At 34.7% G+C, this 57671-nt stretch carries 53 protein-coding genes and 2 pseudogenes (1 of these 55 running past the window's edge); 2 read left to right on the plus strand and 53 right to left on the minus strand.

Translation table 11 applies throughout. The features are described from left to right. Positions 1 to 99: 99 nt before the first annotated feature. From ADF75_RS02920 to ADF75_RS02965, 9 genes and pseudogenes are all read right to left on the minus strand, one after another. On the minus strand, positions 100 to 849 hold the full coding sequence (locus ADF75_RS02920; RefSeq protein ID WP_048789073.1) for a CPBP family intramembrane glutamic endopeptidase: 750 nt from the start codon (positions 847 to 849) through the stop codon (positions 100 to 102). A 180-nt stretch (positions 850 to 1029) separates the two neighbouring features. Further along, positions 1030 to 1639: pseudogene (locus ADF75_RS02925) on the minus strand (Type 1 glutamine amidotransferase-like domain-containing protein). A gap of 57 nt (positions 1640 to 1696) precedes the next feature. Further along, the gene (aac(6'), locus tag ADF75_RS02930) at positions 1697 to 2125 is read right to left on the minus strand and encodes an aminoglycoside 6'-N-acetyltransferase (RefSeq protein ID WP_048789074.1); all 429 of its coding nucleotides are present in this window, start codon (positions 2123 to 2125) and stop codon (positions 1697 to 1699) included. A 593-nt stretch (positions 2126 to 2718) separates the two neighbouring features. Beyond that, positions 2719 to 3210 (minus strand): phosphoribosylanthranilate isomerase, encoded by a 492-nt coding sequence (locus ADF75_RS02935; RefSeq protein ID WP_048789075.1) that lies wholly within the window; start codon positions 3208 to 3210, stop codon positions 2719 to 2721. Between the two features lie 288 nt (positions 3211 to 3498). Then, positions 3499 to 3909 (minus strand): DUF7668 domain-containing protein, encoded by a 411-nt coding sequence (locus ADF75_RS02940; protein WP_048789076.1) that lies wholly within the window; start codon positions 3907 to 3909, stop codon positions 3499 to 3501. A gap of 203 nt (positions 3910 to 4112) precedes the next feature. After that, positions 4113 to 5864: a recombinase family protein gene (locus ADF75_RS02945; RefSeq protein WP_048789077.1), complete on the minus strand. Its 1752-nt coding sequence runs from the start codon at positions 5862 to 5864 to the stop codon at positions 4113 to 4115. A 490-nt stretch (positions 5865 to 6354) separates the two neighbouring features. Further along, positions 6355 to 6576 (minus strand): helix-turn-helix domain-containing protein, encoded by a 222-nt coding sequence (locus ADF75_RS02950; protein ID WP_048789078.1) that lies wholly within the window; start codon positions 6574 to 6576, stop codon positions 6355 to 6357. A 552-nt stretch (positions 6577 to 7128) separates the two neighbouring features. Beyond that, the gene (locus tag ADF75_RS02955) at positions 7129 to 8088 is read right to left on the minus strand and encodes a D-alanine--D-alanine ligase family protein (RefSeq protein ID WP_048789079.1); all 960 of its coding nucleotides are present in this window, start codon (positions 8086 to 8088) and stop codon (positions 7129 to 7131) included. Positions 8089 to 8409: 321 nt separating this feature from the next. Continuing rightward, complete coding sequence (locus ADF75_RS02965; protein ID WP_048789080.1) at positions 8410 to 9600, minus strand: MFS transporter; 1191 nt, start codon at positions 9598 to 9600, stop codon at positions 8410 to 8412. A gap of 397 nt (positions 9601 to 9997) precedes the next feature. Between ADF75_RS02965 and ADF75_RS02970 the strand changes: the two genes are divergently transcribed. Beyond that, positions 9998 to 10846 (plus strand): helix-turn-helix domain-containing protein, encoded by an 849-nt coding sequence (locus ADF75_RS02970; protein WP_048789081.1) that lies wholly within the window; start codon positions 9998 to 10000, stop codon positions 10844 to 10846. Between the two features lie 43 nt (positions 10847 to 10889). Here ADF75_RS02970 and ADF75_RS02975 read toward each other — a convergent pair. From ADF75_RS02975 to ADF75_RS03050, 16 genes and pseudogenes are all read right to left on the minus strand, one after another. After that, a pseudogene (locus tag ADF75_RS02975) lies at positions 10890 to 11507 on the minus strand (helical hairpin domain-containing protein); the annotation flags it as partial. A gap of 251 nt (positions 11508 to 11758) precedes the next feature. Beyond that, positions 11759 to 12316 (minus strand): CYTH domain-containing protein, encoded by a 558-nt coding sequence (locus tag ADF75_RS02980; protein ID WP_048789082.1) that lies wholly within the window; start codon positions 12314 to 12316, stop codon positions 11759 to 11761. Between the two features lie 234 nt (positions 12317 to 12550). After that, positions 12551 to 13417 carry a helix-turn-helix domain-containing protein gene (locus ADF75_RS02985; protein ID WP_048789083.1) on the minus strand — a complete coding sequence of 289 codons (867 nt, stop codon included), beginning with the start codon at positions 13415 to 13417 and terminating at the stop codon, positions 12551 to 12553. Positions 13418 to 13531: 114 nt separating this feature from the next. Further along, complete coding sequence (locus ADF75_RS02990) at positions 13532 to 15355, minus strand: SAG1250 family conjugative relaxase (protein ID WP_048789084.1); 1824 nt, start codon at positions 15353 to 15355, stop codon at positions 13532 to 13534. Next, on the minus strand, positions 15342 to 15707 hold the full coding sequence (locus ADF75_RS02995; protein ID WP_048789085.1) for a MobC family plasmid mobilization relaxosome protein: 366 nt from the start codon (positions 15705 to 15707) through the stop codon (positions 15342 to 15344). The genes ADF75_RS02990 and ADF75_RS02995 overlap by 14 nt, the downstream gene beginning before the upstream one ends. A 4-nt stretch (positions 15708 to 15711) precedes the next feature. After that, the gene (locus tag ADF75_RS03000; protein ID WP_048789086.1) at positions 15712 to 16068 is read right to left on the minus strand and encodes an SAG1252 family conjugative relaxosome accessory protein; all 357 of its coding nucleotides are present in this window, start codon (positions 16066 to 16068) and stop codon (positions 15712 to 15714) included. A 339-nt stretch (positions 16069 to 16407) separates the two neighbouring features. Continuing rightward, positions 16408 to 19062 carry an AAA family ATPase gene (locus ADF75_RS03005; RefSeq protein WP_048789209.1) on the minus strand — a complete coding sequence of 885 codons (2655 nt, stop codon included), beginning with the start codon at positions 19060 to 19062 and terminating at the stop codon, positions 16408 to 16410. Then, a complete protein-coding gene (locus ADF75_RS03010) occupies positions 19034 to 19762 on the minus strand; it encodes an ABC-three component system middle component 1 (RefSeq protein WP_239665200.1) in 729 nt (242 codons plus the stop codon). Before ADF75_RS03010 ends, ADF75_RS03005 begins: the two co-directional genes overlap by 29 nt. Positions 19763 to 19766: 4 nt before the next feature. After that, a complete protein-coding gene (locus ADF75_RS03015; protein WP_048789088.1) occupies positions 19767 to 21056 on the minus strand; it encodes an ABC-three component system protein in 1290 nt (429 codons plus the stop codon). Further along, positions 21056 to 21826 (minus strand): type II toxin-antitoxin system toxin PezT, encoded by a 771-nt coding sequence (gene pezT, locus ADF75_RS03020; RefSeq protein ID WP_048789089.1) that lies wholly within the window; start codon positions 21824 to 21826, stop codon positions 21056 to 21058. Before pezT ends, ADF75_RS03015 begins: the two co-directional genes overlap by 1 nt. Further along, entirely contained in the window at positions 21826 to 22302 is a 477-nt protein-coding gene (pezA, locus tag ADF75_RS03025; RefSeq protein WP_048789090.1) for a type II toxin-antitoxin system antitoxin PezA, read from the minus strand. The genes pezT and pezA overlap by 1 nt, the downstream gene beginning before the upstream one ends. 80 nt (positions 22303 to 22382) lie before the next feature. Beyond that, positions 22383 to 22655: a hypothetical protein gene (locus ADF75_RS03030; RefSeq protein ID WP_048789091.1), complete on the minus strand. Its 273-nt coding sequence runs from the start codon at positions 22653 to 22655 to the stop codon at positions 22383 to 22385. Between the two features lie 37 nt (positions 22656 to 22692). Next, positions 22693 to 23076 (minus strand): DUF5945 family protein, encoded by a 384-nt coding sequence (locus ADF75_RS03035; RefSeq protein ID WP_001845547.1) that lies wholly within the window; start codon positions 23074 to 23076, stop codon positions 22693 to 22695. Next, complete coding sequence (locus tag ADF75_RS03040; RefSeq protein ID WP_000152419.1) at positions 23073 to 23306, minus strand: DUF5965 family protein; 234 nt, start codon at positions 23304 to 23306, stop codon at positions 23073 to 23075. The genes ADF75_RS03035 and ADF75_RS03040 overlap by 4 nt, the downstream gene beginning before the upstream one ends. A gap of 50 nt (positions 23307 to 23356) precedes the next feature. Then, positions 23357 to 24442: a toprim domain-containing protein gene (locus ADF75_RS03045; protein ID WP_048789092.1), complete on the minus strand. Its 1086-nt coding sequence runs from the start codon at positions 24440 to 24442 to the stop codon at positions 23357 to 23359. A gap of 9 nt (positions 24443 to 24451) precedes the next feature. Then, the gene (locus ADF75_RS03050) at positions 24452 to 25093 is read right to left on the minus strand and encodes a hypothetical protein (RefSeq protein WP_048789093.1); all 642 of its coding nucleotides are present in this window, start codon (positions 25091 to 25093) and stop codon (positions 24452 to 24454) included. A gap of 1161 nt (positions 25094 to 26254) precedes the next feature. On the opposite strand from ADF75_RS03050, the gene ADF75_RS03055 reads away from it, so the two are divergent. Further along, positions 26255 to 27118, plus strand: a complete 864-nt coding sequence (locus ADF75_RS03055; protein ID WP_048789094.1) for a helix-turn-helix domain-containing protein — start codon at positions 26255 to 26257, stop codon at positions 27116 to 27118. Positions 27119 to 27127: 9 nt separating this feature from the next. Here ADF75_RS03055 and ADF75_RS03060 read toward each other — a convergent pair whose 3' ends face one another. The 28 genes from ADF75_RS03060 to ADF75_RS03190 form a co-directional block, all read right to left on the minus strand. Continuing rightward, the gene (locus ADF75_RS03060; RefSeq protein WP_048789095.1) at positions 27128 to 28711 is read right to left on the minus strand and encodes an ATP-binding cassette domain-containing protein; all 1584 of its coding nucleotides are present in this window, start codon (positions 28709 to 28711) and stop codon (positions 27128 to 27130) included. Positions 28712 to 29102: 391 nt separating this feature from the next. Then, positions 29103 to 29399: a DUF5966 family protein gene (locus ADF75_RS03065; RefSeq protein WP_048789096.1), complete on the minus strand. Its 297-nt coding sequence runs from the start codon at positions 29397 to 29399 to the stop codon at positions 29103 to 29105. A gap of 13 nt (positions 29400 to 29412) precedes the next feature. After that, complete coding sequence (locus ADF75_RS03070; RefSeq protein ID WP_023916199.1) at positions 29413 to 29697, minus strand: DUF5962 family protein; 285 nt, start codon at positions 29695 to 29697, stop codon at positions 29413 to 29415. 74 nt (positions 29698 to 29771) lie between these two features. After that, positions 29772 to 35990 carry a DEAD/DEAH box helicase family protein gene (locus tag ADF75_RS03075; RefSeq protein WP_192831471.1) on the minus strand — a complete coding sequence of 2073 codons (6219 nt, stop codon included), beginning with the start codon at positions 35988 to 35990 and terminating at the stop codon, positions 29772 to 29774. 47 nt (positions 35991 to 36037) lie between these two features. Further along, the gene (locus ADF75_RS03080; RefSeq protein ID WP_048789098.1) at positions 36038 to 36448 is read right to left on the minus strand and encodes a thrombospondin type 3 repeat-containing protein; all 411 of its coding nucleotides are present in this window, start codon (positions 36446 to 36448) and stop codon (positions 36038 to 36040) included. Between the two features lie 151 nt (positions 36449 to 36599). Beyond that, positions 36600 to 37166, minus strand: a complete 567-nt coding sequence (locus ADF75_RS03085; protein ID WP_048789099.1) for a PBECR4 domain-containing protein — start codon at positions 37164 to 37166, stop codon at positions 36600 to 36602. Between the two features lie 238 nt (positions 37167 to 37404). After that, a complete protein-coding gene (locus ADF75_RS03090) occupies positions 37405 to 40218 on the minus strand; it encodes a phage tail tip lysozyme (RefSeq protein WP_048789100.1) in 2814 nt (937 codons plus the stop codon). 11 nt (positions 40219 to 40229) lie between these two features. After that, positions 40230 to 42587 (minus strand): VirB4-like conjugal transfer ATPase, CD1110 family, encoded by a 2358-nt coding sequence (locus ADF75_RS03095; RefSeq protein WP_000824180.1) that lies wholly within the window; start codon positions 42585 to 42587, stop codon positions 40230 to 40232. After that, positions 42538 to 42897 (minus strand): PrgI family protein, encoded by a 360-nt coding sequence (locus tag ADF75_RS03100; RefSeq protein WP_001097587.1) that lies wholly within the window; start codon positions 42895 to 42897, stop codon positions 42538 to 42540. Before ADF75_RS03100 ends, ADF75_RS03095 begins: the two co-directional genes overlap by 50 nt. Positions 42898 to 42950: 53 nt before the next feature. Beyond that, complete coding sequence (locus tag ADF75_RS03105) at positions 42951 to 43805, minus strand: hypothetical protein (RefSeq protein WP_048789101.1); 855 nt, start codon at positions 43803 to 43805, stop codon at positions 42951 to 42953. 16 nt (positions 43806 to 43821) lie between these two features. Next, positions 43822 to 44064, minus strand: coding sequence for a hypothetical protein (locus tag ADF75_RS03110; RefSeq protein WP_000627865.1), 243 nt, complete (start codon positions 44062 to 44064; stop codon positions 43822 to 43824). 20 nt (positions 44065 to 44084) lie between these two features. Continuing rightward, positions 44085 to 45962: a VirD4-like conjugal transfer protein, CD1115 family gene (locus ADF75_RS03115; protein WP_048789210.1), complete on the minus strand. Its 1878-nt coding sequence runs from the start codon at positions 45960 to 45962 to the stop codon at positions 44085 to 44087. Then, a complete protein-coding gene (locus ADF75_RS03120) occupies positions 45962 to 46450 on the minus strand; it encodes a hypothetical protein (RefSeq protein WP_048789102.1) in 489 nt (162 codons plus the stop codon). Before ADF75_RS03120 ends, ADF75_RS03115 begins: the two co-directional genes overlap by 1 nt. Beyond that, positions 46440 to 46739, minus strand: a complete 300-nt coding sequence (locus ADF75_RS03125) for a hypothetical protein (protein WP_000869763.1) — start codon at positions 46737 to 46739, stop codon at positions 46440 to 46442. Before ADF75_RS03125 ends, ADF75_RS03120 begins: the two co-directional genes overlap by 11 nt. Before the next feature lie 334 nt (positions 46740 to 47073). Further along, positions 47074 to 47661 carry a CPBP family intramembrane glutamic endopeptidase gene (locus ADF75_RS03130; RefSeq protein WP_048789103.1) on the minus strand — a complete coding sequence of 196 codons (588 nt, stop codon included), beginning with the start codon at positions 47659 to 47661 and terminating at the stop codon, positions 47074 to 47076. A gap of 2 nt (positions 47662 to 47663) precedes the next feature. Then, on the minus strand, positions 47664 to 47897 hold the full coding sequence (locus tag ADF75_RS03135; protein WP_000840776.1) for a hypothetical protein: 234 nt from the start codon (positions 47895 to 47897) through the stop codon (positions 47664 to 47666). A 12-nt stretch (positions 47898 to 47909) separates the two neighbouring features. Continuing rightward, positions 47910 to 48290 (minus strand): arsenate reductase, encoded by a 381-nt coding sequence (locus tag ADF75_RS03140; RefSeq protein ID WP_048789104.1) that lies wholly within the window; start codon positions 48288 to 48290, stop codon positions 47910 to 47912. Next, entirely contained in the window at positions 48283 to 48732 is a 450-nt protein-coding gene (locus ADF75_RS03145; RefSeq protein ID WP_048789105.1) for a hypothetical protein, read from the minus strand. The genes ADF75_RS03140 and ADF75_RS03145 overlap by 8 nt, the downstream gene beginning before the upstream one ends. Next, positions 48716 to 50074, minus strand: a complete 1359-nt coding sequence (dcm, locus tag ADF75_RS03150) for a DNA (cytosine-5-)-methyltransferase (RefSeq protein WP_048789106.1) — start codon at positions 50072 to 50074, stop codon at positions 48716 to 48718. The genes ADF75_RS03145 and dcm overlap by 17 nt, the downstream gene beginning before the upstream one ends. 98 nt (positions 50075 to 50172) lie before the next feature. After that, positions 50173 to 50952: a replication initiator protein A gene (locus ADF75_RS03155; RefSeq protein WP_048789107.1), complete on the minus strand. Its 780-nt coding sequence runs from the start codon at positions 50950 to 50952 to the stop codon at positions 50173 to 50175. After that, positions 50949 to 51122 carry a hypothetical protein gene (locus tag ADF75_RS10420; RefSeq protein ID WP_000159607.1) on the minus strand — a complete coding sequence of 58 codons (174 nt, stop codon included), beginning with the start codon at positions 51120 to 51122 and terminating at the stop codon, positions 50949 to 50951. Before ADF75_RS10420 ends, ADF75_RS03155 begins: the two co-directional genes overlap by 4 nt. A gap of 209 nt (positions 51123 to 51331) precedes the next feature. Then, positions 51332 to 52693, minus strand: coding sequence for a 23S rRNA (uracil(1939)-C(5))-methyltransferase RlmD (rlmD, locus tag ADF75_RS03160; RefSeq protein WP_048789108.1), 1362 nt, complete (start codon positions 52691 to 52693; stop codon positions 51332 to 51334). A gap of 64 nt (positions 52694 to 52757) precedes the next feature. Then, on the minus strand, positions 52758 to 54083 hold the full coding sequence (locus tag ADF75_RS03165) for an LCP family protein (protein ID WP_048789109.1): 1326 nt from the start codon (positions 54081 to 54083) through the stop codon (positions 52758 to 52760). After that, entirely contained in the window at positions 54080 to 54934 is an 855-nt protein-coding gene (pheA, locus tag ADF75_RS03170; RefSeq protein WP_048789110.1) for a prephenate dehydratase, read from the minus strand. Before pheA ends, ADF75_RS03165 begins: the two co-directional genes overlap by 4 nt. Further along, the gene (locus ADF75_RS03175; protein ID WP_048789111.1) at positions 54925 to 55410 is read right to left on the minus strand and encodes a shikimate kinase; all 486 of its coding nucleotides are present in this window, start codon (positions 55408 to 55410) and stop codon (positions 54925 to 54927) included. The genes pheA and ADF75_RS03175 overlap by 10 nt, the downstream gene beginning before the upstream one ends. Then, the gene (gene aroA / locus ADF75_RS03180) at positions 55403 to 56686 is read right to left on the minus strand and encodes a 3-phosphoshikimate 1-carboxyvinyltransferase (RefSeq protein ID WP_048789112.1); all 1284 of its coding nucleotides are present in this window, start codon (positions 56684 to 56686) and stop codon (positions 55403 to 55405) included. The genes ADF75_RS03175 and aroA overlap by 8 nt, the downstream gene beginning before the upstream one ends. A 117-nt stretch (positions 56687 to 56803) precedes the next feature. Beyond that, complete coding sequence (locus ADF75_RS03185; RefSeq protein ID WP_048789113.1) at positions 56804 to 57142, minus strand: YlbF/YmcA family competence regulator; 339 nt, start codon at positions 57140 to 57142, stop codon at positions 56804 to 56806. A gap of 99 nt (positions 57143 to 57241) precedes the next feature. Then, positions 57242 to 57671 carry the final stretch of a prephenate dehydrogenase gene (locus ADF75_RS03190; RefSeq protein WP_048789114.1) on the minus strand. 677 nt of this gene lie beyond the right edge of the window, so only the last 430 of its 1107 coding nucleotides appear in the window; its start codon lies beyond the right edge, outside the window — the gene reads right to left on this strand; the stop codon is at positions 57242 to 57244.

Below are 57671 nucleotides of genomic sequence, written 5' to 3' on the forward strand. Positions count from 1 at the left end.
ATTCTAATCTTAGGTACATGATTAAATTGATTGATTGTTACGGAATAGAATTCGTCAAAAAAGGAAAAAAACGTTACTTTTAATAATGGATAAGCTGATCTAAAATTTAAAATCCTTTTCCTTACTAATTCTATTACTCGCTAATATTGTATAAATTAAATAAGCAATAAAAATGATAATAAAAATAAGATTAATTTTTAACACAAAATAGAGATTTAACAAATTTGCGAACGCATGAAATAATAAACAGTAACCGACAGATTTTGTTTGACGGTAAAGAAGTCCTAAAACAAAACTTAAAAATAACGTATATATAAAAAATAAAATAAAAGGAAATCCTTGATGACTTTCTCCAACAATAAACCATAAAGGCAGATGCCATATCCCCCAAATTAATCCTACAATCAAATTAGATTGCCAATATGTATATTTTTTATCAAGTAAGGGTTGTAGTATACCTCTCCACCCTAATTCTTCATGTCCACCACCAAAAAAAATTAATTGAATAAAGAATAGTGGCATTAAATAAATGGATATTCCGTTTAATTCTAAGGAAGATACAGAAAATAGTATCAAAATTGCTAACAAATGAATAATGAAATAAATACTACTATTTTCTTTCTTACTAAATACAAAATGTTTAAATTTTATATTATTTCTTTTCAAATAAAAGCCACTTGCAATTGCTGGTCCAAGTGCACCTACTATGTGTAACATTCTCCCTATAATCGTTTCTAATCCCAAAATATGAGATTGAGTAAAGATGGCAAGAATCCCCCAAGCTATATAAGTAATTCCAAATGTAATATAAAGATAATTTTTTAAATTCCTTTTATCAATTTCTGTCATTTTATCTTCCTTATTTTGATTATTCTATGTATAATATTTTTTTCTGCTTCTTAGTTGCTCTCGATTATAACTACGTATATTCTATCACAAAAATGCAAAAAAAAGCCCTATAATCAAGGCTTTTCATTATTCATTTCGTCAATACTTTAGTTTCGTAGATTCAAATTCGCATGATTAAAACTAGTCAATTTTCTCTATGATATTTCCAAGTTTATCCAAGATAAGACAGGAATGATCATTTAGTGGAATTATGGGAACATTAACGAGTTCTTCAGCTCTATCCTTATTAGCTTTATCATTCCATGAATCATAATGGACACTAATTAAAAACTGACTAAAAACTCCCAAGCCATTTTTAATCTTTATCTGATGATCTGAATGATCATTAGGTGAGATATAGACCCTATTCTCCTAATAATAGGGCTCCTGCAGAAAACCCTATAACTTTTACCCCTTTATTAAGCATATGATCGATATAATTTTTGAACTCTTGATTGACATAAGTAGCTAGATACTTTTCTGTATTTCCACCACCGATGATAATGACATCAGCATCTATATAGCTATCAAAATCAATCTGCTCAGTGTCCAAGAGTAAGTAATCAGTGTTTAGGTTAGGAAAATGGCTTTGGAAAACTTCCGTGTACTTTTTCATATAGGGTTCCCAATTTTCTCGATAAACTGTAAAAATGATAATTCTTTCGATCTTCCTTAATGACACTATTTTTTTAACAATCGTTTGGTTCTTTATCGGCGGATTTCCACCCATCAAAAAAATTTGTTCGTCCAATCTTTCACACTTTCTAAAGATACATAAAGTTTAAACAAGTTTATTCACGTTTCGAAATTATAATTTTTTCTTAAAATGAATAATTCTATTTGCCTCCTGAAATCCAATATTAAGATGAAATCTTATAGAATCCGTATTCGTTAAAGTACAGTCACTTGCAAATTCCTTACATCCTTTTTTTTTCGCCCATTCCTCACATTTTGTACAGAGATTTTTAGCAATATCCTTTAAACGATATTCCTCGTCGACAATAATCCCTTCTAAGAATCCAACAGGACTATATCTACAACCTTCAACATAATCAAATCTGAGTGAACATAGTGCTAGACCTACAATTGTGTCACCTTCAACTTCAGTAAAGATTGCAGTATTTTTGCCATTCGTATATTTTTTTACTTCATCAATAGCTTCTTTATCGGTCAATTGGGGCCATAATTGTTTTATTAGTTTAGCCGTTTTTATAGAATCTTTTGTTATTCCATCCATATTGATGTTCCTCCGCAAATTATAAGCAAATGTTTCGAATCATGCTGTTACTTTGTTACTCATTGATTGATACCAATACCATCCCCTTCTACTTTTCGACTGTCTCATATCTGAAGAGTAGAGTCACACAATCAGCGGTTCGGACTTACCGTATCATTTCGTCGGTTTCCCTCCTCATTCTACGAGTCCTATCCCATGGGCGGAACATCTACTTCTACTTCGTTGATGCCACAACTCGTACAAGCAGTGATACCGCCTCAACATGTGGTAATATGCTGCTTTTATACTAATAAACAAAAGACAATGAAAATCATTTTAAAATGATACTGTGGAACGGAAAGATTTTCACCAGTTCCAAAAGAAACGACATTCATCACTCCACTTTAAATTATAATAGATAATTCTCTAACATAGATCATCTAATTAGCAAATCGTTACTTTCAATAATGGATATCCTGATCTAAATTTTAAAATGATGTTTCCTTACTAATTCTATTACTCGCCAATATTGTATAAATTAAATAAGCAATAAAAATGATAATAAAAATAACATAGCAGCCAGTCTTACAATTTACTACTTTTTATATGATAATTTACAAATGTCTTTCCAGCCACTCGATCTTTTTAAAATCCTTATTGTTATTGTGATCATTTCGATAGGAGTCTTGAGAAGAAGCTTTGTAAATACTCAGATACTGCTCCAGACTTGGAAGACGAAAAGCGATGCCTTCAATGTGAATAAGCTCTATATCCGATTCCGAAACTCCTGCAAAATCAAGTAAGGAATCGATACTTCCAAATTCAACACTCACTCTATCCTTTTGGAATTCATGCTCATGAATATCTATTAAGACGTAGCCTAAGTCTTTCATCACTTTCATTATCTTGTCCCATTCATAAATTCTGAGATGATCAGGTGCTTCCCAACCTCTAGGGTCACCAGGCACATGAATGTCAATGTCAGACGGCCCCCAATTTTCTTTCGTTCTAAACTCCAATCCCAAAGAACCCATCAGTGTCGGTGTAATTCCGACTCGATTTAAATGGAAACAAATGGTTTTAAATTCTTCAAATAAGAGACTCATGTTTACTCTAAACCTTTCATCTAAATGTTCGTTATTTCTACTTTATTACCTTGAACAAAATCATTTTCTAGAGTATATCCAGTTATTTTAGATACAAAGTCTTTTCCATCTTCTAAAGAATCAAACACGACTAAATCTTTAGAATAATCATTTTGGTACAATTCCAATAGATACATCTTTCATTCTTCCAATATTTGAAAAACTAACCAATATTTTAAGCAATTTACAATTAAATTATTTATCCTTAATATACGTATTTATCATATAACGAAGATAATTAAGTTTGGTTTATCCAGGATCTACATCTACAGAAGTTATTTTGTAACCATCATTATTGTATAAAAATTCTAATTGTAGGGTTAAATCTACTAATTCAGAATCGGAGGTCATCGCATATTCAACAACAAAGCCGGTTTGATCATTAAATTCATAAACTTGTAGTTGGGAGTACTCATAATTCGGATGGAAATTACATTCTACACCATATTCATCAATTTTATCAAAATCATTTAATTGTAATGAATCGTCAATATATTCAAGTAACTCTCTTACATCATCAACTTCTGAACCATCAACACAATCCATAATATCTCGATAGTTATTTTGATGAATTGCTCTTAAAATCTTTTTAAGTACTTCAATTACTTTTTCTTCATTTTGGTAGTTTTCTTTGTACTCAAAATCATCGAACATTCCCATGATAATAGTTCCTTTTTATTGTAGTTAATTTTAAATCTTATGAAGATTAAAAATGTTTTTCTAACAAACTTACACACTCGACGGTTCGGACTTACCGTATCATTTCGTCAGATTCCCTCCTCATTCTACGAGTCCTATCGCATGGGCAGATCATCTACTTCTACTTCGCTGATGCCTCAGCTCGTACAAGCAGTGATACTGCCTCAACATGCGCTGTTTTCTTTATTTGTACACTTTTTTTCGTCATCGGTTACGGCATTAAAACACAATTTATCATTATCTATTTTAGCATTCTTCCTTTTAGATTTGTAAGATTTTGCATCTTTAGTCGAAGAATCTCCTGTTTTAAAAATTATAGTCAACATTGCTGGATCAATTTCTCCATCAGAATTTATTCCGCCTACTATGATTTTTTCAACGATACTTTCAAAAATGTCCTTGTCAAACTCCTTCAAAGTCTTTTGTGAAGTTAAAATTTCTTTAAAATTTTCTAATCTACTTTTTATATCAACTTCTGATTTTAAAGTTACTTCTAAGTTTACTTTTTCTTCTAAAAGTTTTTCTTTCTCAATTTGTATTTGATTGAATTTATCTTCATATACAGAATCACTTATTTTTCCATCTAGATTCATTGAAACTAATTTTTCTTCTTTTTTGTACAACGAATTTAATTTACTTACTATCTTATTCAACTCCACTTTTAAGGTATCATCAGTAAGCTCTTCTTTTATAATTTCAAGAAAGTCTTCAGTTAGGTTATTATTTTCATAAAACAACTGTTGGTAGCTCTGTAAAAAAGCATTTTCTATTGCTTTTTCCTCTATCCCTTTACTATGAGTGCAATGCTTTTTACCTCTCTTTATAGATGTTGTACAGTGCCAAATAATCTTTTTGTACTCTGAACTAGAGTGCCAACTTCTTCTAGACAGAACAGTACCACAAAAACCACATTCTAATCTACTGCTAAAAGGGTACATTCTTGAATATCTTTCTCGTTTACCTTTTGTATTTGCTATGGTTTTTTTGTTTCCTGATCTCCGTAATCGAATTTCTTGCGCCTGTGTAAAAATTTCTGGACTAATTATTGCATCATGATTATTTTTAATGTAGTATTTATCTTCTTCACCAAAATTTATTAAACGTCTCTTACTAATGGGATCAACAGTGAAAGTTTTTCCCATTAGAATATCACCTTTATACTTCTCGTTTTTAATAATTCCTAAAACTGTTGTATCTTGCCAGTGATCAAGACCTCTCGGAGTTTTATAACCTAGTTCATCAAGTTCTCTAGCTATTGCCCTACCCCCAATACCATCAATGTATCGTTCAAAAATATAACGTACTATCTTGGCTTCTTTTTCATTTATTGATATCGACTTTGTATCTTGATTATAGTCATAACCAAGACAACCTTGAAAACCAATAAGTTCTCCACGTTGCATCTTCATTTTTAAACCCTTTTTAACATGGGCAGATGTATTTTCAACTTCCTGTTGAGCCACTGAACTTAATATCGTCAATAGTAACTCACCATCCATAGTTAAAGTATCAATATTTTCTTCTTCGAAAAATACACCAATTTGTTTATCTTTGAGCAAACGAACATATTTGAGAGTATCTAATGTATTTCTAGCAAAGCGAGCAATGGCTTTGGTAATAATATAGTCTATTTTTTCATCAAGGCAATCTGAAATCAATCTTTGAAAATCTTGTCTTTTTCCAACTTGAGTTCCTGAAATCCCTTCATCAGCATAAATGTCAACCAAAATCCAATCTTGGTGCTGTGATATATACTCTCTATAATGACGAACTTGAGAATCATAGCTATTTTTTTGATCATCACTATCGGAACTAACACGACAATATGCTGCTACTCTCCTCGATAAAGAACCACTATTATCATTTCTTCTAGTTACTAAAGGATTTGCTTTTATAATTTCAACGTTGTTTGACATGGCTTAACCTCCTATTTCTCTGCATTTATTTTACCGCAACAAATAAAAAAGGTCAGCTAATTTGTGTATATTTTACGCAGTTTCAGCTTTATTTTTTCATATTCTTTTTCGCTAATAAGTTTTTTTAAGAATAATAGATTTAGCATCTCTAGCTCGACTATATAATTTTTTAAATTTGATTTCAAAAAATCACTTCCCTTTTATCTTTTATCAATCTCCTCCATGGCATGACTGATGAAGTCATCATAAGAATTTCACTTGCTGTTATTTTACGTTGGCAGCCTGAACGGTCAGAAGTATCATTGTATATCATTTGTATCATGGCATATAAAGTATCGCTCTATTTTATTGATGGTTTTAAAATCGCTCTTATCATGGCGAGCCATTCAAATCTGCTCCACAAATGAGGAAAGTACCATTTTGGACTATTCAATTGTCAAAGAACAAATAAAAAATCTCCTCATTTTCACACTCTATGAAATTGAGGAGATTATTTTCTAAAGCGAATTTTATCAGGAAAATCTGTCAATCCCAATAGGTAGTCTGTACTGACATCGTAAAAGTTTGAGAGAGTTACCAATACATCTGCTGTTAACGTATGCTCACCCCGTTCAATTTTAGCATAAGCTGAGTTTGTAAACGAAAGTATTTCAGCTATTTGTTTTTGTGTCAAGTCGTGATCTTCCCTCAAATCTCTCAAACGTCTGTACATCTAGCTTTCTCCTAAGAAAAAGTATAGACCATAATTTTTAAATATTTAGTATATTGTCCAAATCGGACAACAGAATTTCCAAACCTATATATAGACTTATATTTTTATGTATTTTTCTTAAAAAAAAGAGTAAGTAATAATTGCTTTCTCAACTACACTCACTCGATTTTTGAATGCTATTTTGAATAGATCTCTTCAAAAAAGTTTTTTGTTATTATTTTGACAAATATTTACCATGATATTATAGGTGTAATGCGATAAAATTAGCTATCAAAATATTGGTATGTTCCACTCAAAAATTCATAAGTAAATAACTTTTTTGTAACATCACCAATCACGCATTTAATTGATTTTTGAACTTATAAAGGGACTATATATGTAGCCATAAAAATAGATAGTTTTCTCGTGATACCAAATACTTAACAGTCAGTAAAAGGTTACAATCACTATTAAAATTTTAAAACAACATAATATTTCCAAAGAAAAATAAATTTTTCCGAATTATTTATATGGTGTATCTAACAAGAGAAAAAAACGAAAATATAGTTCTCACTACTGATATTTTTCTATGCTCAGTTCGATTACTCTCTTACATAAATTACTAAAACCTATTCCATCTACTTCAGCCTCCTTGGGTAGCAAACTAGTCGGAGTCATACCAGGGATACTATTCGTTTCAATAAAATAAATTTTATCATTGGCATCGACAATGAAATCCGTCCTTGAATATACTTCAAATCCCATTAAATCATGAACTGTTTTAGCAGACTTTTTCAGTCGTTTGTTTAGCTCATCAGATATATTAGCAGGACAAATTTCCTTAACAATTCCAGGAGTATATTTTTTTTGATAATCATAAAAACCATTCTCAATTACAATCTCAATTGGTTCTAAAATTTTCTCACCAATAACTCCAATAGAAAACTCCCTTCCATTTATATATTCTTCGACATTGTAATTCTTCAAATCATACCGTTGTATTTCTTCTTTAGTTTTAATAATTCTAACTCCAATACTTGAACCACTATCATTCGGTTTTATTACTAACGGAAAAACAAACTCATTTTCATCCATATACTCATAGGGTACCTTAATTCCAACTGTACTCACAAGTCGCTTTGATAATTTCTTATCTAAACTTATAGCATTACTTTGATATCCATTACCAGTATAGTTTATATTATAAATATCTAGTAATGCCTGCAACTTCCCATTTTCACCAATTCCTCCATGTGTAGATAAAAAGACGATATCTGCTAATTTACAAATTTCAATAACTGAATCTGTTATTTCCAATTCTTGATCAATATCAAATTCCGATAACTTTCCTTCTTGATACAACTTATAGATTTGAGAAAAATTCTTTATGGCTTTATCACCAAAATTATATATTCCATTTAAATTTAGTCTTATTACATTATCAGTAGTTAGCGCCTCAGCAACTTGTTCTGAAGAAACTTCCGAAATTAACCGCTCAGGACTCCTACCACCATATAAAACTACAATATTCATTTGATTTACCTCAATAAAATTAAAAAACAGTAAAACTTATTATAAAGCATTACTACAATTTAAAAATATTTCATATGCGGGGTGAAGGACTTGAACCTCCAATAGACATTCAGTCGAACCTACCTGTATCATAGGCGCGTTTACCAATTTCGCCAACCCTGGATAAACTACTCATAAATTGATCATAGCATTATAATAAACTATTGTTAATAGTTTTTAGCAAATAATTGTGATATTTTTTTGAATTTATATCTTAGAATTGTCTTTTATAAAAGCTAATACCTAGATTATTCATAATTAAATAGGTATTTTTCATTCATCTTATTTATCTCCCCTTAATTTTTTTTCATAACTCTTTATAAGAATAACCAATAAACTACTTAGTAATCCCAAAATAACTAGACTTAATCTCGGGTTTAAAAGCCAATTAAAATAAGCAGCCAGTATCCCTCCAAAAGGAGCAAAAATGGTAGCTATTACAAAAGAGCTAGAAAGTATCTTTCCAATATTATACACAGTACTTTCTTGTTGCTGTATTGTTGTAATCGAAACAGAAGCTATTGTAATTAATCCACTCAAAATTGAATAACAAATTCCAAAAAATATCCAATTTTCTACTATTCCACTCGCCATAATGACAAGTGGGATAGTTGCCATTGATATATTCATCAAGATAAAGGCATCCTTCTTATTCAAAAAAGTAGAAAGAAAGGTTACTGCTATCAAACTTCCAAATCCAGCAATTGAGTAAACAATCCCAACAAGACTATTTGATAATTTTAATTGATCCTGTAAATAAAAAATAATCGTTGCATTGAAACCTAGCATAGCGATATTCACAACAATAGTAAAGAGTAAAGAAATCCTCAATTTAATATTTGTAAAGTTCTCTTTAAAACCTACAAAAATTTCTTTTATATCATCATTACCATTCTCCTTGTGTTCTTGATCTGGAATATATGAAATTAGTATTGAAAGAAATAATAACAAGTAAGAAGCACTATTAATAAAAAAAATGCTATTAATATTAAACTTTAACATTAGTACACCTGCTATAGCTGGAGAAATTAATTTTGAAATAGTTCGGACACCTTGAAACTGAGAATTATATTTTTGCAATTCTTCCTTCTCAAATAAGGCCGGAGTAATGACTGAGAATCCTGTTTGAAAAAGTGTCGAAAATAAAGGTATCAAAAATGCAATAACATAGTAAAAAAATATAGAAACTGAATATTTAGATAATATCGGTATTACACTACATAATAATGCAGGTATTAATGTAGACCATAATAGTATTTTTTTCTTATTGAAATTATCTAATAAGTAACCCATAACAAATCCCAAGAAGAATTGAGGTAGCAATTCAATAATCACCATTCCTCCCATTGCAAAAGACGAATGAAATTCTTGGTAAATTAAGATTGGAAAAGCAATTTTCTGAAATCTATCTCCAATATTTGATATAAATTCACCAAAAGTTATTGTATAAAACGTTTTCTTGTTTATATCCAAAATGTCCCTTCTTTCTAGTTAAACCACGATGAATATCACTTTTTATTAAAACGGTAAGGCTTATTACAAACCTCTTTGCAAAAGTTGATACCGCACTATTTTCACTTAAACCATACATAGTTTCTAACTCAATGAAATATACATCCTCGCCAGATACTCTAAAATCAAGATAACAAATACCGTCTATTTCATAATAATCCAAAATAAGTATTTAGTTATAACTAAACACTTACCTGTACAGGTAAGATTCAACCTCCAACTATAATGATAATATCCATAATCAATAACAATATTCATGTAAATTTTAAAAGTTTTTTCATACTGAACATCCCTTTATTATTTATTTATTGTATAATAAATAAATAATCTTTGAAATTTTGTTGGGAAAATGGGAAATATGAAATCAAAACTTGGTATAACACTCAGAAAAATTCGAAAAGGAAAGCAAATCAGTTTATGTTCAATTGCTGATAGTAATTTATCTAAATCTCAAATCTCTAGATTTGAACGGGGAGAATCAGAAATCTCTTGTATTCGACTAATCAATATTTTAGATAAATTACATATAACTTTGGATGAATTTATTATTCTTCATGACAATAATTCTACTAGAACTGGATCATTCGCTAACTTGGTGCAATATATCCGAAAACACTACTCCTCAAAAAATTTTGCTAGTATTATTGAATTACTATCAAACTCTTCAAGTTTTAACTTGGGTCCTTATGAAAAGACAATGGTAAAATCGATTCTCTATACCACAAATAAAAATTTTCTCCCCTCGGACGAGGAATTATTACAACTTACAGATTATCTTTTTAAAGTTGAAAACTGGGGTTACTATGAAATTATCTTATTAGGTAACTGTGTAAGAACAATTAATTATAACTCCTACTTCCTATTAACTATAGAAATGTTAAAAAATTATCTCTATTCAACTTTGAACAAGACAAATAAACGTCTTGTTACACAGTTAGCAATCAATTGCCTAATTGTTAGTATTGATAATGAAGAATTTCAAAATTGTAGTTTTCTAATCAAAGAAGTAAAAAAATTACTAAACAATGAATTGAACTATTATGAACAAACCGTCTTCTTATATACGTGTGGGTATTTTGAATTTAAGCGCAATCCTGCGAACGGAATCGAAAAGATGAAACAAGCACTTCAGGTGTTTGAAATTTTAGGAGAACATAATATAAAAGCACAGTATCAAGAGCACTATGACAAATATATTAATCAATAACATAAAGGTAGTTAATCTTTAACCACCATAGGATTAGTTCTTGTTATTCCAATAGTATTTCTATACTAAATTTTTTATCAAAATTCTTATCATTCAGTACTTTTACAAACATTTCTAGATTTTTTATTAAGCTTTCATACTCATAAAGATAATGATCTAGCTCCTCTTGAAACGCTCTTATTTCTTCGCTTACTTGTTCTACTGTAATTGATTCTGGCAAATTTAATTTTGAAAAGTCATATCTTGCAAGCTTTCGACTGCTCACATCCTCACTCTTCAAATTGATAAGCACTTCCGCCATCTTATTTAAGTTGGCGATTTTTTCATTAATTTGATTTAGTTTTATATCTATCTCTGCTATTTCTTTTACTAACTCATCTTTAATGTCTTGGTATTTCTTATCTGCTTCAGTTAATTCAATGAAGAGGTTAATCTCAGTAATCTTTTCCTGTAGACTCTTAACTGTAAATCTTCTGTATGGTATTACTCGACTATCGTTGGTTAGCTGTCTTATCAATATTCGTCCTTTGACATACTGATTCTTATCCGAATGTTCTTTGTTATAAACAAAGTATGAGGTTGTCTCACGTATAAAAATTTTATATTTTGTCTGATTCTCTTCTTCCAGAATATCTAATTGATAATTGGGAATCATAACCACCCGTCAAACGGGTGGTTGTACTAGGGCTATAAGCCCAAATTACCAGTCAGCGCCTAAAGACGCTGGCTTTCACTTCGTTCAAGCCTTATTGCTCTTGACTCGTCACTTGCCTCTCAAAGAGGCGTTAGTATTACTTACCACTATCCCTAAAGGCATCCTTCTTATTCAAAAAGTAGAAAGAAGGGTTACTGCTATCAAACTTTCAAATTCAGCAATTGAGTAAACAATCCCAACAAGACTATTTGATAATTTCAATTACGTCCATTTTTTTCTCTCATTAATTGGACATAGCCCTTTGTTTCTATTTTTGAATTTAAAAACGAGAACTCTTCGCACATTTTCTCATAAAAATTATGATAATCTTCTTTTGAAAAATCTCCTAAAATCTCTATCTCAAGATAAAATCCAAGACTATCAATCTTATCTAGATTAATCGTTTTATTTTCTAATGCATCATGATAAGTCTTTCTATGTTTACTTATTGTGAAAATATTTGAAAAACCATCTTGCAAGATATTCCTTACAAATTCTAATTTTTCAGATTCCAACTCTATTTCACTTTCACTCCACATTCCTTGTTTTATCGTATCTTTTCTTGTGAAAACACTTGCTCTATTATCATCTTCTTGGCGAATTCTGTAGATAAAGCTTCCTACCTCATCATTTTCAAATTCTCTTCCTTTTGTTTTAAAATATTCATCAACTTGCTTATTTTCACTCTTAAATTTATAAGATTTTTCTAAATATGAAATAGCATTATTATAATCTCTCTCATCGTTGAGTTCAAATCTAACTTCTAATTCATTCATTAATTTTACCTCTCAATTCTTTAAAGGTTGAAGTCTCTTTACATTCACTCAGTCTATAGTAAGTTTTTGGTGATCTTTTATAGACACAAAACCTAATATTTTCTTGCACTCATTTTAACACTTCAATATAATACTGTCAACATTTTTGATAATATTTTTTTATTTATTTTTATTAAATACATATTTGTATTATTTTGGGTTGAAAAAACGATGCTTAATTGAACATCGTCTTTACTATTCTGTTATATCTGCAATGTAATGCTCAATTTTAAGAGCCATTGACATATTTCCCTCAAGCTTATATAGAAAATAAGCCGTTTCAAAGTACTCTTTTACTGCAACTTTAGAAGAAAAATTCTTGCTGACATTTCCCATCAATAAATATAAATCAGCCAAAAGATACGTTGTTCTATACGTCTTACATTGCTTTATCGTATCTGTGATTTTAGTAATAGCCTCTTCAGTATTATTCTGCAACCATAGATAGCGACAAACATTATAATTAAATTTAATAGAAAGGTTTAATTCTTCGATTGTGTTTAACTTGAGTTGATTTACTTGATACTCTAACTTTTCTCTAATTTCATTAAAACTCTCTAAATCTTCAATATCATAATAAAAATTGAATAGAGTATTTGCAACTTGAAGGTAGGTCAAGTCAGTTACACTTAACTGAGACAGTACCTTCTCCAATCTTGCCACAGCCTCCTCTTTTTGCCCATAGAAATAAAAATCTATAAGAGATTTTATCCACTCCATATAAAATTTATTTACTAGAGACAAGCGATGTACCTTTACACTCTCTAATTCATATATATATTTCAAAGATTCATAATTTCGATTTGTGATAAATGTCTGGGCTAACTTCTTAAACTCTGATAGCTCATCAATCTCCTCTCCAATCTGCTCATTAAAAAAATAATCTATACTAACTTTTAACTTCTTAGACAGAGCATATAAAAATTCTGCTCCTGGAGTAAATTCTCCATTCTCTAATCGACTAATCTGTCCCTGTTTACATATCCCCTCAGCCAATTCTCTCTGAGACATTTTTAATTCTTTTCGTCTATTTTTTAATCTTGTTGCTAATAGTGTGCCCACGTTTGCATTTTCCTTTTCTATTCGATTTCAATTTCAATTGTAACATGATTAAATTTTAAATACAAATTAATAAACCAAAAGATACAAATTATATATAAACAATTACTAGATAAGTTATTTTTGAAAACCTATCCCTTCTTCTTTTGAAATTTTCTTACTCAAACGATTGATAAACTTATTCACTTTAAATACGATATTCTCATATCTATCGCTCTCTAATTCTATCTGGATACCTAATTCATTCAATTCCTTCTCAACAACATCAATGCCAATTTTATCAGTTATATTCAATTTTGAAAGATTCAATTTCATTTTTTGCTTATTTTCAACTGAAGCCAGTAAATATTCTGCTACTTGATTTAAGGTTGTCACTCGTTCTTGCAAAGCATTGATTCTCAATTCTGAAGCTGCTAATTCATGAATTAAATCATCTTTAATTGTAATATAAGAGTGCTTATCCATATCCAGCTCAAGTAAAGTATACACTTCCTCAATCTTCTCTTTAATCATATCGACTGTCGTTTTTCTGCGGAATGGAATCGTTTGATTTTCAGAGCTAAACTGTCTAATCAAGGTTCGGCCTTTCATATAACGATTTTTATCGGCAGCATCTTTGTGATAAATGTAGTAGGAACTGGTTTCCCTGATGAAAACTTTCACCTTGTCCTCCTCCATATCGAGCTCCATGTTAGGCAAAAAGATAAGCCCTTCCTGACGAATACCAAACTTGACCTTTATGTAAATACCATCATCCACTACTTTTTCGATTTGATTGAGTGACAACTCTACCTCAAATTCATGAACAGCATCTCTGTTTCTCCTAAACTCTTGATAAGATTCCCAAAACTTCTCCTCGCTTGGGAGTTCTTTTTCTTTGGAGAATCTCTCTTCTTGATAAATTTGAACTAAATCCTTAAGTTCTGGAACTTTCAATTCTTTTCTCTTTTCAAAATAATCTTTGAAAAACTCTACATCATATAATTTTTTCTGGTCTAGTTCTGTCTCTTTCACTTTTACTCCTGCAAATTGAAAAGAAACATGTTTTTGCTTAGGATTGATATTTAATCCAAATAGTTTTGCTTTTTTTACCAGATTTTCTAAGTTATCAACCTTGGGTAAAAGAAATTCCATAAGCTCTTCCATTTTCCTTTTGGCAAAGTAATTCTTGAAAAATTCTTCTGTGTAAGCTTGCTTGCGATTGAGTTTATTACCACGCACAACTTGTCTCATAGTTGAGTCCGTCATAAAAAAGGTGGCATGCTTGTGACTGAAATCTATCTTCACATGTAGTAATGGAGCGTTCTTTTTGAAATCCTCTAAATCGGTAGAATTTTCCATCAAAAAATAGAGTCGTTGCTTAAGTTCATATTTGTGATTAGTCTTACGATAAAATTTATACTGCTGGTGAGAATAGCGATTCTCGATAATTTTTGCACCTGCAATTTTAGAAAATCTATCTGAAATCATGCGAAGATTTCGTTCGACTTTATAATTCCACTTTAGTTTTTTGTCCGAATTGTTATCAACCGAATTAACAATGATATGATTATGGAGGTGATTTTTATCAACGTGAGTCGCAACGATAAAACGAAATTTACCACCAGTTAACTCCTTCATTGTCTCATAGCCAATCTGATTGATTTGTTCAGGAGTGAGATGATCTTCGGGTGAAAAGGACTGAATGATATGGTGAGCATGAATTAGTCGTTGATTTCCCTCATGCCTGTCGTGGCGAAAATCGTAAAGCGTATCATTACTGATAAAATTTTCATGATACATATGCACCATCTCTTCATAGCTAGGAAAATCCAGAAAATTCCTCATACCATAGTCCGATACCAATGCAAGATTCTTGGTCTTCTCAGGATTGAGAATATACTTGATGATTTTTTTGCGATAACTCTTTCCATGAACGGCAAAATGTCTAGTGATGACCATGAAACTCCCTCAACTTTTTAGCTTGAATACTAAACTCTTTCTCTACCTCTCTTATCAATTCGGAGATTCCTTTTTTCAAGTTCTGCAATTCATCATTTGAAATTAACTGAGATTGGTTTACACTTCGGGCAATCTGGTTAATATTGTTGCCAATTCTCTTCAACTCAAACACCAAATCTTGATAACCAGTTGTATCAATGGTGATGAAATTCATACCAGGGTCAAGTAGGGTTCGTCGAGCATATTCTGAAAAAGATTGACAACCGCTTTGGTCGATACAATGTTTCAACTGACCCAATTCGCTATCAGATAGGAAAACTTTCTTTAGATTGGTTCGGTAACGATTTTCCATGTGCCTACCTCATGTATTTTTTACGGAAGTCTTGACTAAGAGGAATGGAGTTCCCTATTTCTTGTATCAATTCCTGAACGCAGGTTAAGAGAATGGATACATGTTCTTGGGTGACTTGATGTTCTGCCCTTGATAATATTAAAATCTCATAAACATCACGACTGATTTGTTCTAGCTTTTGAGATTGCCAGAAAGTGAACCACTTTTCAGCAGTCATTTCTAACTCGTCCTCCAGTAACTTGTTTCTGGCAAATGAAGAAAAGTGTTCAAATCCTTTATTTTTCATCATTACGTCAATCATTTCTAATTCATTTGAGGACAAATTAACCTCTTTGCGAATGTCTCTGTATTGTTCTGGCATACTACTTCCTCACTTTTATCTATTGTTGGATAATTTCCGACCCCGTGTCAACCACGGGAAACTTATAAAAACAAAATCTACCGTCTTGTAAGGCTTTGCGAGCTCAGATATTGTGTCCACAATATCCCAAAAATCATATCGCCAGCCGACCAAAACCTTCTAGTTTTGACAGCCAACGATAAGATAACTTGGTGGCTTTGCCCCCAAACCCCCAGAGAAAATCACAATTTGATTTTCTTAGGAATGATATTAGGATAACAAGGATGATTTGGAAAAGTTATCACAAAAATTGAAAATGGGAGTAAGAAAAAGAGAGCTAAATGCTCTCGAAGAAAATTATTATCCTTGTAATTCACGCACATTTTTATACTGGATATCAGGTTGAGGATTTGAATTAGCAAATTTATATCCCATAAATAACGCATTTTGATCATTATAAGTTGATAAAATAATTTGATATTTTTCAATAATACCATGACGTAAAATCTCAATAAATGATAGTACATTCATCGCATCCATATCCTGAATAGGGTCATCTATCATTAAGAAATTCAAATTATCAGATAGCTTGAACATAGTATTCAGAGATAAAGTAAATGCAAGCGACACAACAGCTAACTGCCCCGTACTTAGCTGATTCATTACATCATGATCATTTTTAGTGTCGGATTTAAATCTAATAATTGCTACCGTTTCATTATCACTACTCGTAGTTTTCTTGTACGTTAAGAAAATCCCCATACCTTGTTGATAATTTTGCAACATTTTTGCTGAGTATATGAAGAATGGGATGCGTAGTTGTTTAACAATGCCTATTTTGAACTTTTTCACCTCTTCTTTATATATAGTATGAATTTCTTTTAACCGTTCTGCAGTTTTTTCCAATATTTTTATTCGACGTGATAAGTCTTGGAACTGTTGATTTTGAACTAGTTTATACTGCTTATCTATATAGAGTTTCTTCTCCTCTAGATCTCCAATACGAATATCCTCTAATACTTCCACTTTACTTTGAAAATATGTAGGAAATATATTCTCAGCATCTGCTATCAAATTCTCATTAATGGCATACTTTTCGTCAATTGCTAAGTGGATAGCCTGTTTTAATTCATGCAATCGACTATTAATCATCGCCATATTTATCTTCGAATATGAACTTGATTCTAATTGGTATGTTTCAAACTGCAATTCAGGAAATTTTTCTCTTAAGTCGCCCAGTTGTCCCTTTATATTTTCCAGACTATTAATATCTAAAACCCTATAAACATCATCATCAACTACCAATTTAGATCGAAACTCTTGTAAGCTAGATTGATACTGATGATTATAGTTATCAAATTCTAAATTCTCCAGTTGATAAGGTTCCATATTAGTATACGACTGAATAAAAGTTTTAAAATCCTCAAGATATTTAGAATAACTTTGGTACGAACCGCTCAATTCTTGTAATCTATCTAATAGTTTTTTATCTATGTTGGTAGTAAGACTGTTTATTTCATCAGTGATTTTTTGCTTCACTTGTTGGATTCTTGAATTCAATGATAATTGAACTTCTTGTAATCGCTGACTATCTCTAGATGAAATTTCAGTCAGGTAATCTGTATAATTATTATAAGAACTCTTCAAGTCAACGAAAGAATCAAACTGATTGTTACAAAATGGACATTTATCTTCATCAACATGATTATGTTGTCTTAGCTCATCAAATTTTTCACCAAATTTTCTCCGTAACTGTCGTAAATCACTTAAATTTTTATCTGCTTGTCCAACACTTTCTCTTACCGTCTGGTAGCTTGTTAATTGAACTTTAAGTGATTCAAAATCATTTGATAACCTATCATTTTGAACATACTGAAAAGTCTGCACTGTCATTTGATTAATATCAGTAGATAGATTCTCCCAGTATTGATTTAATTGTTGTTTTCGCCTATATTCATGAGTGATAGTCTCAAATGTTTGAAGGTAATTTTCTAAAAGTACGTATTCAAAGAATATCGGATTCTCTAAAGTGTATTTTTCCCACTGCCATTGATAATTAGGTCTTTGAACAAGTGGAGACAAAATAGCAAATCGTAAAGCGCTGTCAATTGTATTGATTTCTTTCTTTCGCTTTTCTCTCTCCAACTTTCGTTGATATTCAGAAATAGAAAAACTCTGTTTAAATTCAATAATCTTTTGAATGGTAACTTTAAAATCATCTAACTGACTGAGGTTGTCTACAGAAAACGGACTTTCTTTATCAAACTGAAAGACCTGTTGATTAAACAACCTTTGATAGGAGATGTTATCCAGTTCTTGCTGGGTAAGTTTCTCTTGTTGATCAGTAAGATATTTCAAATTATCGCTAATATCTTTATTTACTTTTTCAATCTTACCTATTCTATCTTCTATCTCATCAGTTTTTACCAAAAATGAGAGATCGTTACTTCTATCTTTCTCAGATTTTTTCAAGAAAAATGTCGTTTCTTCTTGTTGAATATAGTTAAACAGATTAAAAATCTTAGCAAGTTTATATTCCCCATTAATTTCTAAAAAATTATCAATTGTAGTCTGGTCTATTTCAGACAATTTAATATCATTATCTACTCTACTAAAATTTTCATCAGTTGCTTCCTCCTGCCGAAACAACTTAAACTGACCGATAGACCTCTTCGGAGCGTATAAAATTCCACCGTCTGGCCTATTATTTATCAACTTTCGAACAAGAACCAACTGATTACCATTTGACTTTTCCAACCATAATTTTATAATCACTGGGTCAGAAATATCATTTTGGAAGAAAGGTTTATTATACTTGATATTTTCTCCAGTCACTGGAATATTTTGATTGATTCGAGAAATATCACCTGTTAAACCTAGCTCTATTGCATCAAAAATAGTCGTCTTTCCAAATCCGTTTGGTCCAACTAAGAAAGTTATGTTATCGCTAAAATCAATAACCGTTTCATGTCTAAAATTCTTAAAATTATAAAGTAAAATCTTCTTGATTTTCACAAGTTCCATCCTCCAAAATTTGTTGTAAACTATCTATTATGGCAGTATCTTCAAGTTGTGAACCAATCTTATCACTATTAAACAACTCTAAAATCTGAGTTACTTGTTTTTCCTGCTGAAGTAATTCTGCGGTTTTGATTCTTGATTCTATTCTATCTTCAATTGTTTCAAAGTGGTCATTGGAATGAGGGAGAGAAATAAATGGTAATTTGATAATCAATTGCATAGCAATAAAATAAGCATCATCAAAAAACATATTTTTCTCATACTTATCGAACAAACTTTCTTCATCTGATTCATCGCTATTGGCTTGAATGTATTGAAGTAAAGAGTCAGCATGAGACTTAAGCTCAATAAGACCTTCTTCGGTATAAAAAATAACATACTTCCTGAAATAGTATTCGTCCTCTTCGATTCTCATTGCTATATTCTTAAACCGTTCATATTCTTCAAGATTCTCAAATTTTACAGTCACAAATAAAGAGGTATTCTTTTTCACCTTATTATCTTGAATTTTTTCAAACTCTGAAATTAGCTGATTCGTCTTTTGACAAGTAAAAAAATTTTTTGTTTCATCAAGACTTGATTGCAACTCTTCTACATCATAGTCTTGAATCATAAAAAATTCATTGTTATTATTCCACAATTCAATACTTTCACCAATATGCTGATAGTCATGCTTTTCTAAAATTTCTTTCATAAAGTTATTCATCTAAATCCTTATCCCCCTTCAATTTTTGAACAGTTTTCTTATAGTCAATATATTCCAAATTAATCGAAAATATATTATCCCACGCTTCCCCCTGTAACCCAGACCTTAATTTTTCTATCCCTTCTTCATGAATAGGTTGCTCTTCCAAAAATTTTTTACCATCAATATTCATATTAATTAAATAATCTGTATCAAAACTAGCTCTTATAAATCCTATATTTTTCATAATATCATTTCTTACTTCACCAGCTGCAGCTTCCGGCGCATTAATCAAACTTAACCTAAATGAGTCCTGATTTATTTGATATTGCAAATTATCTAATATAAATTTTTCTTTTTTATACCATCTAAAAAAATTATATAAAATATATTTAATACTATATCTATTAACCAAATTATCCAGATTGTTCATTTTTTTTAGATCTAAAATTTTCCCATCAGGATTTAAGTCAATTAATAGATTTTTAAAATCATCATCAGCTAAGTTTAGAATTGCATTTATAATTGTATTATCAACATCATTATCAAAATTTTCATTCCAATAAAGTGCAAAGAGATTTTTTGCTCTCCTTATCGACTGTCTTTGTCGCCTATTATTTGAAGAAATTATTTTGAATAACTCTTTGAAATATATTACAGGATAAACTCCACTTCCAACACTATGCGCTCTACTAATTCGTCTTGAAATTAAATCTTTAATTTCAAAAAGTGTCTCCTCAATATGCTCTAAATCACTCACCAATGGATTACCTGAATCTCTCAAAATCTCTTGAATATCATTTTTACAAAAATTATCAACAGGAGTATAGATACTACTATCTAATTCACAAAAGCTTCTGTTATCTGGATAAACATATAATTTAACTTTACTCTTGTTAGGTACATACTTAGCACCACTGTAGCTTTCTGTAAAAGTTTTCTTATCCATGTCCCAGCCATTAACTTGACAGATAACATGTAAAAATCTATCTTGATTTGTTGTCCCATTGATTTGGTATCCTGAGGGGCATTGTTCAGAATTTACCGATCTAACATTAGCATAATCATTCGGATATTTTCCGTCCTTTTTCGCTTTGACCTGATGCCTTGATACGACAGCTGTAGAGTTGCAAATATCAACGTCTTCTCCTCCATTTTTTTCGAATATTAATTTATATTTTGAATAATCCCCTTTTGACATAATTAACTTTTTAAGCTCACGAATAGCTAAAAAAATTCCAACTTTTCCTTGGTGATTATAGCCACTCCAACTAGATACTGCATTTCTTCGATCAAGTTTCATTAATTTTTACCCCTCTCATATAACTCTCTCAACCGTGCTTCCTCTATTTTCATCATCTCCTTCTCAACCTTACTCCATTTCCCAAAGAGGTATTCTTGTAGCACTTCTACCGTGGAGCCTTCATCAGTTTCAGAATCATAGATACAAGTTCTATCTCTTTGATAAATCTGAATCTGGTTAAAGAGTTTATCGCTTTCAAGCTCATTTAGGTTATCAACCAAGTTCTCTACAATCCCATCATGGTGTTCTTTTGGGGTTGCTCTGGCCTGAGTCGGATCTATGGCATAAAGCTCTTCGTAACGAATCAAGGTACTGAGATAGGACAGTTCTGGTTTAGTACCAATAATAGCTAAGGAAACTTGGTAGCCTTTTGATGCTAATAATTGAGCAGTTTTTCTTGGAACTTGAGTGGTACGCAAAGTCCCTTCAATTAACAAATGGTAGCCTTGCGTGCTGAGTTCGTCAACCAGATGCTCTACCATTTTTCCTGCAAATCCCTTGGTATAGTCCACGCTGTCCTTGCCATACTTTTCTTGCAGTGCTAAGTAATTGGGTTGTTGAGAACGGTAGCTGTCACCATCGATGATAATGATATTACCTTGAAATTCCTTTTGCTTGATACGATGTATCACTGTCTTACCTGCTCCGCTTTGCCCACCAAGTAAGATAGCTTTCGGTTTATCTGGAATCGTCTTTCCTCGGGTTAAGGCCCTAATGGTTCGCTGTAAGACCTTCTGAAAGTCAGTCTCACTAAATTCTTCCAATCTCATTAGGCTACCACCCGATTTTCAGATATCTCTAACATGCGTTCAATTCCATCCAAATAGCCGCTATATCTCTCTATTTCATCAAAAGTTTCTACTAAATAGATATTCGTATGAATTAAGTCAGATAGATCATCACTCATTAAAATCCAAGGATTAGATTCATCATCAATGCTAATTCCCTGACTATCTTGATAACGATAGAGTCGAGATAATAGATTAGCACCTCTTTCTTTCACAATTTCAATTTTTAAAGTCAATTCATAATCTTCAACAGGATTGAGCATTTTATCTTCTCCTACAATATCGACATAAGATACATTAAACTTCTGACAAATGATGTCTATTAATTCGGTAGAGACTGAACTCGTTCCATTTTCATAACGACTCAGACTATTTCGTGAAATACCTACAATCCGTGCAAATTCGTGTTGTGTTAAGTCATGTGTTTTACGTAAGGATTTTATGTTTTTTCCAATCATGGCAAACTCCTTTTATTTGATACCACCATTATAACATTTAGAGAAAACAAATGCACCATTTTTGGTGCATTTTTGGTGCGTTATTGATTGTTTTTCCTAAATCTCTCTAAATTCTTCTCCAATTGTTCCTTATGAAGTTGATTCTTAGCTTCTTTTAATGTGTCGTCCAAAGTTTCTTCTCTGTAAGTTGCTTCTGTTTTTAGTTGTTCTGATCCTTGATCTGGAGTGAAAATGATATCTAACAGTCGGTCTATTTTTTCAAGATCTTGGACAGACATATCAGATAGTCTATGAATTAGCTTCTTAAATACATCACTATTGTCTTGGTTTTTCTTAAAAAATGTTGTAAACATCTATAACCTCTCAAAAAAAGCAGCCTATCAGGACTGCTTAGTGTAATTCCGAAATCGCATCATAAATTGACTGCAATTTCTTATTATCTTTATTCTTTGTGTCAATCAACGTATGTAGCTCTTCAATTTTCTTTTGACTACTTTCTATATCGCTATTGTTATCCGCAATAAGTCTTTTAAGATGTTGCTGATAACTTGTAGTGATATCTGTCTCTTTTCCTGTTCTAACCTCTGTAACTTTAGGTTTAGAACTAGAATTTGATTCCGTCACAGGTGCTTGTTTGCGCTTTTGAAAAGCTGCTTCATAATTTACATCATTACCTCCTTGATGATTTCCAAATAAGGCCGCAATTTTATCTGGATCTTCTTGATTTTCTGATTTACTTTCTAATGGTTGATTAAAATTCCAATCTTTTGTCATTCACTCATTTCATCCTTTCTAAATTCAGAATCATCGAATTGTCTTTCTTTACCAAAGGCATGGTCAAGAGCTTCTTCAAAACTCATGTGACTGATGCTTTGACGCCTTTTGAACGTCGCAAACATCGCTGTCTCCAGTTGTTCTTTGTAAGCAGCTAGTTTTTCTGTCTCTCTTGCTACCTTACTTTCTTGCCTAGTGACCTTTTCTTCTAAGCGTTCAATAATGGTCATATACGATCCTCCTTCTTTCTAATAATAGCTAAAACATCTTGATTTTGTTATCACAGTTCTAAACATTGAGATAATTGTCTTACTGGTGGATTTCCAAATGTCTCTTTTACAGTTTCAAGCTTAAATTGAAAATCTGATTTCTTTTCTCTAAGAATATCGTTCCAGTCTATTTTTTCTTTCTCAGATTCATTATTAGGTAAATCCAGTAAAACAGGAAATCCTGATTGAGATAACTTATCAGAAAAATCTTTACCTGCATCATCACAATCTACCGCAAGTGTCAATAAATCAGGATGATTATCGAAATAGGTGCTGGTATCACGAATTGTATTGATCAAATGCAATAACTTTGAAGGTGTTACTGTATCTAAAAATTCCAACTTCTGATTTTCTTCAGCTATTAGTCGTAAAGTTTGATAAGCAACAACAGACCTTTTTAATCCTTCCATAGATACCAAACGAACATCAGTTAGACTTTGTTGATGAAGTTCGTAATAGCTCATCAAGTCGATGAACGATTCACAAAAGACCAATCTATTTGGTTTACCAATGTCAAAGGATATTCCAACATGTCCATGGCTTCCTTTTAGAATCGTTTTTAACCTTTCTCTAGGAAGAGAGTGATTCTTATAAATTCCTTGTAAGCTTGCTGCCTGCAGTTTGTGACGATGATCAAAATTTTTAAAAACAATAACAGGTTCAACAGTTTCATTTGTTTTCCAACTGGCTTGTGCTATCAAACCTTGTTGAATCATCTTTTGTACGATTTCTTCTGAGATTCCTCTACATTCTGTTAAATAATATATAGCCAGACTACAGCTAGAATCTTCTATTCTCTTTAAAGGATAATAAAATGGTCTCTCTCTATTTTCTTGAACAGCTTCTTTTTGAAAAGGTTCTTCAGAAAGAAAAGTTAGAGCTTCTTTAAAGGAAGTTCCCTTAACAAGTCGAACAAAATCAATGACATCACCTTGAATATCTCTTGAAAACCATTTAAAAGTATTGGTATTCGAAAAAATTCGGAATGAATCGTGTTCAGGATGTTCATAGACACTGCTAGAAACTTGTTTAAAGGAGATACCCAAACGACTTGCTACATCAAGAATTGAAATTTGCTTACATTCTTCTATTTCCATGCAATATCATCATTTTGTCGTAGTATTTGGCAGTGATGGTATTGATGATGATTCTTCTAGAGTTTTGGGAGTGGTCTTATCTAAATCATCTAACCCAGATTTCCAAACCTGTACTTGATTGACCAATAACTTACCAGGTAGTTTAGAATAGGACAATTTAACCGTTCTGGTTTCTGTCTGATTGGTCTTTGATTGGTTGGCATTCTTTAAATCAGATACATAGGTTACATTATAAGAGACCATGGCAATAGCTTGATTCGTAGTCTGATTGACAAAGATATCTGCTTTTTCAAAATGATAATCCAAAATATAATCCTTATACACTTGGTTCATGGCATCATTTTGACTTGTCAATTCTTGAGAATAAGCCGATTCAGTCATATAAGGTTGAATACGTGCATTATTTTCTCCGAGCTTTTCTTTCGTATAGTACTGAGTCAAAAATTCTTTTACAGTATCCGATGACAAAATGCTAGCTTTATCTTCTGCTTGTTTATCCTCTACAAGTTTAGCTGCAGCCAATTCAATCTCTTTACGACTTTGTTTAGCAGTCGAATGTTGACCAGCAGTATATCCCATCATGAGAATAAAACTAGTTGCAGCCACTGCTCCAACACTAATTAAGGCTTTAGTTTTGACTTTATTTAACATCTTAGACCTTCTTTCTATAAAAACTAGGTCAAGAATAACAAAAAGAACTTGTAAGTTTTATCACACCACAACGAAAGGTGATTCCTACATTTCAGGAGCAAAATCGTACAGTTCAGAGAAAAAAATAAAACTAGCTGTCTTTGGAGTATAATAGACTTATTGGAAAAAAATAAAATGCATACTGTACTATGCTATACTATAGTTAAGAAAACAATTTACAAAAGATCATGCAACTAACTTCTGAGAACTTTAAATTATTTATTAGTGTAAAAAAGGACACCTTCCCAACGAAGATATCCTGTCTAAATAAAGCTTATAAAGCCAAACACTATAAAGGAGGACGTCCAAAAACGCTAAGTCTATAAAAACAGTTGATGCTAAACTTGCGTTATTTATTCTATTGACCAACTCTACGTCTCCTAGCTTTTGATTTTGGTCTTGGATTAGCGACAGTCACCGAACGATAATATTGGTAGAAGATACTCTTCGTTCTTCAGGTCTATTTGCCTTAGACAACTTAAAAGCAGCAAGTGTCACTATAGCTATTGATGTCACAGAAAGTCCTATTTCAATGTCCTAAAAGAAACCAAAGTAAGAATTATCCTGGAAAAAGATATACACCATAAAGACACAATCATAATCGATTTAACGACACTTCGTGCCTGTCAATTAGTTTTTTGAGATGGTCATACACATTATTTTACTCTTTTTAAAGAAAGTATAGGTCAAGTTTGTCAGAGCAATTACTTGTTTTTGTTATTTAGATACTATGAATATTCATGAGATATCTTTTTTCCTTTAAAAAGTTCTAAAAAGCATGTATCGACTGTAGAGGATAAGAAGTTTAATAGAGATAGTTGTAATACGTATTAAAATTGAGCGTTTAAATGCTAAGTTTAAAACTTTTCAATTTGTGGAATCATCAACTATGAGTTAAAATAATTTACGAACAGAGGCTTTCCAAAAAACTTGATGTCATACGTTTTATTGTAGAAATATTTATTTCATTTTCTCCTAGTATTGGATTTTCCCACACTCATTAATTTTATTGATATAATCCAATAATAATGATACTATCAAATAGTAATTAAAAAATTTGATAGTATTTTTTCATAATCTGTCACGCTTTCTAATGATTTTTTATGGTAAATGGAGATAAGTATGATTTTAGGTGAAACTTATAGGAAAATAAGAGAAGAAAAGGGGATTTCTATTTCTTCATTAGCAGGTGCTGAAATTTCAAAATCTCAAATATCTAGATTTGAATTAGGAGAAACAGAGATTTCTGTCTTTAAGTTATTGTATCTTCTTGAAAGAATAGGAGTAACACTAGAAGAATTTCTGCTTATCTGTAATCATTATCAACCTTCGGATTTTAATATCTTAATAGCTTCTGTTAAACAGGCCGCATATGATGAAGATACTCAAGCATTACTAGATATGGTAGAGAAAGAAATAGAACTTTTTCATGAGACAAATTCTCATTACCATAAATTAAATGCTATTTTCATCGAAAGTATTGTTTCAGGAATGGATAAGAATTATCAATTGAGTCGTCAAGACGCCTCTTATCTTACAAACTATTTATTTTCCGTTGAAAACTGGGGTTATTACGAAACGCTCATCCTTGGAAATTGCTGTCGTGTTCTATCTCCAGATTTATTATTTAGATATGCCAAAGAGGCGCTCAAAAAAGGGAAGTTGTATAGTCCTATACCTAGAAATAGACAATCTCTCATTCAACTACTTCTCAATTCTTTGATTATAATGATTGAGAACGACTTATATGAGGAATCTTTATTTTTAAAACAGGCTACGAAGAATATATTAGCGGATTCCACAGATTTTTTTGAACAAACCATTTTGCTATATTTAGATGGATATTTGGAACTGAAATTCTATCATAATCAAAAATCACTTTTAAAAATCGAAGAAGCTTTAAAAATTTTCGAACTCTTCAATAAAACAATCTACAAAAATTACAAACAATACTTTGAGAAACACATCATTCATTTAGTAGACTAGGCCATTTATCTATAAGGTAATAACGTAATCAAACTCTTCCAATATTTCTGGATTTTGATCATGAGTAATGACAATAACAATTGCATCTTTAATGGATAGAATGTAGTCCATTATTTCTTTTGCTTTTATTGGATCAAGGTTACTTGTAGGTTCGTCAAATATATAAACTGAATATGTTTTGACTAAAAACCTAGCTAAATCAATTCGTTGCTTTTCTCCTTCTGAAATGATTTTGTTTGATTGAGCTAGGTTTTTACGAAGGAAGTCTTCATTAAAACCTAAGGATTTTCTTAATTTTTCAGTTAAATGAAGGTTTCTAGCCATTTTGATATTCTCTAGAATATTGCCTTCAATTAGAAAGTCATTTTTTTGCACAAACGCAATATCTTTATATAACTCCTCTGAGGGAATATCAATATTCTGTTTTCCGTTGATTTTTATTTCTCCATCATAAAGATTTTTTGGATAATAATTTAGTATTAATTTTACTAAAGTTGTTTTCCCAGCTCCTGAAGCACCTATAATAGCATAACGCTTGCCTTTTTTAAATTCATAGGAAAAATGATCAAATAATATTTTATTTTCAATTTCATAATGTAATTGGCTAATAGAAATGGTCGAAATATTATCACAATTAATTGTAGTTGTTTTATGAAAAATTTCATGATTCTTCTCATATAGATTTTCTTGGATATTATCAATAATGGACTTACAACTGTTGATTAAATTTTTATTGTAAAGAATAGATTGTAAAGGAGCAAAGACACCGTTTAATAATTGAATACTTGCTACGAGTAATCCAATAGTCAGTAAGTTATTTCTTACAAAAAAGATACCAGCAACCATACAGGATAGTTGAGAGCAAAAACTTAGTAAGGTTCCAGTAGTTGAAGCTAGGTCTTTTAAAAATTGATAAGTTTTTCTGGACTCTTCAAATTCTAAACTGATTCCTTGAATTTTTTCTTGAATCCAGCTTTGAACATTTAATAACTTAATTTGTTCAAAACCATCAATAAAGTTTGTCATTTTTGATAAATAGTGACTATTTTGTAGGGAATAATTATTAGTTGCTTTAGTCATTAACTTTCCAGGAATTTGAGATAGAAAAATCGTTATACTCGACAATAAAAGAAAGACTAATGCTAATCGCCATTCTATATAGATAATAGCAACCACACTCATGATAAGGGTCCCTAAATTTGCAATTAGAGAGATTCTAGGAATCAATAAATTTTCTTGAATAAGGTCACTATTTTTGGTGATATTATTTAAGAAATCTGAATGGTTACGGTTGTCAATTTGGTTAAACTCACGCGATAAATAATGTAATAAGAGACCCTTTTTTAGATCTATAATAACTTTTTTTACATATTGATTTTTAAGATAGGAATAAGAACAAGAGATAAAGAACCATAGTAAAATTGAACTTACACAAATAGTAATATGAAAGAGTAATCCACTATTTGAATTAGATATACTATCAAGTATTCTTCCTAATTGAAGAGAGAAGAATGTCATTAAAAGAGAACTTGTCAAACTTAATAAAATAATCAAGAAATATAGTAATTTATATTGTTTCGTAATCTGGTTCATATCTTACTCCTTAAGTAACTCTGATGAGAATATTATAATCCAAATATGAAAATCAGAAACAAACCTCCCGTATTTGGGACGCAATGAATAGTTTACACTAAATATAAAAAAATTATAAAATAATTATTTTTTAAAATAAGAGGAGAACTCATATTTTTATTTAACAATGAATATATCACACTAAACCAGATAGAATATACAAGTTAATTTGTACCTAAATTACTATATATTATAAGAAAAATAGAAACTCTAAAGCATTCTGTACACTTTAATTTTAATTCATCTCTTTTCGTTTCTCACACTAAGTACTAAGACGGGATTATAAGCACATCAACAAAAAAACTCTATTCAAACTTACCTTTGAATAAAGTCTTTTAACTATCTAAAAAGTTCACATTTTATGCTTATTTATGGAGTTAATGAAGCGCCAACTAAATCCTAGAACCAACATCAGATTGATGAAAAGGTACACAGCCGTAAAACTAGTTAAACCATATTGTCTGATATCATCAAAATATAAAGTAGGTTCAGTAAAGAACAAATAAATTCCATAAACCTCCACGAAAATAAGAAAACTGACAAAACCAATCAGGAAAAGTCCACTGGCAATAAGAAAGAGTCTCCATAAAAGAATGAGAATTCCTCCTACTGCTAAAAAAATTACTGGGATAAGGAGTAAATCATTCATGACTTTCTCCTTTTTAGTCAATTAATTGACGATAATGGGTGGCAAGAGAGGAATCAAACTCTTCTAATTTTTGAACTAAGTCCAAATACTCCTCTTTTTCATGTTCTTCAAAGTCCACACCTCGATGATTCTGAAGAGTGATTTCCAATTGGCTAGTGAGTTCTCGTTTAGAAAAACTGTAATCGCCTGTCACTTCCTCATAATGTTCCTTTAACTCCTTGTAGGCTTGGTATTCTTCAGGTGTTTGAAATCCCTGTACCAAAGCCTCTTCTAATTGATAATAGGTATCTTCCATCATAATTGTTACCTCGTTTCTTTCTGTCTTTATTCTACCGCGCTTTTCTTTTCTTGTCCGCTATTTATATCTATTTTTTAATCCAATTCAAAAGAAAGTTGCTCCTGCTTTTCGTTTCCTTTTTCGTGGAATTGTCTTAAGGCCTGATCAATAATATCTAAATCCGTTTCTGTTTCAATCAATGGCGCGAGTACATCGTATTCGGCCTTTTTAGTTTGATAATCCTCTTCCTTTGGAAAATTTTTCTCAATTTCTACTCTAGCAGTATTCCATTTATCCTTTAATTCATCCAATAAGTTCTGAGTTTTCACTTGGTCCTCTTTAATGTGATCAATCGTATGCTGAAGCCTTTGAATGGTCCCCAAAGGAGAATACAAATCTAAACTGACAGAATACTGATTTTCCCCTACAATCTTAACAGAGAAGGTTTCAGGAAGAGGTTGATTTGTTGGAAGACTAAGCATTTTAATGTCAAATCCTCGATAGCTTGCTAGGGTTCGGAATTCTTTGCTGTCAGCTTGATTATGACGGATAAGACGGTGTAGGGATTCCCCTGCTTCAGCTCGTTGATCAAAAGCTTGCTTGCCTACCGTCATAGAAAATGCCTGGTCTTTCGACATTTCAGACTGTTGAATGTCGCCTTCATACTTGCTTAATCGTTTCTCAAGAATGGGCATATTTTCTTCACAGTAAGAGATTGTATGACGATAGTGATCCTTGCTGCGTTGAAAGGCGCGTCTTTGATTTTCTAATAGAGTTAGATCATTCTCTAGTTCCATCTTATATTTGAGATAAGGATTACCTGTTGCTAGCGCCTTAAAATCAGAAGCCGTCATAGTCTGCTCATCAATGTCTTCTGCAGCACGAATCGGCTCCTTAGAAGTCATAATCTGCTTAATATAACGAAGTTTGTTCTCCTGAGTTGCCCATAGATAATTATCAAACGAACCTTTGGTAATATAGTGGTAAATATCCACTTCCTTGTTTTCATTTCCCTGTCGGATAATACGTCCATTGCGTTGCTGAATGTCACTTGGTCTCCAAGGGACATCCAGATGATGAACTGCTTTCATCTTACTCTGAACATTTAAACCTGTTCCTCCTTTTTCAGTTGAGGCAAGAAGAATCCGCACCTCTCCTGCATTGACCTTTCGAGACAAGGTATTCTTCTTTTCATCACTATTGGCATCATGTACAAAGGCAATTTCCTTACTAGGGATTCCTCTATCAACTAATAAAGCCTTTATTTCAGAATAAACATCAAAGCCATTATCCTTTTTCTTAGGTGTTCCAATATCTGAAAAAATCATCTGAGTAGCCTTATTTCCCATTCCTTCACGATAAATTCTCTCAACATTATCCACTACCTGAAGCAGTTTATGATTGTCTGCTAGACTATAACTAGAGTCCAATAAACGCATATCAATAGCTAGTTTCCGTGCCTCACCTGTTATCTTTAACATGTTATCCTGGCTCGGATCAACTGTTCCACATTTGACCATATCTGACCTCATAACTAATTCTTCTAAATAGAGTTTCTGGTTTTCAGTTAACTCACTCTCAATAGGGATAATATGAGCTTCTGGAACAGGTAAATCCATCATATCTTGTGTTTGAATGTCGGCTGTTTCTTTATAGATTTTCATCAACTCAGGTAAATTGACAAACTTTTTAAATCGTTTCTTAGGTTGGTACTTATCCCCTGTAGGAGCTAATTCCATAGAGTTTTGAATTTCTCCAAAAGCACCTACCCAAGAGTCAAAATAATCAACTTGATAGCGTTTTAAGATATCTGGTTGAATGTAGTTCATCATAGTATACAACTCACTAATAGAATTTGAAACAGGTGTTCCTGTCGCAAAGACAATGTTTTTAAAATCATGCTCTTCCTGAATCTGTCGAACCTTCATTTCCATATCCACGTTCTTCTTAGAGGTTGTATTGGTAATCCCTGCTACATTCCCAAGTCCAGTAATTGGACGAATATTTTTAAAGTGATGTGCTTCATCCACAAAGAGAAAATCAATTCCTAAGTTCTCAAAATCAATAAAACTATCACGATTGAAGCGTTGGAGTTCTTCCAATTGTTTCTCTAGACCACTTATTGATTGTTCCGCTTCTTTAACAGTATACTTATTTTCAGAATGTGTTTTAATCTCTCGTAATTCATTGAGCTTATCCTCTATATAATTCATCTGTCTTTCCTTACTGACAGGGATTTTTTCAAATTGAGAATCCCCAATGACAATGGCATCATAATCTCCTGTAATAATACGTGAAACAAACTGTTTTCTTCTCGCCTTCACAAAATCTTTCTTAGTGGTCACAAAGACTTTTTTAGTGGGGAAAAATTTCATAATTTCTTGGCCAAATTGAGCAGACAAACTAGAGGGCACCACATACAAGGGCTTATGAACCATCCCCAACTCCTTTAATTTAAACCCAGCACCAAGCATGGTCAAGGTCTTTCCTGAACCTACCTCATGAGCTAACAAGGCTCTTTTTTCTTCTACAATTCTTTGAATGGCATTCTCTTGGTGAGGACGAAGACTGATGTTTTGTGCCAAACCATCAATGACTAGATGGCTACCGTCATACTCTCGACTAACCGTTCGATTATAAAGACGATTATAACTTTCTTCAATGACTTGTTGGACTTCTGGATACCGTGAGACAAATTCTTGAAAGAGCTCTTGTAAATGCTGCTCTTTTGCTCTTAGAACAGAGGTTTTTTCCAAATCTGTGATGGTCTTTTTCTTTTCTCCTTCCGTAACAGTCATGGTAATCGTCGGTTGGTTTGAATTTAGTAAATTCTCAAAAATCTTTCTTCCTGTATCATAACGTGACCCACTGACTCCAAGACTACTATCTTTGGCACTTGGATAGCGATAAGCAAATGATGTCCTTAAATGAATCTGTCCATCGACAGGATTCACTTCAATGACTTGTTCAACATCTGGCGAAGACAATTCAAATTCACGATTGGTAAAACATTCAAAGGCAAATTTACCATAAACGGATTGAGGAATCCAACGTGATCCTATTTTAAACTCAATATCTGCCAGATGAATCCGTGGAGGGCGAACAGATTCTAACAAATCTAAAGCATGGTTCCAATCATATTCTTGATTGTTTTCCTCCACTAATAGTTGAACTACTTCTATCTTGTTGAGAATATCTCCTGATAAAAACTGGTTCTTAGAAAGATATTTTCTTTCTCCTCTTAAATAGCTTTCTGGATCCATTAAAATCTGGTCTCCTAACTCATCTAAAATAGCAGCTTGGCTATGTTCAGGATAAATTGATACCATATAGTCTAAATCAACCCCTCTACCATCCGATAAACTGGAGTTTAAGGCATCTAAAGCCGTTGATACTCTTGTAATCACTCTCTCTGGCCTAACCAATGCTTTCTCAAAGGCTAAAGATTTTTTATATTTTACTTTCTGATCTTTAGAATCGATGTATTCATCTTCTAAACTTGCTAGTAAAGAATACTTATCGTCACTATCAAATAAGTTCCTATTAACGGAAGCATTCAAGTATCCAAATTGACTTACAAAACGGTCATATTCACGATTGAGTTTACTAAGCAATTCCTGAAAATCAGCCCGACTATAATCTTGATGACGTTGAATTTCAATTAGGGATTGATAGGTCTCTCTCAAATCAACCATGCCCTTAATGCGACTAATATCCTTATCCGATAAGGGGCTTTCATAAAAGACCGTTTTTTTGAACAAGCCCTTATATTTCCCTCTTTTACTCGCTTCTTCTGACTTGTATACATCTAGTGCTTCCTCATCTGTCAAATGAAGTTGCACGAATCGATCTATTTTATGTTCAGACAAGGAACTGTCCCAAGCTTTAAAATCTCCCTTCTCATCTACATAATAACTAATTTCGTCTACTTTTGAACTTTTCCGAATGCCATGCGTATCTCGATAATAAATTTGATTTCTCTCATATCCAAAAGAATAGAGCGCTAAGTTCTCACGTATATGACTTGGGATAGAATTATCCACTTCTTCTTGGATAAAAACAGGTGCTTTCAAAGAATTGTCAATTTGTTTAGGTGCTTCTACATTCTCTAATGCTTTCATTATGTCAGTAGCTAATGTTTCTGATTCCCCCTTAACATTGAGGGTTCCTCCATTAAAATTACGTACCTCATATTCACCCAAAACTTGTGTATTGTATTTCCCATCAAAATAAGGATTGATCCAGACACGCTTATCCTCCTCAAAGGGAATAGAGCCACTAAAGACAAGTTCCTCCTCATTAAGATTCTTTGCTTGATCCTTTTGAAAGAATAGGAGATCTGTGGTCACTCGAGTACCTGCAATCTTTTTAAAAGCCGTATCCGGCAACCGAACTCCCCCTAAAAAATGAGTGCTAGATTTAATCTCTTGTAAGACATTATCTGTCCGCTTATCCATTGTGCCAATAGAAGAGATAATCGACACCTGCCCTCCGTCTCTTACTAAATCAAGTGAGTGTTTGATAAAGTAGTCGTGAATCATGTAAGGTTTATCATAGTTTTTATCGGCAATGCGAAAATTTCCAAATGGAACATTCGTTAAGACTAAATCAAAACTATTATTTTGAAAGGGAACTTCTTCAAATCCTCGAACTTCAATATAAGCATTAGGATGTAGTTGTTTTGTGATTGCGCCTGTCACACTGTCTAATTCAACTCCATAGAGTTCTGACCTCTCTCGTATACTTCTAGGCATAGCCGCAAAGAAGTTCCCAGTCCCCATAGAAGGATCTAATATCCTTCCACCCTCAAAGCCGTCGTCCACTAATTTTTGCCAAATCTGGCGAATAATCATTGGGTCTGTATAATAGGCTGTGAGAGAACTATGTTTCATGGTGGAGTATTCTGATTTACTTACTAAGCTCTTAAGAGTTAAACGTTCTGCTTCATACTTTGGATTGAGTTCATCAAAAAATTCATTGGCAAGACCACCCCAGCCGACATACTTGGCTAGTAGTTCTTGTTCTTCTGGATTCGCTTGTCGTCCCTCTTTTTCTAATCTTTTAACAAGTTCAATTGCGGCGATATTCGTTTCAATCTTTTCTCGATTTGTCTTAGGATAAAAGTCCTCTAAATCATCTGGAAAAACAAAATCTAGAACAGGGACATCCGTCTCTTCTATACCTGAAATTAAAGATTTTGTTTCCTTATCCTTTTCATTTACATTTTCTTCTTCCAGGTAGGAAAATAAATCTATTTCCTGACTTTCACTTGATGAATCAATCTCAATCTCTGAATCTTCTTTTTCAAGTTCTAAATGAGACAATACTTGTTCAATCTCTTCCAAACTGTTCAAGTATAAGATAGGATTCTCTTCAAATAACTGGTTGGAATCATTGAATAGCTCTAGGCGAACTAAGTCATTTAACTGTGCATTTTCAATCGAAACCAACTGAAATACTTGTCCTTTATAACTTACTTGTGAACCGATTGGATATTCCCTCAAAGCTTCTTCTACAATTTTATCGACATTAGAAAAGGAGTTAGTTTCTTCCGTTTCCTGTTCAATATCACTTGAAGGAGATAAAATTTTCTCTACTTGATTAGACTTTTCGCTTTTAGCTTTTACTTCATCAAAATGAGTAATAATCTTCAGCTTTTGTATCAGTGGGAGTTGTATGTAGTTTTCTTCATGATGGACAAGATCCGTAACGATATCTAAAGTAGCCATCAATTCTGAACCCAAATAGGCTAGAACATCTCCCTCTTTTTCTTCAAAATGAATCTCAGGAACTTCTTTTTTAACCTCTTTTGAGTCAACCATTAGAAGAAATTCCTCTATATCTCTACTAATACGGTCAGATAGATTATTCGCAACCCGATAGACATTGACTAAATTAACATCCTGATTCTGATGAAATACAAGCTCACTTAATGGTGTTAGTTTCTCTTTTTCAGATTGGATGTAAAATCGAGTGGAAAGGTTATAGCTTGCGACTTTTAGCACCAAGTTTTTCTCAAAATTACTTAATTGAGATAATTTATCTAGACCTGCTTGTCCAAAATTTCTTGTGTAACTTTCTAAATCTTGGTCATTATTTTCAGAACTGGCCTCTAGGAAAGAAACAATGTCTTGATGAAACGAATAGACATGAGGTATCTCTTCTATCTTCTCCTCTTCAGTCAAAAAACTCTCTACCAAGTCCTGCCATTTCTCATCAAAATGTTGCGCCTGATAGCGAAGAAATAGGTCCATTTTATCCCTATCTTTTGGAATTGTTCCACGAAACATAGCCAATAATTGTATTACTTCCATACTCGCTCCTTTCATCTATACGAAAATAGGAGAATCACATGATTCCCCTACAACTCTATCTCCATTTCAACCTCTTGAGGAATGGTTTCTAAATCACTAGATAAAAGAGAAACGGCATCCATTCTCATGTAGTAAGTATATAAGTCTTCTAGGTCTTGTTGGTTTTCAATCCCTGTTTCAATACTAATCAGAGCCTGTATAAATTCCTTGTAGTGACTCTCCATCATATCTGAAATCTTTTGTTTCATTTCCATAAATACTGATGACGATTCAGTGATACTTGTTTGGTCTATGTCTTGTAAATCCTTTTCTAAGGGATTGGTTCCTTCTTCTATTTCCACTAAATCTGAACGTCCATCACCATCAGAATCTGCGCTAAGAGGATTGGTTCCTAGAGCCAATTCTTGAGCATCAGTTAATCCATCTTGATCCGAATCACGTTGATAAATGGCTTCCATATACTTCCTTCTTTCCTAGTTAATCTTTTTTCACTCCAATCCTACCAAATATTCCTTGAAAGAAGTATCACAACAAAAAAAGAGAACGAGCCAAAACTGCGTTCTCCTGAAAATGATAAAAATATATTTTATACCACAAAAGATATGTAAACTAATCTTTTAAATAATAAAAAAGTTCCGATGTTTGTAAATGTTTTGAGTAAATGGAAATTACTTTTTCACCTTTTGGAAATACTGTCTTTCTCTTCAAATCTAATAAAGATTGAGGAACAATTTTCCTAGAGGTCTCTTTCAATGTTAATGCTATTATCTGTTTTCTTGTACGTAGAGCATAATCAAACTCCAAATACAAATAACGTCCTGAACCAGTTAGATGAACATGCTTTCCCAATAACTCCCCAATGGATCCTAAAACTTGTAACTTTTGCATCGTGGTTCCATCTTTTTTTATTTTCAACTCATCAATTATGACATGTCTATTTAAACAATCGTCAAAGAAACTGCCTGCACCTTTTCGGTAATCAACACCACATAGGTGCATGAAATTAGTAGGTGAAAAATGAAGTTCAACACTTTCAATTTCCGTTTCATAATACATAATTTTGCCAACAAAGTGTTCTTTAAAAAAAGAAGCCGCAATTTGTAACTGTGTAAAAAAACGCTGAAGTTTTATTGTTTCGGTGTAATTTGGATTACGATAATCTCTAGAATTTGCCATATTTTCCTCACAAAAAAAGGTGGTTTACAGAGTCTGTAAGCCACCTAGTCAGTCGGTTTATTCTGGTGTCTGCCACCGCTTGGCCCTTACGTCCAAGATTGCTATCGGATTTCGTTCTGGTGTCCGCCACCGCTTGGCCCTTATGTCCAAGATTACTATCAGATTGACCATGAGCCGACCACTCATCTACACTATTTATTTTACCTGAAAATAGCTAAAATTGCAAGTGTAAACTTCTTTATTTCGTAGTATAGGCAAAACTAATGGCACTATCTGCATGAGAGATTTTTCTAAAGGTATAGTTAGGGTTGCCACCATAGTTAGTTTCAGACACAAGGAAAGAACCATCATCATAGACCTTCTCTACAAAAGCCACATGACCGTAGATAGCTGGTGTACCATGTGTACCTCCTACAAAAGAAACAATAGCACCTGCTCTTGGTGTGGAACCCGTTTCTCCACCAAGACTTGAAGCTGTCGCAACCCAGTCCTGACCATTTCCCATGGTATTAATGATTGAAATCTTCTCTCCATTGCTTCCTTTTAATTTTAAGCCTAATTGATTCATACGAGCCGCAACACCCCATGTACATTGTCCATAGGCATAGGCCATACCATCTCCACCACCAGGAACAGAATGTTCATACAAGTCTCCACGAACACCTTCAAGGGATTGCGGGTCACTTTTTGCCTGTCCTCCATTTGTTTGGCTGAAGCCTTTTTCAATTTGGTAATACCATTCCGTTGCTCTGGTTTGTCTTTCCAGTAGTTTGTCACCAGAATTTCCCTCCCAATAGGTGAGGAAGAGTTGGGCGAGATTGGCTGCACTGCCCGTATTTTTAAAGAAATCCTTTAACCAACTTTGATAGTAAGGACTATCCCCATGAAGCATAAAATCAAGTTGTAGGTCTAAATCATACCATTTCTTATTTTGGGTGCGTGCATAATTTAACAAGGCTGTATGCCGTGTTGACCCATCTGCGGTATCTGTCCATTGCCCTAAACCTAGACCTCTATGAAGAATATTAGGATAAGCACCACTATAAATGGCTGGACCTCCAATCGCTAACCAGCTTTCATCATCCCATGAGGAATCGGTAGCGCCAACAGGAGGAGATAAATAATCTCCTTCAGCTCGTTTAGGATTAATAGAAGACTCTACCGACCAATTTCCTAAAATTGCCGCAATGGCTTGGGGACTTGCCCCTTGAGATTTCAAAAACTCATAAATATGTTTTGCTCGTTCAAACTCATCCCCACCAAACTGACCAATGGCTGGTAAGATAGTGGTCTGAAGTTGAATGACTTTTGGAAAATAAAATTGCGGATTGACATACACCAATTTTTCTTTCTTGTTTTTATACTTTTGATAGGAAACTTTCAAACCTGTATCGTCTGGTGTTTCACCAATAATATCACCCGTTAGGACTCTTGTCCCCTCAATCGCACGGCCATTATGAATAGAATACAAGGTCAATCGACTCTCATTCTCTCCTTTTCCGTTAGTGAGAATAACATCATCTCCGTCTAGAGATACAACACCATCCATTGGTGCGACAATTGTTTGGTGAGCCTTCGCTTCTAGTAGTATATACTCCTGAAGAGTAGGTTTTCCGTCTAAATCATAGTATCCATAACGATAAGTCATGGTTAGACTATCTTCGTTGCTTTTCCCCTCAAATGGATTGTCCAATTCCTGCATGGAAGCATAGACCCCCTCTTCTTTTAGTTCCTTTATTTCCTCTTGATCGTCTTTCGATAGTTTATACTTAGGAGTTTCATAGAGGTCTTGCATGGATTTCAAATCATCCCCATCGTTTAAATCATGCCACAAAGTAGACAGATAAGCCTTGTAAGATTCTGAACTAAATAAGTGAACTGGTTTGTGTAACTCATAGTCATGGAATTTAAAGTTCATATACCCCATCACATCATCAACTTTTGTGTAATAAGTAATTCCTTTGTCATTTGTGCGAGTATGTTCTGCATCTTCCCAAGTTAGGTGGGTATAAGCTTTTGTTAATTCAAATTCATCTTGTTGAATCAAACTAGCAGATGAAAATCCTAAAAAGAAGCTCATCATAAGTAAAAGAAGAAAGACTATTCCTCCAACTATCCAGGTTACAGGATTTCCAGCCACAAATGTAAAGAAGGAAAAGGCTCCTTTTAATTTTTGATAGATATTTCGGACACTTAAAAGACCTTGTTTCTTTAATTTTCGATACCGATTTTTAAAGGAACTTGGATTATCTTTAGTTAGTTTCCATCCTTTTCCATCCTTAAAATGATGGTATCGCTCTTTTGTGTTGGTCAGTCTTTTCTTGGTAAAACGACCTGTTGCTTGTCCTGTTTTGACACTAGCTTTTCCAAGATTATAAGAAAGCCGACTGTAGCGTTTCCCTTTTCTAATGGTCTCATGAAGTGTGCGATAACTTTCTAAATCTTCATTTTCTGAAGCTAAATCTCCACCTTCACGTCCAAGGACATAAAGAAAGGTTTTGGCTTTCCTACTGATTTTTTTGAACTTATAGGCTTGCTTAGTAGATTTTAGATTCTCTTTTGCGGCTTTGACTTCTTTCTTAGCTTTTAATTCTTCTAGATTCTTCCCTTGAAGGAAAAAATTGGATTTTACTTTCGTTTCCTGACCGTAGAAAAATTTTTGATTGGTTTTTCTTTCTTTACGACTCTCTTTTCTTTCTTCTTTTGCTTCAACCTTAGCTTCCTTAAATTGTTTCTTGGCTATTTTCAATCGTTTCCTAGCATGAGGCAATCGTCTATCTCTTAATTCTTTCCGATTCAAAAGTGATGGAGGACTATTTTGAAGAATATGATTGTAGTCTTCATTTGCTTGTTTTACTCTAGCCTTTGAAGCTTCTCTCATATTCTCCAGCTTTTGCTTTATCTCATTTTTCCATGCTTTTTCATCCAGTACAGCGGAATCTTTTTTCTGTTTTCTCACCTCCTTCTTTCCTTGTTTTAAGAATTTCTTCTCATCTTTTAGACTTCTTCTAAATGCCTTTCGGGCACGTATGATTTCTCTCTTATCCTTCATTTACCTTCCCCTTAATTAGAAGCCATTTTATCAGGATCTGTACTCATGATATCAAACAATTGTGTACCTTGGGGAATCTTATTTTTAAAGGGAACGACAACTGAACCAGCTTTTATTAGTCCTGCCCCTTTTTCTGGATTGACTAGGTATTTTTCGAGTTCTTTTGACAAGCCTAAGAGTTGAACTAGTTCTTCTCGGTCATTTTTTGCTTGCTTGAGGAGAATCATAAATTCACTATTGGCAATAATCCGTCTACCATTTGGATCTAACAATAAGGTTTCGACATTTTGGGTTATCCCAGTCGGACTGGCTCCATATTTTCTGACACGACTCCACAATTTAAAGAAGAAATCACTGGCATATTTATCTAATAAAAGAAGCTGCATTTCATCAAAATAAATCCAAGTCTTCTTCCCTAATTTTTGGTTCCGAACGACACGATTCCATATCTGATCAAAAACAACCATAAGAGCGATTTGTTTCAGCTCATCTCCTAACTTTTTAACGTTATAGATTAAGAAGTTAGATCCTGTCTGAATATTGGTCTTATGAGAAAAAATATCAAGAGAACCTTCAACATACAGTTCCATATCAAGTGCCAAATTCTGCGCTTCTTCTTCTGGTTGTTGGCTCAAGACAAAGACCCATTCTTCCAAAGAAGGCTCTTTAAATGACTGATAGGTGAGTCTGGTGACTCGGTCTATAATCGATTTTTCTCTCCCATCCATTTTTCTATCCAATAACTTGCCAATAAAAGATAAAAGAAATTCTGATTTTACCTTTACAGGATCCTCATCCATATTTTCCTCAGACAAGTCAAGGACATTGAGATAAGTTTGGGAATCGGGCGCAATATCAATCATTTCTCCCCCAAAAGCTCGTCCAATGACACTGTATTCTGCTTCTGGATCCACGATGATAATTTCAGTATTTTCACCAGATTCCTTGATTTTGGTCGTGATAATTTCATGCTTAGTTGCCATCCCTTTCCCAGCTCCAGATGTTCCTAAAATCAGACCAGACGGTGTATTTAATAGGCTGCGATCAATGGTAATAATATTGCTTGAGATTTGATTGATACCATAATATTTCCCACTACGGTCTTGTAAGTCTACTGAAGTCCAAGGTGAGTTCACTGCTATATTGGACGTTAATAAACTCCGTGATACTCCCTCTAAAAAATCACAACCAAATGGCAGCAAACTATTAAAGGCTGCTTCTTGCATATATGGAAGTTTATCAATCATTAGGTCATTTGAGCCGGCCACTTGTTGAATCGTGTCTAGGGCTTGTTTGAGTTCTTCTTCATCCTGACCAAAGACCCCAATCAAGAAGACCGTTTGAAATAGTTTATCTCCTGTCTCGGTCATGGTTTTTAAGAGTTCCTCAGCTTCATCGATATTGCTTTCTAATACATGACCTACTTTTTCCAAATAGATACCTGTACGAGCTAGTTTTTGTTGTTCCCCAATCTTTTGGGATTCCATTAAGGTTTTCTTTGTTCGTAGTTTCTTCATGGCATCTGCCTTGGTCGAACTTTGAGCATGAAGGCTTACAATCAATTCCAGATCTCCTTGCATGAGGTCTCGGATAAACTGATCCCCTAATTCCATACCGTAGTCTCTCACATAGACAATCTGTAATAAGCGGTCATTGATTTGTAGGTAATTCTTGTTTTTAAAATCCAAGAGATTAGGTGCTATGAAGTGACGAGTTGTCTGGCCAGATCTCGTTAAATCACGATAAGAAAAAGGAAGATGGTGTTCTCCTCTAAGCATATCTGCCAACAAGTTCACCCGTTCTTCTCCAGTCAAGGAACCAAATCGAGCATCAATTTCTGAGAAACCACTCTTGAAATATTCGCCTATTTGAGACAAGGAACGATAAGCTTGTTTGGGATTAGAATCCTTTCTACCAAAACTAATCAGTTTCACAGCCGAAAAGTTATTTTCACCACTATCTAAATTTTGATTCATCATCCGATTCAATTCTTTACGATAGCTATCGTACCCATCTTCTTTTTCCTCATACAAAACACTGTGTCTGAATTTTTCTAAATTCAATCTTTTATTAAAAATGGTCAATTGGAAGTTGGTTTGGTCATCTAAAGAGTTAATCAAATCAGAATACTTCTCAATGATTGCTCCCTTATCTTCTAAACCAACGGTCTGGTAATTGACATCACCAAGTAAATAGCTTTGTGAAAAATAATCTTCTTTTACCTGCATCAGACCATTTTGATACAAGGCTTGATAGGAAAGAGTATTAGCCGTTGATGGTAACACTTCCTCTTTTTTATCTTTAACTTCTTCCTTTTTATTAGTCGTTGAAGTCTTTTGTTTCTTTAATGTATTTGATTTTCTTTTCATGTTCAAGTCCTTTCTTTCCTGAAATTGTGCGTAGGGGTATCGTTAGTTCAAAATGAAGACGGTATTTCAAATAATGTTCAAAATATAAATCATTGGGTTTATAGACTCCAAAAAGCAAGAGGGGGATGGTAAAAGCAAACACAAAACCGTAAACAAACCAATCTCCAAATTGCCAGAAAAAGAGATTCAAGCCCAAAACAATAATTGTGACAATAAAGGCTGGTAAAACAAAGATGATTTGTCTTGTGGTGAAACCTAACCAAGCCCTGTGTTGGTATTTTGAGATGTCTTTAAAGACACGTGTATTCATGACTTTCCTTTCTAAAAAGGCTAAGAAGCAACCACTTCCTAGCCTTTATCTAATTACATACCTAAGATTGAGCGAGCCGTACGTTGAGAACCAACGAGGGCAATAATCAGTAAGATAGCTTGTACCAAACTACCAAACATAATCGCAAGTGATTGCAGGACTCCTGCACCATTTGAAACAGCTATTTTACCAGCAGATTCAAACAAAGGAACAAGAGAAACAATCAGAAAAATAAGAACCCCTTGTACCGCATAGACCATAATATTTTTTAAATAGCCTAAACCAATAGACTTCCATTCATCACTTAAAAATGTTGGAATCGTAAGAGGGGCAAATGGGATCATAAGGTAGAGTTGAATAAATCGAATAGATACCAAAAGATTAACCATGGCTGCACTTACTATCCGAACAAGCCAAATGAGGAGGGCGAAAAAGCCCACAATCATCCGGCCAATAAATCCTGACCCTTTTAATCCAGAGAGTGTATCATACTTTGCCCCACCGTGAGCCACAATCGAGGCCACTTGTTCAATGGCATGACTCGCAATCCCGATGATGGCTTCTACAATGACGGTAGTGTTGGTAATTACAACTGCGACCATAATATAACTAATCAGCATTGGCGCTAAGGCTTCAAAGGTCATCGCTCCACCAGAGTTAGCAATTTTCTTTGCCATCTTCGAAAACTCTAAAATGAGAACAACTGATAAAATCGCAACTCCAAGAGGCTGCATGACACTTTTAGTAATATTTGACATATAAGTCCAAACGGTTGGATTATAGCTAGATAGAGATTTAATCAGATCTACCGTAGATTGTAAATCCACATTAAATCCTTCAAATAAATTTTCAGCTGATATTTTTTCAGATGCAAGGTAAACAAAGGGTGAGACTAAACTAAGATTCATGTCATTGTTTATCCTCCTAAATTGAAATCTGGGTTACAAAGGCTCCAGCAGCCCCTACCATAACACCACCGACAATTTCAAGAATGGCATTCCGAACACCTGGTCCACCATCTTTAATATTGGTTGCAAGATTGACAATCCCAACAACAACGAGAAAGGCACCAACCGCAATCAATCCCTTCTGTAACAAAGACATAGCTTGTGCAAACATAGCACTTGCGTCAACTCCATAAACAAAACCTTTAAAATGCGTAATCATCTATTTCCTCTTTTCTATTTTTATTTTAAACTAGATTCAAAAGTTAAATCACGAATTCTAAGGCCTTCAAGATGATTTTCCTGACTTTGATTCAAAGGATTGATCTGATAGTTCCACCACCGTTCATCGGTTTCTTGATTGGCTAGGTACTTCCAGTTTGGATGCTTAGTTGAATTGTACTTTTTGCTTTTAAAGACAGGCATATTGGCAATTCGAACCAAGCATTCATGCCGTTTCATATTTCCGACCTCATCGGGTGTCATTAGATCACGAGCAATCTTTTGATGAGAAAGGGATCCTGAACCTGTCTGGCCAAAGGAACGACTAGTATTTCGAACATCAATGGTTTGTTTACCGAGTAAACCACTCATAAATTTAAAGGTATCTTCATCATTACCACCTAAGTATACTAAGCTATCACAGTTCCCAAGAATGGTTTTCCAAGCTTCTTTTTCTTTATAGAGTCCTTGAAGTTGAGCAATATTTTGTAGAATTGGAACGAGACTCATATTCCGAGAACGGACTGTTGAGGTTTGTTCAGCAAAATCTGGAATTTCTCCGATATTTGCGAATTCATCTAAATAGACTCTCACATGAAGAGGCAATTGACCCTTAAAATCAATATCTGCTTGTCTTGTTAGGGTTTGAAATACAGTTGAAAAAAAGAGGGCTGAAAGAAAGCGAAAGGTACTATCGTTATCGGGGATAACTAAGTAAACCATTGATTTTTCCTGGCCCCATGTCTTCATATCAAGTGTATCTTTTTTGGTCAAATCCATGACACTCTGAATATTGAAGAGGGCAAATTTAGCAGTGGTTACAGCTATAACAGAATCCAGAGTCTTATCCTTATAATTTTGAAAATCTGCCCAATTTCGCATGGTAAAATTTTCAGTCCCATACTTCTTAGCATAATTTTCAAATAGAATTTCTAAGACACTTTTTTCTTGGTTTTCACCCTTGGATAAGTGTTTAATGAGTTTTGAGATTTCAGCAAAACTTGGATAACGCCCTCGTTTTTTTCGCTCCTCCACTTCTTTTTTTTGACGTTTCAACAAGTTTTTGTATTCTTTTTGACTTAAACGACTTTCTTCTATGAGCTGTTCTCTTGTTTTGGGTGGATTATAGAAATCGACCAAGTAGGAAGCTAAAGCTCGTACCAAAGTCATAGAAGCTTCATCCCAAAATGGATCACTACGGGAGCCAGAGCCTTTGGTGTTGTTGAAATAAACCGTCAGCATGCGATTCAAATCATTTTCTGTCTCTATATAGCGAAAAGGATTGAAGCCATCTGAGTTCTTCATATTGACTAAATCTAACACCTTTACTTGGTAGCCATGTTCTAAAAAGAGTTTGCCTGTTTTCTCGGCCAAGTGATCTTTAGGATCCACTACAATATTAGAACTATTCATCTGAATCAGATTGGGTTTCACAAAGCGAAAGGTTTTCCCACTTCCTGAACCTCCTATCACCGCAATATTCTTATTTCTATCATATTGGGGTGGTTTTTTGTCTAATAATGTCAGACGAACGTCTTGTGCTAAGATCGTATCATGAGAAAATTCCTTTCCGTAAAAGAGCTTCTTTTCTTTTAGAGTTCCAAAACGGGCGCTCCCGTATTCTACCCCTTCTCGGTATTGTTTTTTGCCAGTCTCTAAATAGAGATAAACCAGCAACATCATCACAAAACCTAGTAGAAAAAAAGCACTTGATTTTCCAGTAAAGGAAACATTCCATGGCGACTGAAGAACTTCATCTTGACCTTCCATCAGAAGATGAATCCATTTATCTAATGTATTTCCAGTATAGGAATCATACAAAAGCGTCAAACGATGAAAAAGATAGCCTAGTAAGATACCTAACAGTGAGAATAGTAGGAATTTCTTTCCACTGTACATCATCTCACCATCTCTTTCTGTTTGACGGCTCCTTCTTGTCTAAAGGTAATTTGGGATTTAGCCTCATCAATTGCATCGTCTAATGACTTATCCATGGTAAAATCAGTTAATTTCTCCGGATCATTAACCATTTTTTCTAACAGATGGTCTAAATGATTGTCTAGAATCGAACGGTCTTTCGTGTAGAAATGCAGAGAATCCCCTTGCCAAGCGATGGCTAAAGGAATCTCTTCTTTTTCTAAAAAAGATTTAAATTTCTCTATATCAATTGGTTTGTCTAAAAAATCTTTTTTCAGATTAATCGTATCAATCGAATAGGGAGATTGTAGCAATTCTTCTAATTTCTGCACTCCTATCTTATAGGCAGAATCCTGTGCTAAAGCCTGACGTCTAGACCATTCTAGAATCTTTAAAAGACTTTTTACAGTAAATAAAAGACTACGCTCAGCATATTGAACTGCCATTCGTTCCTGTTGTTCAGAGGACATCTGATGCCTCCTTCTTCACAAATAGCAGCTTTCCTTCTTTATAACGATAAGCTATCAATTTCTGACGTTGCTTAATCGACTTGACAACCTGCAGTAGATCTCTCGAATAAGGTTCTCGAAGAGTAACTTCTACTGCTTTCCCATCAACGATACCAACACGTTTAAATTCAATGTAGTCTTTTTTGAGATGTCCTAAGCCCATACCAAAAGGAAAGTGATGAATCAATTGGATGGTACAACCACCTTTATTTCCCATTTGTTTCAAATCATACAAGTTTACTACCTTCATGATTAACTCCTTTATCTAGTTTGTCGCATCGTTTAAGTCTGGTAACGATAAACTCCGTGTCTGTTAGAAAATTCTCACACACGTCTTGTGCCAGTTGCCCTTCACAGGGAAATACTCTCAGTCCCTACTTACACAGGCACGCTAATCAAGACGGAGTGGATTCAATTTTCAAAGAACAGGTAGCTTTATTATAGATAAGAGTAGTTGAAATTTTTATCACATTTCTTATTTTTCTGTCGAGCTAAATTCATATTAATCAAAGACCTTTGAAATAAAAGACTAACATTATTTCATAACGTTAGCATTTCATTTCCCTAAAACAAGCTAATTTGGTCTAAAAAATCAGCAAACTATAAACTAGTAGGTTCCACACCAAATGTAGCCCCATACTGCCCCATAAGTCCGATTTGTAGCGTACAAGCCCTAAAAACATCCCAAGTGAAACATATAAACACCAAGCTAGAATGGTTCCTGGATGATGTGCTAAGGCAAATAAAACACTTGTCAAAGCAACTCGAATAGCTAATTTTCTAACCAAGTTCCATAAAATTTCTCGATACAGAAATTCTTCAACCATACTCGCATTGATTAAGAACAATAAAAATGAAAACCAAGGGACTTGATGTTGAAGGCCAATTAAGTTTGCTTGATTCGTAGTTCCTCGAGCATGGATTAGGCTAAAACATAGACTTATAATCAGTAGGCTAACGAATCCAATACCAAGCCATTTCATCCTAGATTTCATATTGACCTTATGAGCTTGTTTGCGTTGGCCATACATCCATAAAAAAGAAATGAGTGACGAACCATAGAGAATCTGTAGTATAGTTAACTCACCGATACAAAGAAATTTCAGTAAGTATAGAGATACCAATAAGACATTTACTTGTTGGAATATATAAACTGGAATTATTCTTTTCATAGTTACCTCCGAAATAAATCTTCATAATCTAAATCTAATACCTGCACAATCCTTTCTACCCATGGACTTTGAGGCATTCGTTGTTCCATCTTATAGTGGCGAATCTTTTGATACAAACGATTCAATTCACTTGGATAGTGAAACTCTCCCGCAAACATTTTTCTGGTTAACTCAATCCAGCTGATATTTCTTTCAGCCAAAATAATGGACAAGTTCTCCCAAAATCGTTCAGCCATATTGCTTCTCCTTTAACTAGATAAATAATGTGTTTGTTCCATGTAAATCAATTGTTTCGTATCTCTTGGCAATAAAGCTCTAGCCTCCTCTAGATTCAGATTTGGATAAACTCTCTTATTTGAAACCGCAAGAGGAAGTCTGATAGTTAGTTCAGGATTTTTTAATATCATTTCAATGAAATCCGTTAATCTTAGATTGTCACGGTTCTTAAATCGTAATAAATTAGGAGATAAAAACTCAAAACAATCTGAAGAATAGCTCATCATCTCAATTAATTTGTCCTTTGTCATTTCAGAAATCGAATGACAAGATACCTCTATTCCGTAGTTTTGAAAGAAATCTAAAAGAATTTGATTTCTATGGTTATTTTTACTTAGATAGAGATCAATCATGGGAGACCTCCCAAAGATTCGGTTCCATTTGATATTCTGAGACGATTAAGGAATCTAATAGATCTGAGAAGTTAATTGATTTCTTGTCTTCATCATAGGCTTTTACAGTTACTTGGGTTGTAAGTATTCCCTCTTTTCCCTCGGCTCGATAGCCTTGTCCATATAAAACAAAAACAAGATTCTGATTATCATCTACAAAGGCATCAGCTCCGTTCTTTATATCCTGACTTTCGAGGAATTCCATAACGTTTTGAAGATAGGATTCATAAAATAGTGGATAGTTATGTTTTTTATGGTAATCATCTAAAAATGTCACTTCAAACTCACATGGATAATTGGGCATTAAAAATATTTGTTCATCCAGCTGTTTGATTTCTGCATCATGTAATTCTGTTTCTAATTCGTCACAATCTAGTATTGACTCTTTATTTAAAGCTTTCATCTTTTTCCTCTATTTCTTTTAATTTCTTTGCGATTGCAGCAATCACAGGAACGGTTACACTATTACCAGCTTGTTTATAGAGCTGACTATTACTAGAGACTTTTCTAGCAGCTTCAAAAGCCCAATCAGGAAACCCCTGCAATCGAAAACACTCTTTAGGAGTGATTCGTCGTATTCTCAAACGGTAAAATTGTCCATTAATTAAAACACCGGCTACATGGTAAACTTGCTTATCTTCTCCTTCATAGCTAGCCACTACTACTCCCATTTGACCACTAGTTGTCAACGTATTCGCTATACCTTTTCCAACTCTACCACGCCGATACTGAGAACTTGGTCTTTCTAAATTGATTGAATCTCCAATCTCTGCTTGAGCGTACCCTTTTTTAGTTGCTTCCCTGATTTTTAGAAAATGGATTGGTTCTGGGATCAGTATTTTGGGAATTTTATCTCCACCTTGCATCGTAGTTAGTGTTGGAGATAACCCATCACTTCCATATACGCGACCAGTCTCCTTAAAGCTAGTTGGTAAATCTCCAACAACAACAATACCATGGCGATCCTGAGTATTCAAAGTAAACATTGGCTCTTGGTTTTCCTTAAATCGTCTACCATTTTGTCTTTTTTCTAATCTGTCTGGTGTCATACAAGGAATCGCAACTTTAAATCCTTCTCCTTTTCCACGAACTAATGTTGGCGCTAACCCCTCTGAATAATAGACTTTACCGCTCATGCCACTTTTTGATGGATTCAAATTTCCTAGTGTTTTTAAAGTCTCAGAGTTAGTTGCTTGACCTTCTCGTCTGAAAGGAAATAGGAGTCGGGTACCTTTCTTTCTAGAATGTCCGATAATAAACACCCTCTCTCTGTTTTGGGGAACGCCAAAATCCTTACTGTTAAGCACCTGCCACTCAACATCAAACCCCAACTCATCAAGTGTGGTAAGGATTGTGGTGAACGTCCGTCCCTTATCGTGATTGAGTAAGCCTTTAACATTTTCAAGAAAAAGAAAACGTGGTTGGATTTGTTTGGCCGTCCGAGCAATTTCGAAGAACAAAGTTCCTCTAATATCTTCAAATCCCAATCGTCTTCCTGCGATTGAAAATGCTTGACAAGGGAATCCCCCACAGATGATATCGACTTTCCCTCTAAGTTTTTTAAATTCGTCATCTGAAACATCTCGTATGTCATGAAATTCGATTTCTCCTTCCGTTTGAAAAATGGATTTATAAGATTCTCTAGCAAATTTATCAATCTCGCAAAATCCAATACACTCGTGTCCGACACTTTCCATTCCAAGTCGAAAGCCACCGATACCTGAAAATAAATCAATAAATCTCATTTCTTTATCACCCCTTTCTGATCGACTATCAATGCCCAAAGAGTCATACCGCTTGAAATTAAAATGAGCAAAACTAATATCCACTCGATTGACGACATCTAACCACCTCCTTTTCTAACACGGTTATTCCAAACAGAATACAGGCCATTAAACACAAATTCAGCAAGCACTTCCGCACGTCTAACAAAGCGAACATTGTCAAGAGCATACTGATAGATTCTCTCAAAATCAGTCATAGCAATTTCACTGGCTGTTTCAGAAAAACCTTCTCGTCTAAATTGATCTTGTACCAATCCCCAAATATAATCTCGATCATATTTTGTAACCTTTTCTACTTTTCTTTTCAAAATAGGTTGAGTATTCCTATCCTCCTCATCCTCAATAAATAAAGAATCAGTCTCACTATATTTAGTCTCACTAACTTCAGTCTCACTAGGGGCTGAATATGAGACGGGGGCCGTTTCATTTTCAACCTGCCCTAGTCTTTTTTTAACACTAGGCCTGTTGAAATCACCTACTGGGGTAGAAGATAATTCCCCTAAATAAATCTTATTAGCTAGTCTTCCTTTCTCACTTGAAGACTGTTGGACTTCATCAATTAAGTCATATTCTTTAAGAGTTTTTTTGATGGACAGTAATTTTGACTTCGAACAACCTAACAGTCTCATCAGTTTAGAATTAGAAAATACTAAATAAACCGCCCCTTCTTCATCTATCCAACCACGACTGAGAGATAATTCTAAACGATCTTTTAAAATAGAATAAGCCACCTTTACTTCTAGCTTCATATCCATATATTTCTCATCCTCAAAAAGAATTTTAGGTAATTTATAATACCGTTCTGAAGTTTGGTATTGATTTGCGGTAATTCGTTTCATAGCGCTCCTCCAAGTTCTTTGAGTATTAAATCTCCACTTGATTCCAATCGAACCAAGCCACTTTTTTCCAATTCAGCCATAAGAGATATGGCCTCAACAATATCTATTCCCATTTCACGTACTAAAAATGAAATGACAATATAGCGTGATGATTGTAATTCTTTTGTCATTTTCCCTCCTGAAAATAAAAAAAAGGAGAACAATATACAAATGTTCTCTCTTTAGATAAATATTTATTGTTGTATTCATTTTTCCGATGCGCAAACGACATCTACAAATACATATACATCTATGTGACTTTTTAGGACTTTTTTGACGTCAAAATTGCCTTTATCTACAAAGACAAAATGCTTGTAAAATAGCTTAAAATCAAGGATTTTCACCCTTTTTTTCGTTGTAGCAACACTACACACTCCACGTGGTGCGTTTGAGGGAATAAGTCCACCGGCTGGACTTTCTTCAATTCATAACCTAACTCTTGATAGAGTTTGATATCACGCGCCATGGTGGCGACGTTACAGGAGATATAGGCGATGCGGTCAGCGCCTGTTTGGGCACTTGCTTTGATAAAGCTTTCGGTCAAGCCCTTGCGTGGTGGGTCGACTAGGATGGCGGTTGGTTGGATGCCTTCCTTGAGCCAATTCTTCATAGCATTTTCTGCTGTATCGCAGACATAATGGGCATTGGTGATGCCATTTAGACTAGCATTCTTCTGGCTATTCTCCACAGCTTCAGGGATGACTTCTACGCCATAGACTTCCTTGACGTGCTTGGCAACGGATAAGCCAATGGTCCCAATTCCGGAGTAGGCATCAATCACGACATCATCTTCTCTTAACTCCGCAAAGTCAATGGCTGTCTGATAGAGCTTCTCTGCCATTTCGGTATTGACCTGGTAAAAGGCTGGCCCAGAGATTTGGAAGCTATTGCCCAACATTTGATCGGTAATGTAATCTTGGCCATAAAGCGTACGCCATTCTTTCCCAAAAATAGCATTGGTATTCTGGTCGTTGATATTTTGCATAACGGATTTGATGGCTGGAAATTGCTTGATCAACTGCTCGATCAACTGGTCCACACGGAAAACCTTGGGACGAGTAGTGACCAAAATGACCATGATTTCTCCTGAATGATGCCCTCGGCGAACCACGAGATTGCGAATCAAGCCAGATTGTTCCCTTTCATCATAAGGCTTGAGGTCAAACCGACGAATCAAATCTCGAAGAGCCAAGACCACTTGGTCAATGACTGGATCTTGGATATAGAAATCTTCAATCGGCATCAAATTATGAGAGTTCTTGCGAAAGAAGCCTGTCTCCACCTGACCATTGACACGACGAACAGGCACTTGGGCCTTGTTACGATACTGGACGGGATGGTCCATCCCCAAGGTCAGGGGCACTTCGATATCAGAGATTCCTGCCATCTTGTAGAGACTATCCTTGACCTGTTTGGCCTTGAATTTCAGCTGCTCCGAATAAGCCAGGTGGCCCAAGTCAGCAATGCCGCTTCGCAAGTAAGCCAGGTCCAGTTCCTCATTGCGGTGAGGAGATTTTTCCAAGTACTCCTCTACTTTTCCGTAGCCGATCTTCTTATTGACCTTGAGCACGCGCATGCGGATGACTTCTCCTGGCAAGGCATTTTCCACAAAAAAGACCAAGCCATCGACCTTAGCCACTCCTGCTCCTTCGTGGGTCAAATCGACAATCTCAACGTCTACAATTTCATTTTTCTTTAACATGGTATTCAATCTTTCTACAAATTAAAAGGGATGGAGTTTTCAAAACTCCTATCCCTTAATTATATCATCTTAAGCCCATTTGGGACAATTTCTTTTTATAAGCATCGAAATCGACCAGCAAGCCTTGACCACCATACATATCGTAGGCATCGACCCAATCCCCATTTTCTGGAATGGTGATGCGTTCAATCCCCTTGCTGGCACTTCCGACTAAGCCAATCCCGTTGGTCAATAGGAAGGAGAAGGGTACATTGGTAGAGGTCATAGCGAAGACCTTTCCTAGTGCTTCAGATCCAGTAAAGAGCTTGGTTGGATCCTTGATTTGGTGCACAATGGCAGACATGACTTCTTGTTGGCGTCTTGTCCGTCCAAAGTCGCCCTCATCATCTTTACGGAAACGAGCATAGTTGAGGAGGGTCCGGCCATCCATCCGTTGTTTTCCGACCTTAATGGTCTGATTCGGAACGACCCCATCCTTCATATTCAAGTCATCAGGGACTTCAACCTCAGAGACGGTTTCACCATCAATAGTAGAGAACTGAGCATTCATCTCCACCCCATTCGGGAAAAGGGTATCAATCGCTGTCGCAAAGGTTTGGAAATCGACCATGGCATAGTATTGGATATCAATATCAAAGTTATCTTTAAGCATTTGACGGACCAACTCTGCCCCTTGGTTGTTATTCTGCTCTCCAATGGTGAAGGCCGTATTCAACTTCTGGTCATAATAATCTTGATATTCTGGATCCGTTTGTTGGCTTACGCCATCGATATGTACCAAAGTATCTCGCATAAAGCTAACCATTTTCACCTTGCCGTCCTTGTTGTTGACATTGACCACCATGATGGAGTCCGTTCGCGTCTCAGACGAGCTTTCCCCGATTCGACCATCTGTTCCCAAGATCAGGATATTGACTCCGTCTTTGGTCTTCTGGCCGTTAAAATACTCTTTAACAGCTGGTTGGGCATTGGTACCACCAGGTTTGCTATTCAAGCCTTTGAGAAACATAAAGACCATCCCACCAAGGACCAACAAGAAGAAGATAGCTATCCATTTTAAAATACGTTTGAAGCGAATTTTGCTTCCTTTCTTCCGTTTGGGAAGGGGTGCTACTTCCTCTCGGTTCTTTTTATTGGTTTTGGATTTGTCCTTCCGGCTACGTGATGGATAGACTGGTAATTCGTCATAATTGTCTTCCCCTCTACTTGAAGGAGCAACAAACTCCTCTGCTCTTGCTGAAACGGTGTTTTCTTGGAAATGTCCCTCTGATTTATTTTTTAGGTACTTATATTCCAACCGCTCCTTTTCATTCAGGTAATGGTAGTTGGAATAAAGATAATCCAATCTTTTTTGTTCATGATAGGACAAGTTTTCTGATACTCTACTCATACGTTCTCCGTTTCATTGTCATTTAGCTCATAGACCCAATAGTGGCCTAAGGTTTTGATAGATACCCCCAGGGACTCCAGTTCTTGATAAGCGGATGCAAACAGTGATTCGTCAGCATCCACCACATCGACGATAAAAAAATACTCCCCTAGGGCCGTTTTTAAAGGACGACTTTCAATTTTTGTTAAATTTAATTCTCTTGAAGCAAATGTAGATAGTGCCTGGCATAAGGAGCCCGCAATATTACTTGGTAAGGTAATCGCCAAACTATCTTTACTAGCAGCTTTCTTCAGCGAGCGACTGCCTTCAAAAGGTCGCTGACCAAGAATCCAAAAGCGGGTGAAATTTTGATCCATTTCCTGAATATTACTAGCTACCACTTCCAAACCATATTCATCCTTGGCCTCCAAAGGCGCAATGGCTGCAATAGGAAGTTCCGGATGTTGAGAGACATATCGAGCCGCATAGGAAGTCGAAGTTGTCATCTCTAATCTGGCTTGAGGGAAATGCTCCTGTACATAGGCTTTCCCTTGGGCTAATGCTTGAGGATGCGAATAGATCACTTCAATGGCTTGATACTGCTTAACTGCTAAGAGTTGTTGCTTAATAGGATAGACCACTTCTGCAATAGCCTGGAAACGAGCCTGGTGAAAGAGGTAGTCAATCGTCTCATGGACACTACCTTCGATAGAGTTCTCAACAGGGATAACCGCATAATCTACTTGGTCGGACTCATAAGCTTTGATCACTTCTGTGATAGACCCGTAAGGGCATAAGGTAGCCTCTTCAAAACTTTCAAGGGCTACATGGTGGGTAAAGGATCCCTTAGGACCGAGATAAGCTACAAGCATCGGATGATCTCCACAATTTCTTCTGGTGTCTTATCAGCAACATCAATCACATGTGTGGCTACTTCTTCATAAAGGGGCAGGCGTTGCTCATACAAGGCACGAAACTCTTCTGGTTTTTTATTAAGAAAGAGGGGGCGCTTAGTTGCAGGATCCGCAGCCAGTCTTTGATAAAGCCGCTCAAAATCAATCCGTAAATAAATATTACAAGGATTCTTCTTGAGAAGCTTGCGATTTTCTGGTTTCAGGACGATGCCTCCACCAGTTGAAATGACCGAGCTCTCTTGATTGAGTAACTCATGCAACAAAAGCGACTCTTGCTGGCGAAAACTGTCTTCTCCATAGCGAGCAAAATAGTCAGAAATCGGCATTTCTAAGCTTTGGACCAAGAGTGCATCCATATCTGCAAAAGCTGGATCCAATAAAGAGCCAATGGTCGTTTTCCCTGCTCCCATAAAGCCGAGTAGTACTTTAGGCATGAGACACCTTTTCTAAATCTGCAAAGAAGGTAGGATAGCTGGTATTAATAGCTTCAGCACGCGTAAGTTCCACTTCACCTTCTCTTACAAGCAGGGCTGCAATAGCTCCCAACATGCCGATCCGGTGGTCACCAAAGGTTTGCAGGCTAGCACCATGTAAGGGCGTTTTCCCCTCAATAATCATCCCGTCCTCTGTTGGGGTGATGTTAGCCCCCATGGCATTTAGACTCTCTGCCACTACTTGGATGCGATCTGTTTCCTTGACTTTCAATTCTTCAGCATCTTTGATAATGGTTTGGCTAGAAGCCTGGGTAGCCAAAAGGGCAATGATTGGAAGCTCATCAATCAAGCGAGGAATCAAATCACCCGAAATTTCTGTTCCATGGAGGTCGGAAGTCTCTACGACAAGCGTCGCAGCCTTAGCAAGGGGATCAACATCCAATATTTGAAGCTTGCCACCCATTTTTTCAATAACCTCTAGGATACCTGTACGAGTCTCATTGATCCCGACATTCTCTAGACGAATCTGACTATTAGGGACAATCAAACCAGCTACCAACCAAAAGGCTGCACTGGAAATATCACCTGGTACCGTCACCTCACAGGCTTGGAAGCTTTGAGGCCCACGTAGGCGAATTTCTTTGCCCTTCACGCTGATATGGCCACCGAACTGCTGGATCATATCTTCGGTGTGATTCCGCGTTAGCTCCTTCTCCAAAATAACCGACTCCCCTTCTGCTTGCATGGCAGCAAATAGAAGAGCTGACTTGACCTGAGCAGAGGCTACCGGTAATGAATAGTGGATTGGTTGTAACTCTTTTGTTCCATGAAGGCGAAGGGGCAACATGTCTCGATCTGTTTGACCCTGGACAGTGACTCCCATCTCTCGAAGGGGGATCGCCACTCGATCCATTGGTCGTTTGGACAAGCTGTCATCTCCAACCATGGTGACTGGAAAAGGACTTCCTGCTAAGACACCCGCTATCAATCGAGTGGAGGTGCCTGAGTTCCCCATATCCAGATCATTCTTAGGTTGTTGAAAGGCTTCAAAACCTTTCCCCTCGATGGTGATCACTTGACCATCATCTTGGATAGAGACACCTAAGTCTCTAAATACTTGAATAGTGGATAAGACATCTTCACCACGTAGGATATCATAGACCTTAGTGGTTCCATGCGCAAGGCTTCCAAAGATAATCGAACGATGACTGATCGATTTATCTCCTGGAACACGAATGATTCCATTTAAACCCTTACAATTCGTTTGTAATTTCATGGCTTACCCCTTCAAGCTTTTCTAAAAATTTTACCATAAAAAACAGCCATTTTCAACGTTCACTTGGAAGGTCCTCTAAGATGGGAGAGAAAAAGAGGTGGGCTCTCCACCTCTCCCTTATTTAAATAAATCTTGAACTGGATCAAAAATAATCCGTTCAATATCTCCTAGATAAACAGACAATTGCTGTTGTTTGGTGAAAAACTCATTTACAATTGGGTTTCCTTGTAATTTCCCAGCAAAGTCCTGCATCTTCTTTTGTTGGTCTTCGGTTGGCATTTGTCCAGACTGGATGACTCCATGAATTTCTTGTTGGAAAGTCAGGTAGTCTCCGAATAACGCTTTTGCATCGGCATCGGCATCAATGGCTTCCTTACTAGCAAGGACAGCCTTGTATTCTGGTAAGTCACGAATTCCGCGTGACAACTCATTGGCTAGATCATAAATATTTGACATGTGATTTCTCCTTAACGATTTGGTTTTGTTCTATTATACAAAGATTCTGGTAGATCTTGCGGTAGAAACTGCTATTTTTGTAAAAATCCTACTTAGGACCTATTTGATCACCACACTATAATCCGTTTTCTCGGTGATCAAGGCTTCAGCCCGCGCTTGATCTGTAGCCGTCTTAAAGGAAATCTGAAGAATCCCGTAGACATCTTCCCGGTTTTCTTCATTGATATGAATATTGACCAAGGAGGTACCACGAAGCAATTCAAGGATCCGAAGGATGACATCTTCTTCGTCTGGGACATCCACAAAAATATCGAAGGTGCTTTCCACCCCTCCTCTCTTATGGATCTGCATATGTTGCCGTTGCTCTCGACTATGGTCAAAGAAGTCCCAAATCGCTTCTTCTTGCCCTTGTCTGATCATGTCGGCAACTTGCTCAAGACGATCCCGAAAATCTGCTATCCGATCGAGGACAGCAGCTGGATTAGATAGCAAAACTGAGGTCCACATACTTGGCTCACTCTCCGCAATC

The organism is Streptococcus sp. 1171_SSPC (assembly GCF_001069335.1).
GTDB classification, from domain to species: Bacteria; Bacillota; Bacilli; order Lactobacillales; family Streptococcaceae; genus Streptococcus; species Streptococcus xiaochunlingii.

Excerpts from the sequence above, each read along its gene's own strand:
- ADF75_RS02920 (WP_048789073.1), bottom strand. The coding sequence starts at position 849 with ATGACAGAAATTGATAAAAGGAATTTAAAAAATTATCTTTATATTACA.
- ADF75_RS02935 (WP_048789075.1), bottom strand. The coding sequence starts at position 3,210 with ATGAGTCTCTTATTTGAAGAATTTAAAACCATTTGTTTCCATTTAAAT.
- ADF75_RS02940 (WP_048789076.1), bottom strand. The coding sequence starts at position 3,909 with ATGGGAATGTTCGATGATTTTGAGTACAAAGAAAACTACCAAAATGAA.
- ADF75_RS02945 (WP_048789077.1), bottom strand. The coding sequence starts at position 5,864 with ATGTCAAACAACGTTGAAATTATAAAAGCAAATCCTTTAGTAACTAGA.
- ADF75_RS02950 (WP_048789078.1), bottom strand. The coding sequence starts at position 6,576 with ATGTACAGACGTTTGAGAGATTTGAGGGAAGATCACGACTTGACACAA.
- ADF75_RS02955 (WP_048789079.1), bottom strand. The coding sequence starts at position 8,088 with ATGAATATTGTAGTTTTATATGGTGGTAGGAGTCCTGAGCGGTTAATT.
- ADF75_RS02970 (WP_048789081.1), top strand. The coding sequence starts at position 9,998 with ATGAAATCAAAACTTGGTATAACACTCAGAAAAATTCGAAAAGGAAAG.
- ADF75_RS02980 (WP_048789082.1), bottom strand. The coding sequence starts at position 12,316 with ATGAATGAATTAGAAGTTAGATTTGAACTCAACGATGAGAGAGATTAT.
- ADF75_RS02990 (WP_048789084.1), bottom strand. The coding sequence starts at position 15,355 with ATGGTCATCACTAGACATTTTGCCGTTCATGGAAAGAGTTATCGCAAA.
- ADF75_RS02995 (WP_048789085.1), bottom strand. The coding sequence starts at position 15,707 with ATGGAAAATCGTTACCGAACCAATCTAAAGAAAGTTTTCCTATCTGAT.
- ADF75_RS03000 (WP_048789086.1), bottom strand. The coding sequence starts at position 16,068 with ATGCCAGAACAATACAGAGACATTCGCAAAGAGGTTAATTTGTCCTCA.
- ADF75_RS03010 (WP_239665200.1), bottom strand. The coding sequence starts at position 19,762 with ATGAAAGAAATTTTAGAAAAGCATGACTATCAGCATATTGGTGAAAGT.
- ADF75_RS03015 (WP_048789088.1), bottom strand. The coding sequence starts at position 21,056 with ATGAAACTTGATCGAAGAAATGCAGTATCTAGTTGGAGTGGCTATAAT.
- pezT (WP_048789089.1), bottom strand. The coding sequence starts at position 21,826 with ATGAGATTGGAAGAATTTAGTGAGACTGACTTTCAGAAGGTCTTACAG.
- pezA (WP_048789090.1), bottom strand. The coding sequence starts at position 22,302 with ATGATTGGAAAAAACATAAAATCCTTACGTAAAACACATGACTTAACA.
- ADF75_RS03030 (WP_048789091.1), bottom strand. The coding sequence starts at position 22,655 with ATGTTTACAACATTTTTTAAGAAAAACCAAGACAATAGTGATGTATTT.
- ADF75_RS03035 (WP_001845547.1), bottom strand. The coding sequence starts at position 23,076 with ATGACAAAAGATTGGAATTTTAATCAACCATTAGAAAGTAAATCAGAA.
- ADF75_RS03040 (WP_000152419.1), bottom strand. The coding sequence starts at position 23,306 with ATGACCATTATTGAACGCTTAGAAGAAAAGGTCACTAGGCAAGAAAGT.
- ADF75_RS03045 (WP_048789092.1), bottom strand. The coding sequence starts at position 24,442 with ATGGAAATAGAAGAATGTAAGCAAATTTCAATTCTTGATGTAGCAAGT.
- ADF75_RS03050 (WP_048789093.1), bottom strand. The coding sequence starts at position 25,093 with ATGTTAAATAAAGTCAAAACTAAAGCCTTAATTAGTGTTGGAGCAGTG.
- ADF75_RS03055 (WP_048789094.1), top strand. The coding sequence starts at position 26,255 with ATGATTTTAGGTGAAACTTATAGGAAAATAAGAGAAGAAAAGGGGATT.
- ADF75_RS03060 (WP_048789095.1), bottom strand. The coding sequence starts at position 28,711 with ATGAACCAGATTACGAAACAATATAAATTACTATATTTCTTGATTATT.
- ADF75_RS03065 (WP_048789096.1), bottom strand. The coding sequence starts at position 29,399 with ATGAATGATTTACTCCTTATCCCAGTAATTTTTTTAGCAGTAGGAGGA.
- ADF75_RS03070 (WP_023916199.1), bottom strand. The coding sequence starts at position 29,697 with ATGATGGAAGATACCTATTATCAATTAGAAGAGGCTTTGGTACAGGGA.
- ADF75_RS03075 (WP_192831471.1), bottom strand. The coding sequence starts at position 35,990 with ATGGAAGTAATACAATTATTGGCTATGTTTCGTGGAACAATTCCAAAA.
- ADF75_RS03080 (WP_048789098.1), bottom strand. The coding sequence starts at position 36,448 with ATGGAAGCCATTTATCAACGTGATTCGGATCAAGATGGATTAACTGAT.
- ADF75_RS03085 (WP_048789099.1), bottom strand. The coding sequence starts at position 37,166 with ATGGCAAATTCTAGAGATTATCGTAATCCAAATTACACCGAAACAATA.
- ADF75_RS03090 (WP_048789100.1), bottom strand. The coding sequence starts at position 40,218 with ATGAAGGATAAGAGAGAAATCATACGTGCCCGAAAGGCATTTAGAAGA.
- ADF75_RS03095 (WP_000824180.1), bottom strand. The coding sequence starts at position 42,587 with ATGAAAAGAAAATCAAATACATTAAAGAAACAAAAGACTTCAACGACT.
- ADF75_RS03100 (WP_001097587.1), bottom strand. The coding sequence starts at position 42,897 with ATGAATACACGTGTCTTTAAAGACATCTCAAAATACCAACACAGGGCT.
- ADF75_RS03105 (WP_048789101.1), bottom strand. The coding sequence starts at position 43,805 with ATGAATCTTAGTTTAGTCTCACCCTTTGTTTACCTTGCATCTGAAAAA.
- ADF75_RS03110 (WP_000627865.1), bottom strand. The coding sequence starts at position 44,064 with ATGATTACGCATTTTAAAGGTTTTGTTTATGGAGTTGACGCAAGTGCT.
- ADF75_RS03115 (WP_048789210.1), bottom strand. The coding sequence starts at position 45,962 with ATGTACAGTGGAAAGAAATTCCTACTATTCTCACTGTTAGGTATCTTA.
- ADF75_RS03120 (WP_048789102.1), bottom strand. The coding sequence starts at position 46,450 with ATGTCCTCTGAACAACAGGAACGAATGGCAGTTCAATATGCTGAGCGT.
- ADF75_RS03125 (WP_000869763.1), bottom strand. The coding sequence starts at position 46,739 with ATGAAGGTAGTAAACTTGTATGATTTGAAACAAATGGGAAATAAAGGT.
- ADF75_RS03130 (WP_048789103.1), bottom strand. The coding sequence starts at position 47,661 with ATGAAAAGAATAATTCCAGTTTATATATTCCAACAAGTAAATGTCTTA.
- ADF75_RS03135 (WP_000840776.1), bottom strand. The coding sequence starts at position 47,897 with ATGGCTGAACGATTTTGGGAGAACTTGTCCATTATTTTGGCTGAAAGA.
- ADF75_RS03140 (WP_048789104.1), bottom strand. The coding sequence starts at position 48,290 with ATGATTGATCTCTATCTAAGTAAAAATAACCATAGAAATCAAATTCTT.
- ADF75_RS03145 (WP_048789105.1), bottom strand. The coding sequence starts at position 48,732 with ATGAAAGCTTTAAATAAAGAGTCAATACTAGATTGTGACGAATTAGAA.
- dcm (WP_048789106.1), bottom strand. The coding sequence starts at position 50,074 with ATGAGATTTATTGATTTATTTTCAGGTATCGGTGGCTTTCGACTTGGA.
- ADF75_RS03155 (WP_048789107.1), bottom strand. The coding sequence starts at position 50,952 with ATGAAACGAATTACCGCAAATCAATACCAAACTTCAGAACGGTATTAT.
- ADF75_RS10420 (WP_000159607.1), bottom strand. The coding sequence starts at position 51,122 with ATGACAAAAGAATTACAATCATCACGCTATATTGTCATTTCATTTTTA.
- rlmD (WP_048789108.1), bottom strand. The coding sequence starts at position 52,693 with ATGTTAAAGAAAAATGAAATTGTAGACGTTGAGATTGTCGATTTGACC.
- ADF75_RS03165 (WP_048789109.1), bottom strand. The coding sequence starts at position 54,083 with ATGAGTAGAGTATCAGAAAACTTGTCCTATCATGAACAAAAAAGATTG.
- pheA (WP_048789110.1), bottom strand. The coding sequence starts at position 54,934 with ATGCTTGTAGCTTATCTCGGTCCTAAGGGATCCTTTACCCACCATGTA.
- ADF75_RS03175 (WP_048789111.1), bottom strand. The coding sequence starts at position 55,410 with ATGCCTAAAGTACTACTCGGCTTTATGGGAGCAGGGAAAACGACCATT.
- aroA (WP_048789112.1), bottom strand. The coding sequence starts at position 56,686 with ATGAAATTACAAACGAATTGTAAGGGTTTAAATGGAATCATTCGTGTT.
- ADF75_RS03185 (WP_048789113.1), bottom strand. The coding sequence starts at position 57,142 with ATGTCAAATATTTATGATCTAGCCAATGAGTTGTCACGCGGAATTCGT.